Annotated in this window: 63 protein-coding genes and 5 pseudogenes (1 of these 68 running past the window's edge); 18 read left to right on the top strand and 50 right to left on the bottom strand. The window is 60.7% G+C overall.

The features are described from left to right. From NKJ90_RS29090 to NKJ90_RS29060, 7 genes are all read right to left on the bottom strand, one after another. Positions 1-373: the 5' portion of an amino acid ABC transporter permease gene (locus NKJ90_RS29090; RefSeq protein WP_031261278.1), read on the bottom strand. It extends 344 nt beyond the left edge of the window; the window shows 373 of its 717 coding nt (coding positions 1-373); the start codon lies at positions 371-373; its stop codon lies beyond the left edge, outside the window. Between the two features lie 67 nt (positions 374-440). Next, positions 441-1268, bottom strand: coding sequence for a transporter substrate-binding domain-containing protein (locus NKJ90_RS29085; protein ID WP_352487434.1), 828 nt, complete (start codon positions 1266-1268; stop codon positions 441-443). Between the two features lie 16 nt (positions 1269-1284). After that, positions 1285-2025 (bottom strand): amino acid ABC transporter ATP-binding protein, encoded by a 741-nt coding sequence (locus tag NKJ90_RS29080; protein ID WP_023762690.1) that lies wholly within the window; start codon positions 2023-2025, stop codon positions 1285-1287. Between the two features lie 175 nt (positions 2026-2200). Further along, positions 2201-2767 carry a peroxidase-related enzyme gene (locus NKJ90_RS29075; RefSeq protein ID WP_352487432.1) on the bottom strand — a complete coding sequence of 189 codons (567 nt, stop codon included), beginning with the start codon at positions 2765-2767 and terminating at the stop codon, positions 2201-2203. Next, on the bottom strand, positions 2764-3246 hold the full coding sequence (locus NKJ90_RS29070; protein ID WP_031261280.1) for a CMD domain-containing protein: 483 nt from the start codon (positions 3244-3246) through the stop codon (positions 2764-2766). The genes NKJ90_RS29075 and NKJ90_RS29070 overlap by 4 nt, the downstream gene beginning before the upstream one ends. Further along, complete coding sequence (locus tag NKJ90_RS29065; protein WP_023762693.1) at positions 3243-4712, bottom strand: NAD(P)-binding domain-containing protein; 1470 nt, start codon at positions 4710-4712, stop codon at positions 3243-3245. Before NKJ90_RS29065 ends, NKJ90_RS29070 begins: the two co-directional genes overlap by 4 nt. Continuing rightward, a complete protein-coding gene (locus NKJ90_RS29060) occupies positions 4709-5680 on the bottom strand; it encodes a LysR family transcriptional regulator (protein WP_023762694.1) in 972 nt (323 codons plus the stop codon). Before NKJ90_RS29060 ends, NKJ90_RS29065 begins: the two co-directional genes overlap by 4 nt. 317 nt (positions 5681-5997) lie before the next feature. Here NKJ90_RS29060 and NKJ90_RS29055 point away from each other — a divergent pair, with 317 nt between their 5' ends. Beyond that, complete coding sequence (locus tag NKJ90_RS29055; RefSeq protein ID WP_023762695.1) at positions 5998-7068, top strand: NAD/NADP octopine/nopaline dehydrogenase family protein; 1071 nt, start codon at positions 5998-6000, stop codon at positions 7066-7068. A gap of 294 nt (positions 7069-7362) precedes the next feature. On the opposite strand, the gene NKJ90_RS33625 is transcribed toward NKJ90_RS29055, so the two are convergent. After that, the gene (locus NKJ90_RS33625; protein WP_050589494.1) at positions 7363-7593 is read right to left on the bottom strand and encodes a hypothetical protein; all 231 of its coding nucleotides are present in this window, start codon (positions 7591-7593) and stop codon (positions 7363-7365) included. Between the two features lie 163 nt (positions 7594-7756). Further along, positions 7757-8383 carry a HupE/UreJ family protein gene (locus NKJ90_RS29045; protein ID WP_352487429.1) on the bottom strand — a complete coding sequence of 209 codons (627 nt, stop codon included), beginning with the start codon at positions 8381-8383 and terminating at the stop codon, positions 7757-7759. Between the two features lie 36 nt (positions 8384-8419). On the opposite strand from NKJ90_RS29045, the gene NKJ90_RS29040 reads away from it, so the two are divergent. Together NKJ90_RS29040 and NKJ90_RS29035 are read left to right on the top strand one after the other, a co-directional pair. Further along, positions 8420-8743, top strand: coding sequence for a hypothetical protein (locus NKJ90_RS29040; protein ID WP_352487427.1), 324 nt, complete (start codon positions 8420-8422; stop codon positions 8741-8743). Further along, positions 8740-8898, top strand: a complete 159-nt coding sequence (locus NKJ90_RS29035; RefSeq protein WP_023758264.1) for a hypothetical protein — start codon at positions 8740-8742, stop codon at positions 8896-8898. The genes NKJ90_RS29040 and NKJ90_RS29035 overlap by 4 nt, the downstream gene beginning before the upstream one ends. Positions 8899-9070: 172 nt before the next feature. Here NKJ90_RS29035 and NKJ90_RS29030 read toward each other — a convergent pair. After that, positions 9071-9262 (bottom strand): annotated as a pseudogene (locus NKJ90_RS29030) (JAB domain-containing protein); the annotation flags it as partial. Positions 9263-9358: 96 nt separating this feature from the next. Here NKJ90_RS29030 and NKJ90_RS29025 point away from each other — a divergent pair. Then, positions 9359-10078, top strand: coding sequence for a Crp/Fnr family transcriptional regulator (locus tag NKJ90_RS29025; RefSeq protein ID WP_023758265.1), 720 nt, complete (start codon positions 9359-9361; stop codon positions 10076-10078). Between the two features lie 95 nt (positions 10079-10173). On the opposite strand, the gene NKJ90_RS29020 is transcribed toward NKJ90_RS29025, so the two are convergent. The 9 genes and pseudogenes from NKJ90_RS29020 to NKJ90_RS28980 form a co-directional block, all read right to left on the bottom strand. Beyond that, a complete protein-coding gene (locus NKJ90_RS29020; protein ID WP_023758266.1) occupies positions 10174-10314 on the bottom strand; it encodes a hypothetical protein in 141 nt (46 codons plus the stop codon). 68 nt (positions 10315-10382) lie between these two features. Further along, positions 10383-11219 (bottom strand): hypothetical protein, encoded by an 837-nt coding sequence (locus NKJ90_RS29015; protein ID WP_352487424.1) that lies wholly within the window; start codon positions 11217-11219, stop codon positions 10383-10385. Positions 11220-11306: 87 nt separating this feature from the next. Further along, positions 11307-11663: an SRPBCC family protein gene (locus NKJ90_RS29010; RefSeq protein ID WP_352487441.1), complete on the bottom strand. Its 357-nt coding sequence runs from the start codon at positions 11661-11663 to the stop codon at positions 11307-11309. A gap of 335 nt (positions 11664-11998) precedes the next feature. Further along, positions 11999-12211 (bottom strand): annotated as a pseudogene (locus tag NKJ90_RS29005) (DUF982 domain-containing protein); the annotation flags it as partial. After that, positions 12211-12429, bottom strand: coding sequence for a hypothetical protein (locus tag NKJ90_RS29000; protein WP_023758274.1), 219 nt, complete (start codon positions 12427-12429; stop codon positions 12211-12213). The gene NKJ90_RS29000 and the pseudogene NKJ90_RS29005, both read right to left, overlap by 1 nt. Before the next feature lie 111 nt (positions 12430-12540). Continuing rightward, on the bottom strand, positions 12541-12735 hold the full coding sequence (locus tag NKJ90_RS28995) for a hypothetical protein (RefSeq protein ID WP_023758275.1): 195 nt from the start codon (positions 12733-12735) through the stop codon (positions 12541-12543). Positions 12736-12792: 57 nt separating this feature from the next. After that, entirely contained in the window at positions 12793-12975 is a 183-nt protein-coding gene (locus NKJ90_RS28990; RefSeq protein WP_352487422.1) for a hypothetical protein, read from the bottom strand. A gap of 588 nt (positions 12976-13563) precedes the next feature. Next, positions 13564-13755, bottom strand: a complete 192-nt coding sequence (locus tag NKJ90_RS28985; RefSeq protein WP_352487421.1) for a hypothetical protein — start codon at positions 13753-13755, stop codon at positions 13564-13566. Between the two features lie 397 nt (positions 13756-14152). After that, positions 14153-14281, bottom strand: a complete 129-nt coding sequence (locus tag NKJ90_RS28980; protein ID WP_352487372.1) for a hypothetical protein — start codon at positions 14279-14281, stop codon at positions 14153-14155. A gap of 482 nt (positions 14282-14763) precedes the next feature. Here NKJ90_RS28980 and NKJ90_RS28975 point away from each other — a divergent pair. The 4 genes and pseudogenes from NKJ90_RS28975 to NKJ90_RS28960 form a co-directional block, all read left to right on the top strand. After that, positions 14764-15105, top strand: a pseudogene (locus NKJ90_RS28975) (glycosyltransferase); the annotation flags it as partial. A 344-nt stretch (positions 15106-15449) separates the two neighbouring features. After that, the gene (locus NKJ90_RS28970; RefSeq protein ID WP_023758279.1) at positions 15450-15815 is read left to right on the top strand and encodes a PRC-barrel domain-containing protein; all 366 of its coding nucleotides are present in this window, start codon (positions 15450-15452) and stop codon (positions 15813-15815) included. A gap of 520 nt (positions 15816-16335) precedes the next feature. Then, on the top strand, positions 16336-16632 hold the full coding sequence (locus tag NKJ90_RS28965; RefSeq protein ID WP_352487420.1) for a hypothetical protein: 297 nt from the start codon (positions 16336-16338) through the stop codon (positions 16630-16632). A 154-nt stretch (positions 16633-16786) separates the two neighbouring features. Continuing rightward, positions 16787-17161 carry a c-type cytochrome gene (locus NKJ90_RS28960; RefSeq protein WP_352487419.1) on the top strand — a complete coding sequence of 125 codons (375 nt, stop codon included), beginning with the start codon at positions 16787-16789 and terminating at the stop codon, positions 17159-17161. 49 nt (positions 17162-17210) lie between these two features. Here NKJ90_RS28960 and NKJ90_RS28955 read toward each other — a convergent pair whose 3' ends face one another. From NKJ90_RS28955 to coxB, 5 genes are all read right to left on the bottom strand, one after another. Next, positions 17211-18419, bottom strand: coding sequence for a c-type cytochrome (locus NKJ90_RS28955; protein WP_352487417.1), 1209 nt, complete (start codon positions 18417-18419; stop codon positions 17211-17213). 239 nt (positions 18420-18658) lie between these two features. Continuing rightward, positions 18659-19000 carry a hypothetical protein gene (locus NKJ90_RS28950; RefSeq protein WP_023758286.1) on the bottom strand — a complete coding sequence of 114 codons (342 nt, stop codon included), beginning with the start codon at positions 18998-19000 and terminating at the stop codon, positions 18659-18661. A gap of 1 nt (position 19001) precedes the next feature. Next, positions 19002-19604, bottom strand: coding sequence for a cytochrome c oxidase subunit 3 (locus NKJ90_RS28945; protein ID WP_352487414.1), 603 nt, complete (start codon positions 19602-19604; stop codon positions 19002-19004). Beyond that, positions 19601-21544 (bottom strand): cytochrome c oxidase subunit I, encoded by a 1944-nt coding sequence (gene ctaD / locus NKJ90_RS28940; RefSeq protein ID WP_352487413.1) that lies wholly within the window; start codon positions 21542-21544, stop codon positions 19601-19603. Before ctaD ends, NKJ90_RS28945 begins: the two co-directional genes overlap by 4 nt. Further along, complete coding sequence (gene coxB / locus NKJ90_RS28935; RefSeq protein WP_502904953.1) at positions 21541-22548, bottom strand: cytochrome c oxidase subunit II; 1008 nt, start codon at positions 22546-22548, stop codon at positions 21541-21543. The genes ctaD and coxB overlap by 4 nt, the downstream gene beginning before the upstream one ends. Positions 22549-22857: 309 nt before the next feature. Here coxB and NKJ90_RS28930 point away from each other — a divergent pair, with 309 nt between their 5' ends. Both NKJ90_RS28930 and NKJ90_RS28925 read left to right on the top strand, forming a co-directional pair. Beyond that, a complete protein-coding gene (locus tag NKJ90_RS28930) occupies positions 22858-23160 on the top strand; it encodes a hypothetical protein (protein WP_352487409.1) in 303 nt (100 codons plus the stop codon). Positions 23161-23366: 206 nt separating this feature from the next. Beyond that, the gene (locus NKJ90_RS28925) at positions 23367-23921 is read left to right on the top strand and encodes a sigma-70 family RNA polymerase sigma factor (RefSeq protein WP_352487408.1); all 555 of its coding nucleotides are present in this window, start codon (positions 23367-23369) and stop codon (positions 23919-23921) included. Positions 23922-23930: 9 nt separating this feature from the next. On the opposite strand, the gene NKJ90_RS28920 is transcribed toward NKJ90_RS28925, so the two are convergent. The 19 genes and pseudogenes from NKJ90_RS28920 to NKJ90_RS28830 all read right to left on the bottom strand — a co-directional run bounded on the left by NKJ90_RS28920 (position 23931) and on the right by NKJ90_RS28830 (position 42292). Next, positions 23931-24110, bottom strand: a complete 180-nt coding sequence (locus NKJ90_RS28920; RefSeq protein ID WP_023758292.1) for a hypothetical protein — start codon at positions 24108-24110, stop codon at positions 23931-23933. A gap of 292 nt (positions 24111-24402) precedes the next feature. Next, on the bottom strand, positions 24403-25140 hold the full coding sequence (locus tag NKJ90_RS28915; protein ID WP_352487405.1) for a class I SAM-dependent methyltransferase: 738 nt from the start codon (positions 25138-25140) through the stop codon (positions 24403-24405). Positions 25141-25370: 230 nt separating this feature from the next. Further along, positions 25371-26360: a GNAT family N-acetyltransferase gene (locus tag NKJ90_RS28910; RefSeq protein ID WP_352487404.1), complete on the bottom strand. Its 990-nt coding sequence runs from the start codon at positions 26358-26360 to the stop codon at positions 25371-25373. A 6-nt stretch (positions 26361-26366) separates the two neighbouring features. Further along, the gene (locus tag NKJ90_RS28905) at positions 26367-27434 is read right to left on the bottom strand and encodes a glycosyltransferase (RefSeq protein WP_352487403.1); all 1068 of its coding nucleotides are present in this window, start codon (positions 27432-27434) and stop codon (positions 26367-26369) included. 127 nt (positions 27435-27561) lie between these two features. Continuing rightward, positions 27562-28494, bottom strand: coding sequence for a glycosyl hydrolase (locus NKJ90_RS28900; protein ID WP_023758296.1), 933 nt, complete (start codon positions 28492-28494; stop codon positions 27562-27564). Continuing rightward, on the bottom strand, positions 28487-29248 hold the full coding sequence (locus tag NKJ90_RS28895) for a TIGR04290 family methyltransferase (protein WP_023758297.1): 762 nt from the start codon (positions 29246-29248) through the stop codon (positions 28487-28489). Before NKJ90_RS28895 ends, NKJ90_RS28900 begins: the two co-directional genes overlap by 8 nt. 2 nt (positions 29249-29250) lie before the next feature. Next, positions 29251-30057 carry a nucleotidyltransferase family protein gene (locus NKJ90_RS28890; protein ID WP_352487400.1) on the bottom strand — a complete coding sequence of 269 codons (807 nt, stop codon included), beginning with the start codon at positions 30055-30057 and terminating at the stop codon, positions 29251-29253. Beyond that, positions 30057-31160 carry a CgeB family protein gene (locus tag NKJ90_RS28885; protein ID WP_352487398.1) on the bottom strand — a complete coding sequence of 368 codons (1104 nt, stop codon included), beginning with the start codon at positions 31158-31160 and terminating at the stop codon, positions 30057-30059. Before NKJ90_RS28885 ends, NKJ90_RS28890 begins: the two co-directional genes overlap by 1 nt. Positions 31161-31173: 13 nt before the next feature. Continuing rightward, complete coding sequence (locus NKJ90_RS28880) at positions 31174-31770, bottom strand: histidine phosphatase family protein (RefSeq protein ID WP_352487396.1); 597 nt, start codon at positions 31768-31770, stop codon at positions 31174-31176. After that, positions 31767-32870, bottom strand: a complete 1104-nt coding sequence (locus NKJ90_RS28875) for an inositol-3-phosphate synthase (protein ID WP_023758301.1) — start codon at positions 32868-32870, stop codon at positions 31767-31769. The genes NKJ90_RS28880 and NKJ90_RS28875 overlap by 4 nt, the downstream gene beginning before the upstream one ends. Before the next feature lie 145 nt (positions 32871-33015). After that, positions 33016-33216, bottom strand: a complete 201-nt coding sequence (locus tag NKJ90_RS28870) for a hypothetical protein (protein WP_352487395.1) — start codon at positions 33214-33216, stop codon at positions 33016-33018. A 122-nt stretch (positions 33217-33338) separates the two neighbouring features. Then, entirely contained in the window at positions 33339-34415 is a 1077-nt protein-coding gene (locus NKJ90_RS28865) for a UDP-glucuronic acid decarboxylase family protein (protein ID WP_352487439.1), read from the bottom strand. Beyond that, positions 34412-35515: a CgeB family protein gene (locus NKJ90_RS28860; protein WP_023758304.1), complete on the bottom strand. Its 1104-nt coding sequence runs from the start codon at positions 35513-35515 to the stop codon at positions 34412-34414. The genes NKJ90_RS28865 and NKJ90_RS28860 overlap by 4 nt, the downstream gene beginning before the upstream one ends. Continuing rightward, a complete protein-coding gene (locus NKJ90_RS28855) occupies positions 35512-36606 on the bottom strand; it encodes a CgeB family protein (protein ID WP_023758305.1) in 1095 nt (364 codons plus the stop codon). Before NKJ90_RS28855 ends, NKJ90_RS28860 begins: the two co-directional genes overlap by 4 nt. Beyond that, a pseudogene (locus NKJ90_RS28850) lies at positions 36603-37733 on the bottom strand (CgeB family protein). The gene NKJ90_RS28855 and the pseudogene NKJ90_RS28850 overlap by 4 nt, the downstream one beginning before the upstream one ends. A gap of 2 nt (positions 37734-37735) precedes the next feature. Beyond that, positions 37736-38836: a glycosyltransferase family 4 protein gene (locus tag NKJ90_RS28845; protein ID WP_352487393.1), complete on the bottom strand. Its 1101-nt coding sequence runs from the start codon at positions 38834-38836 to the stop codon at positions 37736-37738. Then, complete coding sequence (locus NKJ90_RS28840) at positions 38821-40113, bottom strand: TIGR04295 family B12-binding domain-containing radical SAM protein (RefSeq protein ID WP_352487391.1); 1293 nt, start codon at positions 40111-40113, stop codon at positions 38821-38823. Before NKJ90_RS28840 ends, NKJ90_RS28845 begins: the two co-directional genes overlap by 16 nt. After that, positions 40110-41189 carry an NAD-dependent epimerase/dehydratase family protein gene (locus NKJ90_RS28835; protein ID WP_352487389.1) on the bottom strand — a complete coding sequence of 360 codons (1080 nt, stop codon included), beginning with the start codon at positions 41187-41189 and terminating at the stop codon, positions 40110-40112. The genes NKJ90_RS28840 and NKJ90_RS28835 overlap by 4 nt, the downstream gene beginning before the upstream one ends. Beyond that, a complete protein-coding gene (locus NKJ90_RS28830) occupies positions 41186-42292 on the bottom strand; it encodes an NAD-dependent epimerase/dehydratase family protein (RefSeq protein ID WP_352487387.1) in 1107 nt (368 codons plus the stop codon). Before NKJ90_RS28830 ends, NKJ90_RS28835 begins: the two co-directional genes overlap by 4 nt. Positions 42293-42541: 249 nt before the next feature. Between NKJ90_RS28830 and NKJ90_RS28825 the strand changes: the two genes are divergently transcribed. Then, a complete protein-coding gene (locus NKJ90_RS28825; protein WP_352487385.1) occupies positions 42542-42814 on the top strand; it encodes a hypothetical protein in 273 nt (90 codons plus the stop codon). 70 nt (positions 42815-42884) lie between these two features. Here NKJ90_RS28825 and NKJ90_RS28820 read toward each other — a convergent pair whose 3' ends face one another. Next, positions 42885-45185, bottom strand: a complete 2301-nt coding sequence (locus tag NKJ90_RS28820) for an FdhF/YdeP family oxidoreductase (RefSeq protein ID WP_352487384.1) — start codon at positions 45183-45185, stop codon at positions 42885-42887. Positions 45186-45390: 205 nt separating this feature from the next. Between NKJ90_RS28820 and NKJ90_RS28815 the strand changes: the two genes are divergently transcribed. The 5 genes from NKJ90_RS28815 to NKJ90_RS28795 all read left to right on the top strand — a co-directional run bounded on the left by NKJ90_RS28815 (position 45391) and on the right by NKJ90_RS28795 (position 48099). After that, a complete protein-coding gene (locus NKJ90_RS28815) occupies positions 45391-45606 on the top strand; it encodes a hypothetical protein (protein WP_352487382.1) in 216 nt (71 codons plus the stop codon). Between the two features lie 261 nt (positions 45607-45867). Then, on the top strand, positions 45868-46167 hold the full coding sequence (locus NKJ90_RS28810) for a hypothetical protein (RefSeq protein ID WP_245266508.1): 300 nt from the start codon (positions 45868-45870) through the stop codon (positions 46165-46167). Next, positions 46164-47384 carry an NRAMP family divalent metal transporter gene (locus NKJ90_RS28805; RefSeq protein WP_352487380.1) on the top strand — a complete coding sequence of 407 codons (1221 nt, stop codon included), beginning with the start codon at positions 46164-46166 and terminating at the stop codon, positions 47382-47384. Before NKJ90_RS28810 ends, NKJ90_RS28805 begins: the two co-directional genes overlap by 4 nt. Next, a complete protein-coding gene (locus NKJ90_RS28800; RefSeq protein ID WP_352487379.1) occupies positions 47384-47746 on the top strand; it encodes a hypothetical protein in 363 nt (120 codons plus the stop codon). Before NKJ90_RS28805 ends, NKJ90_RS28800 begins: the two co-directional genes overlap by 1 nt. Continuing rightward, positions 47746-48099, top strand: coding sequence for a hypothetical protein (locus tag NKJ90_RS28795; RefSeq protein WP_352487378.1), 354 nt, complete (start codon positions 47746-47748; stop codon positions 48097-48099). The genes NKJ90_RS28800 and NKJ90_RS28795 overlap by 1 nt, the downstream gene beginning before the upstream one ends. 1008 nt (positions 48100-49107) lie before the next feature. Here NKJ90_RS28795 and NKJ90_RS28785 read toward each other — a convergent pair. From NKJ90_RS28785 to NKJ90_RS28775, 3 genes and pseudogenes are all read right to left on the bottom strand, one after another. Further along, positions 49108-49431 carry a hypothetical protein gene (locus tag NKJ90_RS28785; protein ID WP_023758318.1) on the bottom strand — a complete coding sequence of 108 codons (324 nt, stop codon included), beginning with the start codon at positions 49429-49431 and terminating at the stop codon, positions 49108-49110. A 72-nt stretch (positions 49432-49503) separates the two neighbouring features. After that, on the bottom strand, positions 49504-49785 hold the full coding sequence (locus NKJ90_RS28780; RefSeq protein ID WP_352487376.1) for a hypothetical protein: 282 nt from the start codon (positions 49783-49785) through the stop codon (positions 49504-49506). 122 nt (positions 49786-49907) lie between these two features. Next, positions 49908-50490 (bottom strand): annotated as a pseudogene (locus NKJ90_RS28775) (cytochrome c oxidase assembly protein). A gap of 451 nt (positions 50491-50941) precedes the next feature. Between NKJ90_RS28775 and NKJ90_RS28770 the strand changes: the two are divergent. Beyond that, positions 50942-51271, top strand: coding sequence for a hypothetical protein (locus NKJ90_RS28770; RefSeq protein WP_023758321.1), 330 nt, complete (start codon positions 50942-50944; stop codon positions 51269-51271). A 19-nt stretch (positions 51272-51290) separates the two neighbouring features. Here NKJ90_RS28770 and NKJ90_RS28765 read toward each other — a convergent pair whose 3' ends face one another. Continuing rightward, positions 51291-53036, bottom strand: coding sequence for a thiamine pyrophosphate-dependent enzyme (locus NKJ90_RS28765; RefSeq protein ID WP_023758322.1), 1746 nt, complete (start codon positions 53034-53036; stop codon positions 51291-51293). A 341-nt stretch (positions 53037-53377) separates the two neighbouring features. On the opposite strand from NKJ90_RS28765, the gene NKJ90_RS28760 reads away from it, so the two are divergent. Next, positions 53378-53605 carry a hypothetical protein gene (locus NKJ90_RS28760; RefSeq protein ID WP_031259852.1) on the top strand — a complete coding sequence of 76 codons (228 nt, stop codon included), beginning with the start codon at positions 53378-53380 and terminating at the stop codon, positions 53603-53605. 88 nt (positions 53606-53693) lie between these two features. Here the strand turns inward: NKJ90_RS28760 and NKJ90_RS28755 are convergent, their stop codons facing one another. Both NKJ90_RS28755 and NKJ90_RS28750 read right to left on the bottom strand, forming a co-directional pair. After that, the gene (locus tag NKJ90_RS28755; protein WP_352487374.1) at positions 53694-54137 is read right to left on the bottom strand and encodes a hypothetical protein; all 444 of its coding nucleotides are present in this window, start codon (positions 54135-54137) and stop codon (positions 53694-53696) included. Positions 54138-54333: 196 nt separating this feature from the next. Beyond that, on the bottom strand, positions 54334-54462 hold the full coding sequence (locus NKJ90_RS28750) for a hypothetical protein (RefSeq protein WP_352487372.1): 129 nt from the start codon (positions 54460-54462) through the stop codon (positions 54334-54336). Between the last annotated feature and the right edge of the window lie 35 nt (positions 54463-54497).

The raw sequence follows: 54497 nt of genomic DNA, 5'->3' as shown, positions 1-54497 counted from the left end.
TGTCGGCCGCATCATGCTGGCCGCGATCGACGGCCAGGTATGCAGGGCGGAGGACTTCCGACAGGTAGCCGCCGTGGTAAAAACTCAATGCCACCATCGCGGCGATCGTCGGCGAGAAAAAGTCTTCGGAGCCGAACAGAACCACCAACAAGGGAAGCCCGTAGAATGCGACGAACAACTGGAGGACGACAGGAACGCTGCGGGCATAGGATACGTAGAGGTCCGCCAGGTGGCTGATCACTGGCACCCTGTGAACCCGCAGAGTTGTCGCGAGGAGAGCCAGGCAGAACCCAGCAATGAGGGCCGTAAACGTGATGGCGAGCGTCAGCGGCAACGCCGAGAGCAACTCGGGAATCATAGCAGAAACATCCACTTTGACACGCTCCTTCTTGCGATTTAGCCTCGCCGTTGACTATCCAAATGCGGTGAGGGCGGTCTTGTTACTTCATGTACTTTACGATGTCCTCGCCGAACCACTTCTGTGAGAGCTTGTCGATCGTGCCGTCGTCCTTGAGTTGCTTGAGCACCTTGTTGACGTCCTCGGCCAGGACCTTGTTTTCATCCGACTTGTGAATCAGCATGTAGGTATTGTTGCTGTAAACGGGATCTGAGGCGACAATATCGAGCTTCTTATTGTCGATAACGGCCTGTTCACCGAGATTAGACGGTAGAACCAATGCGTCGAACTTGCCGTTTTGAACTTCGTCCAGGCGGTTCGGATAAGGGATGCCCGCGCTCGACGCCGTGACGTCGAGTTTGTACTGTGGGTTCTCTTTCTGCCAATTCATGATGAACTTGTAGGTTCCACCGCCGGCTGTGGTCGGAACGATCCTTTTGCCGACCAGGTCTTTCATTTCCTTGATGCCGCTGTCTTTCTTGCTGTAGATTTTCATCAGACTGGCCCCCATCGGGTTTTCCGGAATGATGAATTGCTTGGCGCGCTCGGGCGACTTGTAGTAGCCGCCGACCGCGATGTCGTACTTCCCGGTGGCAAGGCCGGTTTCCTGAGCGATGTCCGAGACACCTTCCATTTCGAACTTGTACTGCGGCAGCTTTGCGTTGATCGCTTTGAGGAGTTCGGGTTCATATCCTTGTGGTTCGACGCCGATCGCCCCCCAGGCCAGCGGCTTGGATTCTGCGGACGTTGCGATCTTGATGGTCCGCACGCCCTCACCAAAGCTGGACCCCGCACTTGCGAGGGCGATTGCCATGCCGCCCGCTACTGCTAGAGCGAATCGACGGGAAGAACTGAATTTGATTGCAGACATTGCTTATGTTCCCTTCTTATTGGAGTGAGTGTTCAGAACTGAGAAACTGAGCAAGCCTTGGGCTGGACGGTGAATCGAAGATCTCAGCCGGGCTGCCATCGGCGGCAACGACGCCCCGATCCATGAAAACGATGCGGTTAGAGATGCTTTTTGCAAATTGCATCTCGTGGGTCACAAGGAGCGAAGTGATGCCAGACGATGTGACGTCTCTAATCACCTTCAGAACTTCGCCAACAAGTTCAGGATCCAGCGATGACGTCGGCTCGTCGAAGAGCATCACATCCGGCCGAACTGCCAGCGCACGTGCGATGCCTGTACGCTGAAGCTGGCCGCCCGAGAGCTGGGATGGATAGCTGTCTCGCTTGGAGGAGAGGCCGACCCGGTCGAGCTCTCTGAGCGCGATTTCCTGAGCCTCTTCCTTGGATTTGCGCTGCACCACGACCAGCGGATCCATGACGTTCTGAATGACCGTCATGTTCTTGAAGACGTTGAACTGCTGGAAGACCATTGCTGTCCGCAATCGGATCGCCTGGACAGCATTCTTGTCGGCTCGCTGATAGTCCATCTGGATCTGATCGAACGCGATAGTCCCGGATGAGGGCCTGGCCAGATAGTTGATGCACTTCAGCAGCGTGGTCTTGCCGGTGCCGCTAGGGCCGATGATCGACACCACATCTCCGCGTTTCACCGAAAGATTGACGCCGTTCAGGACCTGGGTGGTTCCATAGGACAGTCTTATGTCTTTGAGCTCGAGCATTTCTGATTGGTGTCCTTCATTTCCTAGAGGAGGGACGGACAGCCAGAACAGCTGGATGATTGCGGAGTAGCCAAAAACTCATCTGCATTTTGGTTCCCTCTTATCCCTATGAGCCATCGGTTCAGCCGGCTCTGATTGGAGACGCCTGGCATGGGTGCGGTGACGGTGCGCAATGTCATTTCCCGGTCTGCGCATGGCCGAGAACGTGCATCAGCCGGTTTGCCCAGCCGAAGATCGATATGGCGTGGACAAGGTCGATGATCTCGACATCATTCATGCCGACGGATCGCAGCGCGGCGATATCGTCTGCCGTCGCTTCCGACGGCGCCGCCGACAGGCGGCGGGCAAAGCTGTAGATTGCCGCATCGCGCGGCCCAAGCTTTTCGGGTTTGTCGAGGTACAGCGTGGTGACCACTTGGTCGCTCTTGGTCAGCTCTGCATGCCTGCGGGCGTGGACAACGGCACAGAATTTGCAGCCATTGACGATCGAGGCTCCCAACGCGCCAAGTTCGCGATCGGGACGAGCGAGCCCACCCTCGACGTACATGATTGCGTTGAACAAGATGGTGCGGGCAAGATAGCTTTCCGGATCATGCACAAGGGTCCGTACATATTCCGAAACTTTCTTGGCGGAGGGCGTAACCTTCATCGCATCGAGCTGTTCCGGCGTGGCCTCGGACAGCTCGACCGGCGCGATGTATGGCTGCCAGTTCAGCGGCTTCAGGCGCACCGAGGAAATCATGACGACCTCATCAATCGCAAACCGGTCGCTACCCGCGTCTGGAAATTGACGAAGGCAATCAGTTCGGAGAGCGCGACGATCTGAGGATTGCTCAATCCGGCCTGGGCAAGCAGGGCGATGTCGCTCGCCTGCGCCTTTTTCGGCGTCAACGTGACCAGGTCGGCGTGCCGGGCGATAGTCGCCAATGGCTCTTTCAGAGCAGTTTCGCCCTGGGCCACGGCCAGAAGCTGCCCTGTCGCATCAAGCTGAGCCAATTGCGTGTCAAATTGCTCTACCAAGGCAGCATCGCCATTCAGGGCGGCCATGCGACGAGCAAGAGCAACTCGCAAAATCGGCGCCAAACCTTGGTCGTGGGCGGGGTGCAGTACGGAGATGCGACATTCCTCGGCCCCTTGCACGAATTCCGGCCGAAACCGACGCGCTCTGAAAAGCTCATCGTCCGGCGAAAGACCGGCGGCTTTGTCAATTGCGTCGATCACCACGCGGCCTCCCTCTGCAGCAAGGGTGTTGAATCGACCCATTCGTCGCCCAGAAGTTCGGGCGTGTCGTAGGCGATCAGATTGGCGAAGTGGGTTTCGACATCCTCGGCAAACAGCGATGCGGCAATGCCGCGGACCAGACGGTCGGCCCCGGCGGTGACGGCCGGGATATCGCCGGAGACCTTGCCATGGGTCAGCATGGCGGCGTCGTTGAAGCAGTGGATATGCGCCAGCATCGGGCAGGAGCCGGGGACGCGTTCGCGAAACTCGAAGGCGGGACCGAGATCCGGCGCGTCCGACATGCCTGCACGAGCCGGCCCCATATCCGGCCTATATCGGCCATCCGACCAGGTGCGGATATGTGGGGCGATCGCCGCAAATTCCGGCCGGCCGCTGAAGTCATTTGAAAAGCCGGTTGCCGCGATCAGGAAGTCGTAGCGCATCGGCCCCTGCGTGGTTTCCACCAGCAGGGTCCCGGCCTCCTCCTTCGCCGCAACTATGCCGCAGTCGAGAAGGAACCGAGCATTGGGGTGCCGAGACACGCGAAGTGTCGATGAACGGGGCGGCGGTGTCTGGGTCGAGGCGGTATAATCGAAGAATTTCCACTTCCAGGCGTCGGGCAAGTGATGCATGCCGAGTACAACACCCGGGCTGCCAATGCCGGTCAGCTTGTTGATGCGCGGCATTTCCTTGCGCCGGATCAACATGTCGACAGAGCCGGCTCCCGCCTCGAGTGCCGTTGCGGCATTGTCCATGGACGAAGCACCAGCGCCGATCACCGCCACACGCTTGCCTTTCAGCGCATCGAAATCGATGTCGTCGGCAGAATGGGCCCAATAGGCGCGATCGATGCCGCTGAGGAAATCGGGGACGGCAAAACCGCCCAACCCGGACCGACCGGTGGCCAGAACGAGACGACGGGTGAGAACCCGGCCGGTTTCCGCGCCATCGATATCGATCGCAATCAGATCTCCCACGGCTGTCAGTCCGGTCATGCGCACGCTGTTGCTCACCGGCAGGCCAAGAACCTTGCGGTACCAGACCAGGTAATCCATCCACTGGCCCTTGGGGATTTTATCCAGCGACCGCCAGGCCTCAACGCCCCATTGCGCCGTGAACCAGGCGCGGAACGTCAATTGCGGCAGGCCGAGCGACGGACCGTGCAGGGTTTTCGGCGACCGAAGCGTTTGCATGCGGGCAAAGGTCACCCATGGTCCCTCGAGCCCGGCCGGAGCCGCATCATAAGCCACGACATTGCTTATCCCGGTCAGCACCAGCTTTGCCGTGGCAGCAAGTCCGCACATGCCGGCGCCGATGACCACGACATCGCGGACCGGCACGCCATCGTGTGAACGCGCCGGAACCCATGGCTTGGCGGGCAGTTCGAGAAAGTCGAGATCCTGCGCGAGCTGTGCTTCGAGCGCAGCAAGACCTGTCGACGTTGGCGCGGCGGGGGTATGCTTCATATTCCCGTTCCGTAATTTGTGCCGGACGCAGGATCGCTCACCAATTGGCCAGCCAGGGCCGGATCGAGTTTCTTGAAGCCGACGATCGACCGTTCGGCCACCGCCTCGACCGCATCCATCAACGCCTGCGCGACTGGACGAAGCGGACGTTTTTCGGCAGCCACAACGCCCCAATAAAAGAGAACGGTTGCGTCGATCGGGCGGATGACGACATCGGGCAAGGCGACGCCATAAGCGGTGAGGGGATCGATGACGGCGGCCGCACCGGTCTGACGCACGATCTGTAACGCGCCATATGCAGTATTCGTCCGGATCACTGGCCCGGTGTCGATGCCCCTGGCCGCCAAGGCCTTTGAGACATGCAACTGGAAACGTAGGGGGTTGAGCAGTGTGGCGACGCGTCGACCGGCAAAAGCGGAAAGCGGTATGACGTCAAGTTCAGCCAGCGGATCGTCCTCCCGCACGGCAGCAACATCAGGCGCCGAATAAAGCCGCAGCACATCCAGACCAGGCGTATCGAGCGGCAAGCTTGAAAACCCGATCTCGGCACGTCCGCTGCGCACCTCCTGGGCGACGATCGAGGGCAGAAACTGCCCGAGATGCGTCTCGTGCGGAAGCTCGACACCTTTGAGTTCGGCCATGGCCGTCGGGATCAAGCCGGTTCCGATCGCGGAGGTGGTAACAATCTGCAGGATCCGCCCTCGGCCGGCGGCAATCATCTTGGCCCGCGCAGCAAGCTCGGTGAAGGACATCAGCAAGCGCCGCGCCTCCTCCTCGAAAGCCACACCCTCCTCGGATAACTGCACCCGGCGACCGACACGGTGCAGCAATTCGAAGCCGAGCTCCGCCTCAAGATCCTGAATGGTGCGTGTGACCGAAGGCTGGGAACACCCGAGCATCGCGGCAGCCTTGGTGATGCTGCCGTTGGCGGCAACGGCAAGAAAGGCCTGGAGATCTCGTGTTTCCATTCACGCCTACATGCGCATTGTGTATGAGTAAGATCGTCTCATGCAGTTTTGATATATGTCAAGGCGGAAATGAAATATGGCCGGAGACGCCTCGGAGATTCGCCATACGGTCGGAATGATACGCAAGCCCACGGAGCGTCGTCGGTCGTCTCGGCCATGTGGCTCGAACGCGTTCCAGCTGAACCCCGTGGAGCGATTCCTGGGTAGCGAGGCTCAAGGAAGCGATAGGTTTCAATCGAGTTGTGCCTGCCTGCTGGCCGTGCATGCAATGGCGTTCGCCCCGCTGCGATCGTAAAGACTGGAACAGGAGAAATCCTATGCGGGTGAGTATTCTGGGGGCCGGCGCAATTGCTTACGGCCTTGCTGCCTGCTTGGCGGAGGCGGGACACGATCCAATGCTTTGGTCGCCGTCGGGAGAGCGCACCAAGGCACTGGCCACCGGCGAATTGCTAAAGGCCACGGGCGCTGTCGAGGCAACGGTGTCGGCGCGTATCGCCAAGGATTGTAAAGAGGCTATTGCCGCAGCAGACGTTGTGATGGTCGCGCTGCCGGCTAATGGGCACAAGAAAGTGGTGGATGCTGCCGCTCCTTATCTGAGGGAGGGAATGCCGGTAATCATCAGCTCTCACAGTTCTTTCGGCGCGCTGTATCTCTCCAGGCAATTGGCGGAACGCAAGGTTCGCCTGCCGATCGTCGTCTGGGGCACGACGTTGGTGACCGGCCGTCAGTCCGGGCCAACAGAAGTCCACGTTGCCAGTGTTCGCCAGAAGGTCGATGTCGCGACGCTCCCGTTCGACGCGATGAACCAAGGGTTCCGACTTTGCACGACCCTGTTTGGAGATCGTTTCGTCAAGCGCGACGGCATGCTTGCTATCGCGCTCAGCAACCTCAATCCGCAGAACCATCTCGGGATCGCTCTTCTTAATCTCACACGCATGGAAAAGGGAGAGCAGTGGAGCCAGGCCGGAAACGTCACGCCGGCTGTCGGCCGCTTTATCGAGGCTCTGGATGCGGAACGATTGGCGATCGCCGCCCGTTTTGGAATTGCCGTGCGCACGGTTGAAGAGCATTTTTCATTGTCGTTTCACGTCCCCATGGCCACTGTTTCGGAAATGAATCAGGAGATGGATCGCCAAGGCCGCGGCGGCTTGGGCCCGTCAACTATCGAAAGCCGCTATGTTCTGGAGGACGTTCCCTTCGGGCTGCTGCCGACGGCACTCTTGGGGAAGATCAGCGGAAACCCAGCGATCCTCCATGAGGCTGGAATTTCGATATTCTCTGCAGCCTACGGTCGCGATCTTAAGGCAGACAATGATATCCTTCCTGCGCTCGGCATCGAAGGAATAGGAAAAGTGGATCTGGAGAACCTTTGCCGTAAGGGTTTTTAGCGACTCTTCACAGATGATGACGCGGGCAACCGGACAGCGATACGCGTCAATCAACCCGCTCTCATCTCCAGTCAAGCGGCTGCAAGTTTGTTGCGGAAGCCGACGGATCGGCTTCCGTTCTTATATGGCGCCCTGCCGCATCACGAGCTTGACTTCGGCACCCTGGCCTGGCGCCAACGTGAAGGATAGCTCGTCTTGCCTTCCATCTGGGCCGGATCGGGGCTTCCGAGGTTGCTTCGGTGGCAGGCGCTGCAGCAATGGCCGGAGCCTCGGCAGGAGCGATCTCTCCAGCTGTCACATTATCTTGCGCAACGGCCTCCCCAGTTGGGATGGCTGCGACTCGGGCTGTTCGGCTGTCAGGGCAACGAGGAGATTTTCAATTCGGTCCATGCGCGCTATCAACTCGGCCGGAGGGACCATTTGCGTCATCCGCTCGGCCGGGGCCTTCGCCGTGGCCATTTCGTCCGCTGCCGCCTCAGCTGCCAGCTGTGTCTTGATTTCGCCCATTCTGGTGAGGCCGAGCAATCTGCCTGCTCCGGTCGGATCCATCGCATACTCGGAGCATGACGACCGTGACGAGCACGGCAAGCGCCGTCAGCGCGGCAATCATGGTGGAGCGCTTCAGCTGCGCTGACGTTGGCAAATCGGCGCGGCTGGGAAGGTCGGTGTTGTACATGATTGCGGTTCCTTATGCTGCGACGAACAGGCCGGTGAGCTGATATCCGATCAGCAGGAAACCAGCCGTCATCATGATGACGTTTGCGGTATAGGCGTGGCGCCAGAAGCTGCGTGTCCGGCGCCAGTAGCCCATCACGATCAAGATGGCGCCGAGGCCCGTGAGTTGGCCGATCTCGACATCGACATTGAAGGCCAGCAGGTTCAGCACAAGGCCGTCAGGCGAGATGTTGTATTCGATTATCTTCGTCGACAGACCGAATCCGTGGAAGAAGCCGAAGACCAGCGTCGCGACCTTGGTATTCGGCTGGAAGCCGAGCCATCGCTGGAATGCGCCCATATTGTCGAGTGCCTTGTAGACCACGGACAGGCCGATGATCGCGTCGATGTAGCTGTTGATGCCGACGTTGAAGTAGACGCCAAGCAGCATGGTCGTGGAGTGGCCGAGCGCAAACAGGCTGACATAGATGCCGATGTGCTTCATCCGGTAGAGGAAGAAGATCACGCCGAACAGGAACCGGATGTGGTCGTATCCAGTCACCATGTGCTTGGCGCCGAGATAGATGAAGGGCTCGGCGGACAGGAGATCGACCTCGTCTACAACCGCCTGGTCGATTTTACCCTTGATTGGCCGGAGCATGCAGCGCTCAGGGCGGCTTATCAGGACGGCGCGGTCGTGGTCACGCCCAATCCGCACAACCATGCGCTTTATGCGAGCAAGCGCGATCTGACATTGCTGTCCGATCCAAAGGCGCTGGAAGCATTGGGCCTTTCGCCGGAGATGCGCTCGCGGCTCGATGGTATTCCGCGGACTACGCTGGTCACGCCCGACAATGCAGATGCCATGTGGCAATCGCGCAAGAACATGTTATTCAAGCCACTCTCCGGTCATGGCAGCAAAGCGGTCTATCGAGGCGACAAGGTGACGAAGGGGGTTGGGCCGAGATCGCCCGGGGAGGCTATGTGGCCCAGGCATTTGCTGCACCGGTGCAGCGCATGATCGAGATCGATGGCGCACCCACACCGCGCAAGATGGACGTGCGGCTTTATGCTTACGATGGCCAGGTGCTGGTCGCCGCCGCGCGCCTCTATCAAGGCCAGACCACCAATTTCCGCACACCCGGCGGCGGTTTTGCCCCTGTCCTGGTCGTCTGAACATGGACTGACCAGCTAGAAGCCCAGCGTAGCGAAGGTGAGGATGGCGAGAAGCGGCGACGTCCGCTGCTCCAAGGCCAATCACCCGTTCACGAGCCTGGCATATGCCAGGCGCCGATGCCTTTTCCCGCCATCCAGCTCGGCCCTTGATGAACTGAAAGGCTCACGGCGACTATTTCCTTTCCCAATCTATGAATAGCGGACCTTGCGCGAACTCCGGGATGCGGCGGGGCACGCGAGTGGGATATCGCGCGGGCTTCTTGTGGACCAAGATAATGGCGGTCGCCGAGAGTTCGAGCGCGCGCTTGACTACTTCTCGCGGGCAGACAGGCATGGGATCGACGGTGCCTGTCTGCTGCAACTGGCGCGTCGGCGATGAGCGCGTTACTCACCGCATCAAATTTGATGTACATTCCTTTGGGGAGGTAGCTGGGAGGTTACTCTTGGGCGGGGGTAGTACATGGCATACACTTCACAGCCGTCGTTGCTCGGAATCGAACGTATTCCATCCTACGTCGGACTTAACAACGATGACATGGGGCTTATCAGGGCGTTGAGGTTCACGCCGAAGCGCTATCCAGCGGAGACGGTCATCGTCGGCCAGGGCGAGGCCTGCGATCGCGTATTCATAGTCGAGTCGGGCTGGGGCTGCATTTCTCATGAACTCGCGGGCGGGCAGCGACAAATTCTGGATTTCGCCCTGAGAGGCGATATCATTCTGCCTCAGTCAATCCCGGGCAACGCTCTTGAAACGTTTATGGCTCAAACCGAGCTCTCGGTTTTGGTGACTTCCACCGAGACATTTTTCCCAGCTGCGATGAAGTCGCCCCATCTTTTCTCCCTTATTCTCGAAACGCTGGTACACCGCGCAGCGGTTATCGCTCAACATCTCACCAATGTAGGTAGACGCAGCGCCTTGGCACGTACGGCGCATCTGTTCCTCGAGCTAAGGGCGCGTCTCGAACGAATCGGCTCCGTCACCCGTAACAGCTATGAATGCCCTCTCACCCAGCACGATCTGGCGGACGCTCTCGGCCTCACGCCAATTCACGTCAACCGAATGCTGCGGGAACTGCGCGAGCGTAAGGTCCTCGAATTCCGCAAAGGCCATGTTCGCGTGCTAGACCAACAAGGCCTGACGAAGCTCGCTGGATTCGAAAGCGGCTACATCGAATACTGATGCGTATCGCCCTATCAACACTGACGTTTTCGCATTGCGTGAGGCAATTGCGCTGATACCAACATCGACGTCGCTTCCGACCGGGCGCTCCGGCTTCAGAGCCAGCGATGGGCATTCTCGATGGTAGTCGTGCAGTGATCTATGATGCGGGTTTCGAACGCCGGATCGGCGCCTGTCACCAAAAGCAGGTGGATCGTCTCGACGCCGCGGACGGCCGCCGAATAGCGAAGCGGCATCCAGTCGTCAGCCGCTCCACATGCTGGGATTGTCTCGATCAACTCGGATGATTTACGCTGGCTCAATATCAGCGAAGCAGGAGTTTCCTGGTTAAGTCGACCACACGGTCCCGCTCGGACGTGGGCCAGCCTTGAGGATGGCGCGTCTCGATTGCGAACGCGCCCTCGGAAGTGGCAGTTAACTTGGTGTGGCCATCGCGAAATCTCAGTGCCTTTCTTGTATAGCCAAGGTCCTCCAGCGAGGAAGCAACCGCGTCGCCGCAATATCCAGAAGTTGCGAACAGGATGACGCGTGGGGTGAGGGACGCGATCTCCTCTTTCAATGCCGTGAAATGAGGTTCCGAAAGCCCGCGCCACCGATGCGCAGGCGGCGGCCTGGAACCGCCAATCTCGTCCATTTTGCAAATGTTCGTCCACGCGACCTTGCGGCGACTGGGATCAATCAAATCCAGCATCTGCCAAAAGGCAGATTTGTTTCTCCTCTCAACCATCCACTTGGTGGACGCGAAAACACTTGCCGCCTGATCATGGTTGGAGGCAACCAACTTGCCAAGCGGCCCTGCGCTCTTGCCAACATAAAGCAGTGCAAGCTTACTGCCGGGATCGTATTCGGGGCCGATGCCCGGCGCGAAAACTCCAGATGAAGCCCATCCGGCGTCAACTGAAATGCGATTGCAATCGACGAGTTTTTTCCAAGTTCCTGCGGTTATTGGAAGCGCCCGATCCATATTCTTCCCCCCAAAATTCAAGCGATCAAAGCCGCAGCTGAAGGGGGCGTCAAGTCTATCCCCCTGTTCATCCGCATATGTGAGTGAGCACGGCACTATCCGGGCATTGCTTGGCGGTCCGACAAAATCGCTCGAGCTCTTGTCAGTGACCTCGAATGGCGCAAACAGTTCTGGCATGCTGGGCGATGCGCGTGGTCAGGGACTGGCGTCCCCGAAAGACGGCACATTAGTGCGGCGCCGATTGCTCCATCTGGCGCGACCGATTTACGCCACCAGGCGCTCGAGCCGTCCCGCCTGCACCGACGCTCTCATCATTGCCGCCATGAATGGGAACCAGAAGTTTGCGTTGCCATAGTTGCGGATGACGACTTCGGATCCCTCGCCAACCGGCAGGATAGAATAGTCCACTCCGCCGGCAAATGGTCCGGAGACATACTTCATCCGAACCAAGCGTCCTGGTTCGAACTCGGTGACCTCGATCACCCATTCAAATGATCGGCCAATAAAGGCACCGTGCCGCCGGACGCGCGTGCCAGTGCCATAGGGCGGCGGCGTAATGCGGCAATCGCGGTGGCTGAGGCCCAGGCGGTCGGCGTTGACGACCCCACCGAACTTGCCCATCTGCGTCCGGGAGGGGTGGCAATCAGTTCTGACTCTACGCCGCCCGTGCTCGGTTGAGAGTGACGATGCTCGATGCACGACCTTATCGCTGTGATAGAAGTAACACCGCGCTGGTGGTGGCTAACCCGGCAGCCTTTGCCACGTTTGCCGTGCTGTTCGGTGGCGGAGAATTTACCGTTGGACGCTATTTCTTGACGGAGCGTATTGCCAATCTGGAAAGCCGAATTGCGCGACGCGACGAGGAAATCGAACGCCGCATAAGCCACCGGGTCAGGAGACCGCGACGGGCGGGTTCGAGGCATGGACGGACGAGTAAGGAACATCCCTTCCTCGTTGGCAGCACTCTCGAATGCCTTACGGGCCTCCTGAGTTGGCATCTGATCAGCCAGGCAGGCCATGCAGATGCGCACCGCATAGTTCCATTTAGGGCCACGCTTGGTCCACTTCAGGAGTTCCTCGGCGGCGCGTTCCACGTTGTTGACGTGGTGGCACATCCCTGCCCGCTCGCAGCTCACGGGGGCTGGAGGGTAGAACCAATGGCGGGCCATCAGGGCTCTTTAAGATCGAAGCACACGAACTGCCCGTGGAGCGTGGCCCGGTCGACAATGATTTCGACCAGTTCACAGTCTGTCTCTCGCAAATACGGATTTGATAATCGGACTGCCGCAACGGCTTCCTTGACCGAGACGATGCTGCCGCATCGGACGTGATGGATAGCTGCCTCTATCGCCTCTTTGGCGGTAGGACGGAACGCTTGAGCCGTCATAGCCCTCCTCCCTCCCCAGGGAAGAAACCCAAGCATTCATCTAGGGGTCAATCACACAAATAAATCAATGTTCGGAACGTACCGAGCCGAGGGGATGGACCTTACGGGGGCTCAGGGGGTTTCGGACGGTTCGTCTCGTCCTTTCAGATCAAGCAAAGCAAGCAGTGCCCCGATGGCGCCAGGCAGTTCCGCCTCGATCTTCAGATCTAACACCTTGTGCAGGTAATGACGGGTCTCATCGGACGCAATCATCCGCCGAACAGCGTTCGCGGCCGACATCTGCCCTGATTGATAACGCTCAGCCATGATTGGGAAATACTCCACCCCAGAGCGTCAAACTCGTTCGGGACGGTATGGTTCCAATCAGAGGTCACCTCGGGCGACCCTGCGTTTCAGATCGACGGCGTTCAGGAGGTCCAGCAGATCATCGGCATACTCCATGTCGAGGTCGACGGCTTCGTGGCCCTCGTACACAGCCGGCTGCCCGGTGAAGACGTCGAATACCGTCCAGGACTCGTCGCGTTCTTTCCTAATGTCGTACCGCATGGATACCATTAGGGAAGTCTAATGTAGGTCGGGACTGTTTGGTAGAAATTTCTGAGCGGGTGATCGGATAACACGCACGCGCGCTGACCCCCCGTGCTCCCTCATTTCCTCCACGCGTGTGCGGCGAGGCCGCTTGACCTGACACGCTGCGAGCACAAGCTTCGTCATGCGTCAGTGCAGGATTTTAGGGAAGGAACTTAGCCTTAGACTAAGAAGGTGCGTCGATAAGCACGCACGGAGTCAACTTTCTCGACGAATGGATAGCAGGACATCTTCCAAACGCCATCACCGAGATCCGCCGCGATACAGGGGGAATGAAAAGCCGGCGGTCGTCTTGGGGACGGCGTCGCCGGCAAGTGGCAGGCTGTTGGGCGGGGGTGGGCGGTAGCCTGCCATCCATCATTGCCGGCAGTATGATCTTAAGTGATCAGATTAGCTAGTGGTGATTTAGCGCAAATCCAACTCCAAATTTGCATCCGAGCGTGCCGCCCGGCCATGCGGCCCGACACCTTTTGACAGAGGAATGCCAACAAGGCGCCGGGCCTGACCGACGAACTAGCCCGCCGGTCATGCGCTGGTCGGTCACGCCTACAGCCGGGCAAACTTGTCTAGATGCAGGCGTATCCGCTGGCCTTCAGCGAAGGCGAGAGCGACCGATTCCAGTTCGAATGATTGGGTCCGTTCCTGATCTTCCTCGACCACACGGACGAACCATTCGCCGCAGGCTTCAATCACTTCGATGCAAGGACGACCTTTGCCGTTGAGTATCTCGCTATCCATCGCATTGCCTCCCCGCAACATGAGGACATTGCGAATTTATATGAATGCTGAATCGGCCATGCAAGGCTGGGTACGAATCGTACAAAGGGAGGCCAGCGTCAAAGCCAGTCTGATCTTCGCCTGGCCAGATCCGGAACATTCCTGATAGTTTCCTTGACGGCAGGGGCCCCAACGCTCCTGCAAGTCCCTTGATCCTGGGGCGGCCCGTCGCTGCCGTGAATGGGGCGGCGGGCGTTGTTGGACCACATTCTTGTCGCCATCGAGCGGTTCTCCTCCAGCGCTGCTACTTCAAAGGTGGCGATCGTTTTCGGTGGGGCAGGGTTGCCTTGGCCAAGGGAGGGAAGCCAAAAGGCGCGCGCTTGCCGCAACCGACATGCTCGCAGACCCGCTCGAAGGCCTACGCACGCGGGCCGAGGACGAATATCGCCAGCAGCACGATAAAAAGCACGGTGGCGATCACGACACCCCACTTGAGAACTTTTCTGGTGCCGCGCTGTTCATCGTCGCGAGATAAATTCTCCGCCATCGCAGAATTCCTACCGGTGAACTTCGATTAATCGAAACGTGGAGCGTCTAGGCCGGTTCCCCTGCCGCGTGCAAATGCCATCGCCGTGCTCTTGGTGTTCCAAGCAAAACCAAGGCGATGGCTGTTTTGGTCTGGCAAAGCGTACGCTTCACGCCGCGTCGCACTCGCAGACGTGATTTTCCATCCGCGCTGACGCACGCGGGACCGCTGTTCCTTCGGCAAGTCACCTCGGTTCATCGCTCATGGCGACAAGATTCCACAGCACGACCCGATCGACGCCTGCTGCTCACTTGGAGACGGCCATGGCCCTGTTCGGTGTATCTATGCACGTGTTCGGCTGTGCCGGGCCTGTTCAGCCGAGACGTTACGGCTCGCGCCGATGGGCCGCGTCTCGGCGCAGCGATTGTTCCCGGACAAATCAGCAATCCGAAAGTTGGCAGTGATGTGAATAGGTGAAGGAGGGTCGTGCCATCGCCGATTGTTTGAAGGCTGACTTCCGCTTTCAGGTATTCCGCAGAGCCCAGATCGCACCTCTGATCGAGTCGGTACCGCCGAGGCTTTATGGAGGGACTGAGCGTATCGTTTCCTATTTGACGGAAGAGCTGGTTCGACAGGGCCACGAAGTGACGTTGTTCGCCAGCGGCGATTCAAGCACCTCGGCCGAACTGGTCGCGTGTTGCAATGCTGCACTACGGCTGAACCCTAGCGCCCAGAACCATGTTCCGTATGACGTCATGATGCTTGAAAAGGTTCGCAGACGGGCGAATGAATTCGATGTGCTGCATTTTCACGTCGATGTTCTCCACTTTCCAATGATCCGTGAGTTAATTTCGACGCGCCTTTTTCCGGAGCAGAGGCGGTGAGGGTACCCTCGTCGCCTTTCGCTACCGTTCGACTAGGACAAGGAATTCCGTTATCGGCAGGCGTTATCGCGGCCATGAATCCGACGAGGCGGAGAAGCCGTCGGCATACCTGCGGCGCTCGGTTCCCTTGCCGAGCCGGCGATGTGCAACAATGCGAGTGGAATTTTCGCGGCCGTGTAACGACGTGCTGTGCGACGGCCACTCCGTCGAGTCCGGACCGCAGAGCACCAGCAGTTTTTTTGGGAACATCAGCGCCGACTGGCCGTTTGGGGGGTATCTGACTTGGACAGAGAGGAGCTCAAGAAATGCCAACTCCGAGTGGCCATACCGACGCCATCCGCGCCTCGCGCGTAATTGGCACAACTGTCTACAACACGGCGGGCGAGGAAATTGGTACGATCGACGACGTGATGCTCGAAAAGACCGCGAATGGCATCATGTTCGCAGTGATTTCCTTTGGCGGTTTTCTGGGCATCGGTGAAAGATACCACGCGGTGCCATGGTCCCTCTTGGATTATGATCCGGACCGCGGCGGATACGTTGTCTCTTTCAGCACAGATCAGCTCAAGGCCGCGCCGGCCTACTCGATCGATGAACTCACCGTCGATGATGGAAGGCCGGCCCGCGAAGCTTCGTATCGATATTGGAGGGTCGAACCCTACTGGCACTGATCTTGATGCCAGCCCTTGTGGCGTATGCTGATGTGGGCGCGCGAATGCGCGCCCCCGTCGTCACATCCGAAGGACCAGCACTCGAAAAGCGGCGATCCGAGGCAGCGAGGTTCTTCCAGATGGTGTGCCGCCAGACGGCGACAGTCGCAACGCCACCGAGAAGAGTGGTGAATTGCCCGACGAAGAGGACGATAACGCGTACCAGAACAGCGACGAAGCGCTGCCGGATGACGAGGAAGAGCGTCTCATTTCGCAGAACCCCTCGAAGCTGGACATCGACGAGCCGTAGAATTCCCTCAGTCGCAAAGCTGAACGGCGACGGTCTCGAACACTCCGTAATTCGAAGCGCCCGAACCTGCCGACTGATGGTCAGCCCTTTTGTGCACCACCAACGAATTCAACGGCAGGGCAGTTGAAATCCGGGGTGAAAAAACCTGACCGAACACAATTCTATTCAAGGGAACCTCTCCGAAAAATGCTCGTTGGTTGTGGCAATGCACATGAACCGATGGAGGCTTACATGATTACGAAAATCCTCTCCGCGTCCCTGCTCACCATCGCCTTGGCTACCTCGGCCATGGCGCAATCGAATGGTTCAAGTTCCACCACGACCCAGGCGGGCAGCACGACCGGCACCAACGGCACCATGGGCACCGGCTCCGGTACGCCGACAACATCTGTCGATCCAAACGCGACAAATTCGACGAGGGCCCCAAACGGCATGAATGATCGCTGCAAGGACACGGCGGGCAACGATGTCGACAACAACACAGCCAGCGGCACGGCAACGTCGAACGTTCAGAACTGCAACAAATAAGCTCCTGCCTGAAAGCGCTGCCGGTTTGTTCACTTCCAGTGAATGCACAACCGGCAGCATGTTCACGGCTGCAAGAGAAGGTGGCGGATCCATGGGTCGACAGCCTGCGTCCATCCGGCAAGCAAGGTCGGGGCTCTTATGGACGGAGGGCATATTGGCGGCCGTCGGCCTCGGCTTGGCGGTCTGGTTCGTCCAGGCAAACCACCGCGAGAGCCTGCGCGAGACTACGATCATGCAGGCGGTCGGCGGCGATGCCGAGCGCGGCATTCCGGCGATGATCCGCAATGGCTGCGGCGGATGCCACGAAATTCCTGGTGTCCCCGGTGCTCAAGGCACGGTCGGCCCCTCCTTGCGGGGCGTTGCGCAGAGAACGTATGCGGCAGGCACCGTCTTGCGAACCTCTCCAGATGCAATGATGCGCTGGGTCAGCAGAGCGCGGGACGTCGATCCGAGGACGGCCATGCCCAACACCAACCTGTCAGAGCAGGAGGCGCGCGACATCACCGCCTATCTCTACGCACGAACGTGAAACGGCCTGGGTGCAGATTCCTCGCTCGCATTCCCGACGGACGGCCGCTTCACATTTGTCTTGCAATTGCTCCATGGCGCCTTGCGAGCAGGAACGCCAAAACGAGCATAAATCCCGCTCCACCAGCCACCAGAGCCTGTGCTGCCAGCAGCATGACCGTCTGTTCTGTTGTCGAGCCCGCCCGCATCTGGCGCACGTCGGCTGCTGTGACGCTTACTTCGGGATTTCCGAACCGCGCGGTCACATAATTGGCAAGGCTCGTCACCTGGCTGTCATCCAGCCAGTCGCCAAAGGCCGCCATCGATTTGCGGCCGGCCACGTCGCCCGCCCTGACGCCGGCTAGGATCGTCATGACGACGTTCTCGGGAGCAGCGGCGCCGAGCACACTGTTGCGGGTGAGCGACGGATAGGAGCCGTCCGCCGATCCCTCTCCATTCACCCCGTGGCATCCCGCGCAGAGCGACCGATAAACATCGGCGCCTGCCGAGTTGCCGCTGCCCTGCGCCGTGGTCCTCGATGAGTCATTGGCCGTGGCAACAGGCGGATTGCTCCATGCGAAACGCGGCCGCTTCTCCTCGCCTGATTGGGCAGGCACATCCCTTAGATAGGTGACCATGGCTCGAATATCGTCATCCGAGAGGTGTTGCAGACTGTTCATGACTGTTTCGGCCATCGGACCGCCTGCATAGGCTTTCCCAGGCACGGCGCCAGTCTTGAGAAATCGAAACAGTTCGTCGTCGCTCCAGCTGCCTATGCCCGCGATCTTGTCATTGGTGATGTTGAAAGCCTGCCAGATGCCAGCGGTGCCGCCGGCAAGCTTGCGATCTTCATCCATGCCGAATGTGGTGTTCCTCGGTGTGTGACAGGCGCCGCAGTGGCCAAGGACCTCGACCAGGTAGCTGCCCCTGTTCCAAGCTCCGGTTCGGCTCCGATCCGGTGCGAAGCCGCCGACATGGACATTCGCAAGTTTCCACAGCCCGAGCGCCCAACGCTGGTTGAATGGAAAGGGAAGGATATTGCTCGGTCGGGGCTGGGCGATCGGCACTTGCGTGAGCAGATAGGCGCGGATCGCCAGCACGTCCTCGCGGGTCATTCTGGCAAAGCTGTCAAAGGGCATGGCCGGGTAAAGATCGGCCCCGTCGCGCCTGACGCCTTCCCGAACCGCCCGCACGAACTCGTCGGCGGAATAGCGCCCGATGCCAGTATCGAGGTCCGGTGTGATGTTGGTCGAATAGACATCGCCGAAGGGGGTTGGCACGCGGTAGCCTCCGGCGAATGGGCGGCTCGGGTTGGACGTGTGGCAGCCGACGCAATCGGCGGCACGGGCGAGATACTCGCCTTTCTGGATTTCATCCGCCCGCAGCTGTGTGCACGGAGCCAACAATGTCAAGGCGACCGTGATGATCTGAAAGACGAGGCCCAAGGGTGCAGGGATTGCGATAAGCCGAAGCGAAGCCTTCCGACAACAGATAGCCGACCGCAAGCTCTTGCGCATGGTCACAATTCGCACCCGGTGAAGATCAGTCCGGCCGCCATTTGCGCCAGCATGATGAGCATGAACAGCGTTCCGATGCCGACCGAAGTTCTGGCTAGAAACGCACGCGTGCGTGCCTTCAGGGGCGGGCTCGTGCCGTGCCTGCGGTCATGGGCGGCGCGCCACGACAACAGGACGCCCGCCGTCGCGACGGCGACACCGATCAGGGAGAACAAGGCGGTGGGGCGAAAGCCGGTGTGGCATTGCCAGTACGCAATCGCATAATCGAGCTGCAGCGATACCGCCCACGCGGTTGGTCCGGCCGCCAGGCCTGCCCAGGAAATACCGGTGCGGATCGCCTGCATCTTAGATCCTCGGAACCCAATAGATGATGAGATAGAGCACGACCCACGAGACGACCACGAAGTCCCAGTAGAAGGCGTTGTCCGACACGTCGCTGAGACGGCGTCCGGCCTTGCCTTTTTGCGTGAACATGAGAACCGCAAGCACGATTGTGTCCCCGACATCGGTAAGAAGATGTGAGGTGTGAAGACCGAGCAGGAACCAGACAATCGACCCGTAGGCATTCTGGTCCCAGGAGATCCGGAGCGCAGGAAATTCCCAGATGCGAACGATCAGGGGAAGAATTCCGGCAATCGACATGATCACAATGCCAATGCGGACCTTGGTGAGATCCTGCCGCCGCGCCCAAAGCTCCACCAGATGGTTGGGGACGACGCTCGCAAGCAGCATGATCAATATCGTCGTGCCTGGCAAAAGATCGGGCGCCGGCGCGCCAATCGGCCAATGCTTGGCCAGCACGGCCAGATAGAAATAGGGACCGATCGCCAAGGCAAAACCGGTTGCTTCCAGAGCGATGAAGGCAAGGGTTCCCCACCACATGGGGCTTGCGGCGCCGAAATCATATGTCGGCAGATGGCTGACGTCGGCGACCGGGCGGTGTCTCATTCCTCGTCCTCCGGCTCGCCTTTCGGCCAGAACCAGCAGATAAAGCTGATCGAGACCGGTATTGCACCCCACACCACGGCCCATGGCGTGTAGATCGAACCGAGAAACGCGCCGCCCACCGCGATGGCCGAAAGCAGCGGCCAGATCGAATTGCCGGCCGATGGCTGGCGCAGTTGCGGCACCGCGTCGGCGACCGTGCTGGCAAGCACTTCGCGGGCATCGACGCGCAAGCCCTCGACGACCGGAAGCGTGTCGGGCTCATCCCAGAGCGGCTCCCTATGCGTTACGACCGGCAGGCGCGAAAAATGGTAGGAAGGCGGCGGCGACGTCGTCGCCCATTCCAGCGTGCTCGCCCCCCAGGGATTGTCTCCTGCAATGCTGCCGCCGCGAAGGCTGAGCAGGACGTTCAGGAAAAAAAGCGCAAAGCCGGCGAACACCACCAGCGACGAGACGCTGATGAACAGGTTCATCTCGCCCCAGCCGCTTGCCGGCGGATAAGTGTAGACGCGGCGCGGCATGCCCTGCAGGCCGAGAATGTGCATGGGAAAGAAAGTGAGATTGAAACCGATGAAGACCAGCCAGAAATTCCAGCGGCCGAGCCTCTCGGACAGCATGCGACCGGTGATCTTGGGAAACCAGTAATAGACGGCGCCGAGCAAAGGGAAGACGGCGCCGCCGATCAGCACATAGTGGAGATGCGCGACCACGAAATAGGTATCGTGCACCTGCAGGTCGAGCGGCACCGAGGCGACCATGACCCCGGTCAGGCCGCCGATCACGAAGGTGAAGATAAAGCCGAGTACGAAAAGCATGGGCGTGGCGAAGATCGGCCGGCCGCCCCAGATCGTCGCAATCCAGCAGAAGATCTGGATGCCGCTCGGAATGGCGATCATCATCGAGGAGGCGGTGAAGAAGCTCTCGCCGAGCTGCGGCAGGCCGGTGGCGAACATGTGATGCACCCACAGCCCAAAGGAAAGCAAGCCAATAGCTATCAGTGACAGCACGATCCCAAGATAGCCGAACACCGGTCGGCGGACGAAGGTGGGCAGGATCGCGGAGACGAAGCCGGTTGCCGGAATGAAGATGATGTAGACCTCAGGATGTCCAAAGAACCAGAAGAGGTGTTGCCACAGCAGCACATCGCCTCCGGCTGCGGGATCGAAAAATTTGGTGCCGACCAGCCGGTCGAGGATCAGCATCGTGCTTGACACCATCACCGCGGGCATGGCGAACAGTATGACGAACGCCATAATCAGGACCGACCAGACATAGAGCGGGATACGATCGAGCGTCATGCCCGGTGCGCGTTGCTTGAAAACCGTCGCGATGATCTCGACGGCAACCGCCAGTGCCGACACTTCCGTGTAGGTCACCATTTGCGCCCAGAAGTCGGGGCGCTTGCCGATTCCATATTCGGGCCCGGCCACCGGCACGTAGGAGAACCAGCCGGCATCCGCCCCCGTGTCGAATGCGAAGGCGATCCAGATCATCAGGCCACCCGAAAGATAGACCCAATAGCTGAAGGCGTTGAGCCGCGGGAACGCGACGTTGCGGGTGCCGATCATCAGCGGCACAAGGTAGATCGCGAACGCCTCCATTATCGGCACGGCGAACAAAAACATCATCGTCGTGCCGTGCATGGTGAAGAGCTGGTTGTACAAATCGGGGCCGATATGACCGGCCTCGGGCGTTGCGAGCTGAAACCGCATGGCGAGCGCCGACAGGCCCGCCAGGACGAGGAACAGAAAGGCTGTTACCATATAGCGCCGGCCGATCAGCTTGTGGTCGACCGTCACCAGCCAGCCATACAGACCTTTCGGTGTCTGCCAGGCATGCGCCAGAAAGGCGTGCAGCCGCGCCTCCTCGAGGCCGGTGTCGCGTATACCTTTTAGACCCTTTTCCTGCTTTTGCCCGACTGCCTTTCCCGCGATGCCGCTCATTCGAGGCTTCCAAGATAGGTGGCGACCGCGTTGAGATCGTCGGCGCTGAGCGCAACACGCGGCATTTTGGCGCCGGGTTTCGTCGACTGCGGATCGGCGATCCATGCGGCAAGCGCACCGGGTGTCATCGCCAGCGTATCGGCGGCCAATGCGCGTCGGCTTGCGAGATGAGTAAGGTCAGGCCCAATGGTTCCGTTGGCCGGCGTGCCCCTTACAGTGTGGCAGAGCGCGCAGCCGGTGGAAAGAAAGGCTTGCTGGCCGCGGCGTTCTTCGTCTCCGACGGGCGCGGCTGCGGCGGCATCTTGCCTCGATCGCCACATGTCGAACGCCTCGCGGCTTTCCGCGATGACGGTGATGGCCATATGGGCGTGCTGGTAGCCGCAGAACTCGGCGCACTGGCCTCGGTAGACGCCGGGCTTATCGGCAATGAGGGTGAGTTCGCTCGGCCGGCCCGGGATGAGGTCCCGTTTGCCAGCGAGGCCTGGCACCCAGAAGCTGTGAATGACGTCCGGCGAATCGAGATTGATCTTGACGGGCTCGCCGACAGGGACATGGATTTCATTGGCCGTGACGATCATCCGCGATGGATTATCGCCGGGATAGCGTATCTCCCACCACCATTGATGCCCGGTGATGCGAACGGTGAGCGTCGCTGTCCCGCTCAGCGAGGCAACGGATCGGCCCGCGAAGAAGCTCGTTAACGTCAGCGCAGCCAAGATTAACACGGTCGACGCTGTGGCGCCTACGACAGCGCGGCCGAACCGGCGCTCCCGGTGGTTGTCGATACGCAGCGGCGAATGGCCTGCTCTCGCCCGGCGCCGGTGGAAAAGCGCCATTGCCATTGCCGCCATGACAAGCAGCCATGTTGTCGTCGCAACCGCGCCAAAGGACCAGATGAGATCAAGAATGCTGCGGGCATTGGAACCACGCGCATGGAGCGCGGATTGCCAGTCGCTGCATCCCGTCAAGGCCAATATTGAGGCGGTGCCGGCCGGGTTCGCGATGCCTGCAAGGTGATTGCCGAACGAGCTTCGAGCTGGATGCGAAAGGCTAGCCGATACGGATGGTCGTCTCCGTTTCCTGGGGCGGACCACCGGGCTCGTGCACCTTGCCATGAAGAAATCACCATCAATGCCAGAGGCCATAACGCGATTGGTTGTAAAAGGATGCCTTGGCAACCACCCTTCAGTTCAAGGAATGTGGAATGGCGGGAAGCTGGGCCTGCCGGCTCTAACGCTAGGCGGACGCAACCAAATGGTCGGTCTGTCGTTCCTCCGGCAAACGCCACGCCGCAAACCGTCAGGACCGAACTCATGAAAAACACAGGCAAAACAATCAGCGGAAACCGGACCGTCCCAGGTAAAGACGATCGCCTCAACCAAGACCGCGAAAGCAGGGCACGGAAGCCCAAGGAGCAAGCTGATGATCCCGCCAACAACCATCCCCAAGAGGACCCGGCGGAGGGTTCGCGCCTCACGGTTGAGCACGAATTGGACCGACAGGATCGATTGGGGCGGGGCGCATCTCAATCCACCAGCGAAGCGAAGCGTGCGCGTGACGAATTGCCGGAGCAGGTCAGGCAGCAGACCGAATTGCCGGGCCGAGGCTCGGCCTGACAAAGTCCGAATTTCGCGACCTTGCCGAGGCGGCAACGCGCGCAGGGTAGCGCGCCGCTCTCGCTACAGATGGCGACTCGATGCGGGATTTTTGAGTGATTATCTCGAAGTCAGGAACGATCCAAACCCTCACGCATTTAGCTACGTCTGCGTCACAGAATTCATCTCTGCCGGGAGCTGCACCATTGTCCTCCAGGGGCTTTGCTTTGGCCAACCAAGAAACCGAGCAAGTTTCGATCGTTGACCTGATACCCGCCTTGCGGGCCTTTGCGCGTACCTTCTGCCGCAGTCCGGACGATGCGGATGATCTTGTCCAGGAAACGTTGACCAAGGGTCTTGCCAACCTCGATAGATTCGAAGCGGGAACCCGGATGAAGTCGTGGCTCTTTACCATCATGCGCAACACCTTCTACACGCGCACAAAAGCTGCCGACAGGGAGAGCCCAGGGCTGCTCGACTGCGCCTCCCTGGTTCCCGTTTCGGAGGCTGCGCAGGAGTGGTCGATCCAGCGCAAGGAAGTTTATAGCGCCATCCAGCAACTACCGAGACAACAACGCGAGGTGTTGATGCTGATCGGAGTTCTCGGCGTGAGCTATGAAGAAACGGCCAAAATCTGCGGCTGTGCGGTGGGAACGGTTAAAAGCCGTCTCAACCGCGCACGCGCCGGCGTACTCGAGCGTCTTGGGGAAAATTCGCTGCAGACGCTGCTGGAAAGGCGCGGTCACGTGTCCGAAGGACGTTTGGGCTTCGGCACACGATAGGCGAGGCAGCTAATTCCTCTTTGCCGCCAGCCGACGCTTTTCGACGAGCGCGTTCTGCAATTGAACCGCCAGGTCTTTCAGCCGATTGGGGACCTTCTCCTGCTCTATCGCCGCCAGCAAGGAGGCTATTTCCCGGTCCAGCACCAGACTGACCTGCGGATCAATGTTATCGTCGCTCGAGCGAGACATCGCGTTCCCTACCAGGTTCTATCCTCGTCATGTTGCCAGCACAGAACCGAACTGTTCAATAACGCTGCAGGGCCGTCTACGCCAACAAAACGAACCCTGGTCATTATTTCCACAACTGCGGGCAGCGTCGAGCCGATCAACGCGCCGGGCTTCGTTTATGACCTGCTATTTTGCGCCGAGCGTCCGCCAGTTTGGACGTCGCGGCTCAGCCGGTATCACATCACCCGACACTTGTCGCAGCAGGCGGAAGCACCGATCGGGGCCAGATCCAAATTGGATCGATGCACTGCCGTCAAGTTGACCTCACGCTGCGCTCTTCATCGACGCCCGAACCCGCGCCGGGCCGTAATGTTCCAACCGGTACGAGCATGAAGGCAGTTCCATCCCACAGGCGGAATGGCCTCTCGCCATCGATCACAACCTGCATGCCGTATGCTTCGGCGAGGTGATTGATCTCGGAGCGATCCAGCGCTGGAGAGCCGCGATAGGAGTAGTTCAGAATTGCAGCCATGCCCGGTCGTTTCAGCACGCGCCCAATCTCCTTCAAGTATCGCTCCGCGAGTCCGGCCAGCACCAGATAGGGAAAGCTGTCGACGGCCAGCACGCAATCGAAGCTGGCGTCGCCGAAATCGGCGAGATCGAGGCCCGAGGTCAGCCGGAGTTCCACATTTGGCAGCGCGGCGCACCGCTCAAGCCCGATCGAAATCATGCTCGGCGATATATCGATCCCGACGACCCGCAGCGCGGCGGGGGAAAGCGCGATTTCAAAACGCCCGATGCCGCAGCCAATGTCCAGTATACGAAGTCCGGCGCCGGTGAAGCCTTGTCTTTGCAGCCACCCGGTGATCTCAGCGGTGGCAGCCGAGAGCTTTTCCTCATCGCCGAGGGACGACAACTGGACGCTTGCCGCCGATGAAATCCTCGCTGCCGCATCGAAGCTCGACGCAAGTCGCTGGACCACCGCTGCATCCGTTTCCGCTTCCTCGCGTCGATGGCGAACAGCAGCACCTGTTTCGCGCAACAGCGCCAAGGTATCGGGCCTGTGACGGAGCAGGCTGGCGACCCGTTGTAGCTTGTCCTGGTTTTGAAGATCCGTCGAAGACATGTCCTGTGCGATCTGAGCCAGCTCGCCAGCGTCTATGCCTGCTTCGAAAAGAAGCGCGAGCCTGGCGATGATCGTTTCGGCGCCGGCGCCTTCCGACATCCAATGCTCGATCGCTTTTCTTGCGGCCGATGCCCGTGGCGAATGTCCGGCCCCGCTCACGGGATCGAGCCTCGAGTCCAGATCCTGTGCTTTGTCCATTGATCGACGGCGCCCCAACTGTACTTGTAAGCCTCGCGCCCGCGCAAAAAGTCGAACTCGCTAGCGCCTTCTCGAAGTGCCTCGGTTATGGCGTGGCCGATTAGGATCGCGCCGGGACTGACCTCGGCATAGTCTGGGTCGAAACCGCCAAGATAGGCATAGGCGCGCTGACGATGGTGAAAGCCGTAATAGGCACCTATGACCTGGTCGTCGATGGCTATGAGCCAGCATCGGACAAGACCATGCGCGGCGAGCGGGGGCAGTGCGTGCCTATGGAACTCTTTGACATTGGGGCCGTTCAGCACGCCGTCACCATAACCGGCCCAGCGCGCGCCGTGCAGGCGAACCAGATGATCGAGGAACAATCGGGGATCGTTCTGTGCCGGCCAGACCGAGACACGGCCGCACCCGCAAGCGGCTCTGTACGCGCGACGCAATTGTCGCCGTCGCCGTGAAGGAACGCAGCCTGCAAGCCGGTCGTCACCGGCAATCGCGAGTACGGGACAAGCCGCATGGTTGACGGCCTCGCTGGCTTCCATCGCGGGATGGCTGATGGCGAGGCCGGCAGCGTCGGCCGGCAGGTCCGGTAGAATCCATTGCGACCATTCGATCTTGGCAACCACGTCGGCAATGATGCCGGCAACAGCCATTTCGATGCCGGGCAGGCAGAGAATGTCCAGATAGTCGCTCAGGGAGATTCCGACCGGAAGCAGCCTCGAACCAGAAATTGCCCGTTCCCGATAAAGCGGCGCCAGTCCTGCCAAATCCTCGTCACGCCAGACCGCAATCGTCGCCAGTTCGCCAGGTGCGAATGCTTCCCACCATGCAAGCAGCCAGGCAGGGCACTGAAAAGGCGTCGCCGTCCGGCTGGATGCCCAGAGCCGCCACCAGTGGGGCTCCAGATCGGCAAGGGCGGTGGGATCATCGATCACCTCGCCGCGCAGCATGTCCGCTCACCCTGTCGCCACTGCAGGCCTGCTGTGGCCGGTGCCGAGCCGAGCAAGGGCATGATAGGTGTCGATGTACGACGAGACCATGCGATCGAGCGAAAAGCGGTGCCGTGCCGCGGCGCGGCATGTCTCGGGGTCGAGGTCGGATGACGCGATGATTGCCTTCGCCATGTCGTCGACGTTGTCAACGAGAAAGCCGGTGCTGCCGTGTTCGACCACATCCGGCAGCGCTCCGTTTGGAAAGGCAATCACCGGTGTGCCGCAGGCGAGCGCCTCCATCGCCACAAGCGAGCTGGTTTCGGGCGCTAGGCTCGGAATAACGAGGCAGCGAGCCGCGTTGAGGAACCGGCGTTTCGCCGCAAAACCGAGCGGACCTACGAAGCGGCGCTGCCTGTCGAGCCGCGGCCGAACCTCGTCGTCGAAGTAGCGCGTGTGGGTCTCGTAGGGATAGACCTTGCCCGCGACAGCAAGCGGGAGACCAGCCTGCTTGGCCGCGTCGAGAGCCAGATGGATGCCCTTTTCCGGACAGATGCGGCTGAGCACCAGCGCGAAGGCGCGCCTGGATCGCCTTTCGTACAATTGATCGATATCGACGCCATTTGGAATTGGCGCAACGAGCATGGCGCCTGGCGGCGCCGTCTTCTGTTGGGAGGCCGACACGGCATGCAGCCATAGATCATCGCGCGCCGGGCGCAGGGCGTCGGCGGGATACCAATCGAGCGGCAGGTGCAACGATACGAGCGTCGGACCATCGTCAGGCAGATAGGCGTCGAAATCAATGCCGTGAAGGTGGACGACATCGATCGGCCAACGGGCCCGCGCCGCCGCAATCGCGGTGCGATGAGCCTGTCGTGCCCGGATTTTCGCCGCATCGTCGAGCACGCCTGGCTCGGCAGGCGTTTCAACGAGAATGCCTGCTGCCTTGGAGCCCTGGCAGCCGACCACGATGGACGTGTGACCCGCGCGTACCAGCGCCTGGTCGAGCATCGACAGCACTTGTTCGGCTCCGCCGACCGCGTCCGGCCCGGTCGCGGCGAGGGGGTAGGCGACATTCAGGATCGTGAGTGTCATGTCCGGTCGAACCAAAGCTTCCTGGAAACAGCGATCCGACGCCAGAATGCCGGACCAGAGCCTCCGCCTGACCAGGCCGGAAAATCATGGGACGCCATCGCGGCGGAACATGTGCTCAATGACATGATCATATAGCCGTAGCTCCGAATGCCCTGGCCTGCGAAGCGATCACTCCGGGGGCGTAGCGGCGGATCATCGCCGCGCAGAATTCCGCGAACTCCTCCGGCACGAGGGGCGGGCTCGTATGATGCGGCATCATTCCGCGGTGCTCGGGCGTGAAGCAAAAGGTTACGGTCACGTCGAAATCGGCAAGCGCCTCCATCTGCCTGTCGAACCAGTCCAGGGCGTTCGGCCTGAAACTGTCGGCCCAGGAAAGCCCGGTACGCAGCTGCGTGACCCCCAACCGCTTCATCCAGGCGACCGCGTCATCCAGCCTCGGGTCCTCGAAGTGGAACCATTGCGCCAGTCCCATTTCGGGAGTGTGACGAATGAATTCGTCGAGCGCGGGCTTGGGTGTTCCGTCCTGCCGCAGAAGACCCATGTAGAAGTGGCGGTAATAGGAGGAGCCTTCCGCTTCGCGATGGCGCGTCGTTGCTCCCCATTCACGCGGCAGATCATAGAGGCTGTACCATTGTATGCGTGGCGAATTGCCGAGCAGCAGTTCAGCGGTCCGGCGCAAACCCCAGACCTGTATTTCCTCTGCGCCGAAGCTCGAAACGCCGACCTCGCTGACCCACACGGGAAGATCGGTGACGGTCGAAATCTCGCCAAGCCTCTGGGGCCATTCCTGGATCTGCCAGAGGTTCCAGTCGAGAGGAAAACCATGGACGGCGACCGCATCGACATGGTCGAGCACGCCGAACTGCTTCATCAGCTTCATGAAATCGGCATCGATCGGCGAGATGCCGCCGAGGACCCTGGTCACCGCCGGGTTGGCCACGGCGACTGCCTGAGCGGCCAGGATAGTCATGTCGGCGAAGCGGCGCCATTCGGGGTCCAGCTCAGGGTCCCAGTGAGACTTGTTGTTCGGCTCGTTCCAGATCATCGCGGCTTCAATCATGAAGGTCTCCTTTCGACGGGTAGACGGCGCCGCCGCCGGCGGGTTCGCTTGTGGCGCGGCAGAAATAGACCTCCTGCTCGGGATGCAGCACGATCTCGAAGCCGGCGCTGCGCAGCATCGCTTCGGTGCAGGCACGATTGGGAATCCACCAGTTGGTTGGATCGTCGGCGTAGCGATGCTCGATGAAATGCAGTTTCGGAAATTCCGGTCGATCGAACATATCGTGCGTCCAGAAGGGGTAATTCTGCTCCAGGAGGGGCAGGTCGGAGCTGCCACGCTGCATCGATTGAAAGACCATCAGATCGCCGGCGACATGCTCGCGGACCAGATCGAGGGCAAGCAGGGGGTGCCGAAGGTGATAAAGCACGCCCATGAACAACACGATGTCGAAGGTCTCGCGCAGGATGCCGACGTCGTAGACCGAGAGCAGCTGGAATTCGATGTCGCAATCGGCGATCTCTGCGGCAAAGCGGGCCTGCGCCAGATAGGCCTCGTCGAAATCGATGCCGAGCACGCGGCTGGCGCCACGCCGTTTCATCTCGATCGAATAGAAGCCCGCATTGCAGCCTATGTCGAGCACGGCCTTGCCGGAGAGGTCGGCAGGAATCGCGTCGGCGAACTTGCGCCATTTCACCAATGGGTAGTTGCCGAGGAAATGATCAGGCGCGGTTTCGATGCCTGCCAGGTCCATGTTGTGGAACCACGGGCCGAGGGCATCGATGCGACGGCGGATTTCAGCGCTGGACTGGAGCATGGCTAGCCTCCTTCGCCTGGATGAAGCGGTATTTGCGCGTGAGCAGACAGCGAGAGGGGCAGATCCTCAGCTATGTTCAACGTGGCCGTACTGTTCTCCAGCAGCCGAAGCGCCGCGCGGTAGCCGTTGAAGGTGCCGACGTCGACATAGGCTGTGCCTGCCTTGACGCCGAAGGCTTCGCCCCCGGCTGCCAGATAGGCGTTGACAAGCGTGCCGATATATTCGTCGGAACGGTCTCTTTCGCGCCACAACGCCGCAAGCTGATGAAACACGTGGCCCGGCATCTTGAATGCGCCCCAGATCCAGTTTGTAGCGGCGTCCTGCTGCTTGACCTGGATTGCCTGCACCCGGCCGTCCTGCTCCAGGATGACGGCATCGAAGAGTTCAGGACGGTCTACCGGGAACAGCAGGAACGAAAGCTTGTCATTTGGCAGGCGGCTGAAGCCTTCTTCTGGAAACCAGATCGTATCGGGCAGACCAATCAGGACTGTCTCGTCCGGTGCGACGAGGGGCGCGGCGCGGAAGATTGCGTCGCAAAGGCCAACGGGCGAGGGCTGCACTACGAAGACAGCGACTGCATCGCCATACCCGGCCGCGTAGTACTCGAGAATATCCGATTTTTCCGATCCGATGATAAAACAGATCTTGTCGGTACCGGCACGCACCATGCGGCGCACCAGATATTCGCTCACCGCACAGGGGCGCTCGGCCGCGCCGTCGATACGACTGCCGACCGGCAAGAGCTCCTTTGAGAAGCCGAGCGGTTGAATGCGGCTGCCGCGCCCGGCGGCAGGCACGATGCCCAACATCAGACTGCTTCCTTCAACGGCTGCTGCGGCGTCGAGCCGTGCCGCGCATCCGACAGGATGCGATCGAGATCCCTGGCGCGTACCGCGGAGGTATGTTCATCGAGAACCCGTTCGCGGGCGCGGCGCCGGATTTGGTCGATATCGCTGTCCGGCAAGTGGAGCGCGGCGACCAAATCATCGGTGGTGTCGGCGACGATGATCTCGCTGCCGGGCTTAAAGAAGCTGCTGAGACCTGGCCAAGCGTCGGTGACGATGGCTGCGCCGCAAGCGGCAGCCTCGAACAGCCTGCCCGAGGGACACCAGCCCCTTCTGGCCATTGCCTCGCGTGTGACGTTCAGCGTCAGGCGGGAGGAGCAGAAGAAGGCCGGATGGTCCGCGGGCGGCAGGTGCCTGACGAAGAAGATGTTTTCGCTCCACGGAAACTCCAGTGGATATTGTGCGCCGCCGATGACGAAGCGGCGCTCCGGCAGGCGCAAGGCCGGGCGGACGAGCAGCCTTTCCATACCGGCCTGACGGTCCGCCGCGTAGGTTCCGAGGTAGGACAGATCTCCGGCAAATTCGGCCCTGGGCTCCGCCGGCCGGTGCCGCTCGGGATCGACATGGCCATAGAGCGGCATGACGAGGCGCGCGCCCAGAGTTGTCTTGAGCGCGTCGATTGCGGTTCCGCCGGTATAGCTCAGGACAAGGTCGAAATCTCTAAGGCCCTCGGGTCCGAAATAAGCCGGAAGTTCACCTTGTTCGATGCGGGCAAGCGTAACGGGTGTATCCAGGTCATAGAATACCTTCAAGCCGCGACATGCGCTTTGGGCCAGAAGTGAGGCGTCGACTGCGTCGGGGCAGTAGGAGGTGACGATCACGACGTCTGCCTGCTCGATCGCGTGTTCGGCGATCTGGCGGATGACCTCCCAGTCGGGATAGACAACGATATCGCCGCCGTCGAGATGATGGAGATCGCGCGTTCGGGCGTAGTAGGGCGTGTCGTGTTCGAAGAATGTGATCGACCATCCCATCCCGCCAAGGGCACGGATCAGCCCGCGCCACAGCGTGGCATGCCCGTTTCCCCATGAGGACGTGACGGTGAGACCAAAAATGACCATCCGCATCTGGCTGTCCTCATCAGGCCGCTTCGTTCAAGCGGATCAGCTTAGAGCCCCAGTCGCCGGAGACGATTGTCGTGATCGAAGCGGGATCGATGTCGAAGCGAAAACAGTCTCCCGGTGACAGGCCAAGCACGCCGCAGACGGCGCCCTTGATCACATCGGCGTGGCTTACCAGTGCGATGGCCTTGTTCTGGTGGCGTTTGCGAAGGCGCTCGATCAGCGAACCAATACGGCGCTGGACGTCCAGCATGGTTTCGCCGCTGGGCGTCATCGCCTCCTGTCGGTGGTCGTTCCATCGTCGCCAGGCGGCGTCGCGGCTCAATTCCTCGAAGGTCCTGCCCGACCAGACGCCGAAGTCGATTTCGTCGAGTTCCTCACAGACAATGCAGGTCCCGGTGCCGCAAAGGGCAGCAACCGGATCCGCAGTCTCCTGCGTGCGCTCGCGCGGGCTGCAAAAGACGGCTGCAATAGGCTCGCTTGCCATGCGGCGGGCCAGGCGCAGGGCTTGGGCCTTGCCTGTCTCGCCAAGGCGAATTCCCGCGATGCGTCCGGCAAGATAGTCGCCGACATGGTCATGCGCCGCGTGGCGGATCAGGAAGAACGTGGTCGTCATTCCGCGGCATCGAGCATCGGCTCGTCCCTGCCGGCGATGAAGGAAAGCGTGCGCAGCCGAGCCTCGGCGTCTGTGAACTGCTCGGGTGGCGACTTCATGAAGTAGCTGCAGGGTCCGGTCAGGGCGCCAGCTATGCCTCGGTCGAGTGCCAGCTTGGCGCAGCGCACCGCATCGATCACGACTCCGGCCGAATTTGGCGAGTCCCACACTTCCAGCTTCAGCTCGGCATTGAGCGGCACGCCGCCGAAAGTCGTGCCCTCGACGCGGATATAGGCCCACTTGCGATCGGTAAGCCAAGGCACATGATCGCTTGGACCGACATGGATATTGCCGGCTTCGAGCGGTACGTCGATCTGGCTCGTCACGGATTGCGTCTTGGAGATCTTTTTCGATTCCAGTCGTTCTCGTTCCAGCATGTTGAGGAAGTCGGTGTTGCCACCGAAATTGAGCTGATAGGTGCGGTCGATGCGGACGCCGCGTTCGCGGAACAAATTGGCAAGCAAACGGTGGACAATCGTCGCACCGACCTGGCTTTTGATGTCGTCGCCGACCAGCGGCAGACCGCGCTGTTCGAAGCGGAGGCGCCATTCCGGCCGTGAGGCAATGAAAACAGGAATGCAGTTGACGAAGGCACAGCCGGCTTCAAGCGCGCATTCGGCGTAGAAGCGTGTTCCTTCCTCGGATCCGACCGGCAGGTATGAGATCAGCACGTCCGCGCCGCTTTGCCGAAGCTGTGCACCGACGTCGGCGACCGGCTCTTGCGCCTCCTCGATCTGATCGCGCAAATATTTGCCGATGCCGTCAAGCGTCGGTCCGCGCTCGACGCGAACGCCTGTTTTTGCCACATCGGCAAAGCGGAATGTGTTGTTGGGTGCGCTGTAGATGGCTTCCGCGACATCGCGGCCCACCTTGCCCTTGGCGATGTCGAAAGCGCAGACCACCTCGATGTCATCGACGTGATAGCCGCCGAGATCAGCATGCATGAGGCCCGGGATCGGCTCGTTGCCTCTGGCGTCTCGATAGTATGTGAGACCCTGGACTAGGGAAGACGCGCAATTGCCCACCCCGGCTATAGCAATCCGAACCTTTTTTGATTCCACGAAACTGCCGCCATGTGCTGTTGAGGTAAGTTCCATGGCCGAACTGTCTGCGCGCCCGAATGTTCCTTGCGATACGGAATAATTACAAAGCTTACGCCAGCCGCCCCAAAATCGGTCGCTTTGAGCGGACCAACAGCAGCCGGTCTCAATCGAGGTTTCGCAGCATGTCGGCTTCCTGCTCGAGAATGGCAGCCACTTCCTCACGTTCGAGGTGCGTCATCATCAGGCTAACGCAACATTCGAGATAAGTAATCGAGGCTCTTCGCAGAAAGGCGGCCGTCTCCTGGGCGGCCATCTGCTCTAAGTCTTTGGCGGATCGTTTTGGCTGCACAGCAAGGCTCTCCATGCCAGGTCCTATGGCTCAACCCCAAGTCCGGCAGGATGTTCCGTGTTCGTGAAAAAAGTGAACCATGAAATCCGCCAGACCCACGCCTGCACGCGGAGGAGCTTGCAGGCGATAAGACGGGCTCAGGCCGGCAGGTCCTGCAGCTTGCCCAGAGAGGGAGGGATGGTTTTGGCGATCGGCGTCATCGGGCCATCCATCCGGCTTGTCTCAAGCTCGGCGAAATAGGCAATCGTTTGCACCAAGCCATGCCGGAGCGGTACCTTGGGCGACCAGCCGAGAAGTGCCTTTGCGCGGGATATGTCGGGCTGCCGCCGGCGAGGATCATCCTGCGGTAAAGGCAGGAACTTCAGAGCGGGCCTGATGCGGGCCATTTCGCTGACCAGTTTCGCCAGCTCAAGGATGGTATATTCTCCCGGATTGCCAAGATTGACTGGCTGGCGTGGATTGGGCTCGGCATCCATGAGCCTAAGCAGGCCATCCACCAAATCGGTGACGAAGCAGAAGGATCGGGTCTGCTTGCCATCGCCGAATATCGTCAGCGGTCGCCTTTCAAGAGCTTGCACGATAAGGTTCGAGACGATGCGGCCATCGGCCGGATCCATTCGCGGACCATAGGTGTTGAAAATCCGCGCGACGCGCGTGTCGGCTTTGCCTGCCCTCAGATAATCGAAGCAGAGGGTTTCCGCCGTTCGCTTGCCCTCATCGTAACAGGCGCGCGGGCCTGTGCAGTTCACATGGCCGAGATAGTCTTCCCTTTGCGGATGCTGCTCTGGATCGCCATAGACCTCACTGGTCGAAGCTTGCAGGAAACGAGCGTTATTTCGAGCGGCGAGATCAAGCAGGTTCAGTGTCCCGATCACGCAGGTCCGGGTGGTATGGATCGGGTCCGCCTGGTAGCGCGGCGGCGATGCGGCGCAGGCCAGGTTGAAGATGCGCTCGACTGGTTCCCCCAGTTTCAAAGATCGGCAAATATCCTGCTCCACCAACCGGAAGCGCGGATGATTCATGATCGGTCGGATGTTCTCCATGCGGCCCGTCAGGAAATTATCGACGCAGATCACACGGTAGCCGCACTCGATCAACTTCTCGCTAAGATGCGAACCGACAAAACCCGCGCCGCCGGCGACGAGCACCGTCGGCGTCCGCCGCGCCTTTGTTTTTGACTGCCGCGTCACGATTTTCTCCTGTCTGCCAATCATGCTGCACTCCCGATGTCCAGGACCGGAGGTTCCTGCCTCGACCGGGTCAACAGCGAAACCAATTCGCGAGCTCTTGCCGCGCCAGTATGTGACGCCAGTACAAGGGCTTGCGCCTTCATGGCCATGCTGAGCCTGGCCCGCTCCGATCGGCCGCACAGGATCTCGATCACGTCTTGAGATCGAGCGGCGGTGTGGATCGTCGACTTGGGGAAGAAGCTCTCCAGCCCCCGCCAGCGATCGCTGATGATCGGCGTGCCACAAGCGGCTGCCTCGAAAAGCCTTACGCTCGGCGACCATCCAGCCGTGATCATCGACTGGCGGGTCAGGTTCAGCGTGTAGCGTTGGCGGCTGTAGAACTCAGCATGATCGGTGGGCGCCAAATGCTCGATGCGTTCGACATTGTCCGGCCAGGCCGTATCCGGCGGATATTGCGAACCGGCGACGACAAAGCGTTTGTCCGGCATCTGGCGCGCCGGTTCGAGCAGCAGTGCCTCCAATGCCATCTGCCGGTCCGAGCTGTAAGTCCCAAGATAGCCGAGATCCCAGTCGACTGCGTTTCCGGTTCGATGATGCCGTGCCGGATCGACGGAGCAATGGAGCGGCTCGGCCCGCCGCGCACCAAAGTCCGTGACGAGACGGGCAAGCGTCGGCCCGCCAGTGAAAGAGAAATAGATATCGAAATAGGGTACCTGCCGCTTGCTCAGATAGTCGCAGTCATCCTCGACGAGCTTGGCAAGCGTCACCGGCGTATCAATGTCATAAAAGCAGAATTGCCCGACGCAAAGTGCAGCCAGAATGTCGATAACCGCCTTTCCCTCCGGAACGAAGGAGCCAACGACCACGACGTCGGCCCGCTGCAGCTCGCGGGCATAGTTGCGATGAAGCTCGGCGGTTGTTTCATAGTAGCGCAAGGTGCAGAAATCGGGATCGCGAAGATCGCGATGGTTTGCGTACCAGGGTGTCTCGCGCTCCAGGAAAGTGACGCGATGACCGAGTTCGTGAAGGCCTTTCAGCAGCCCTCGAAACGTCGTGGCGTGGCCGTTTCCCCACGATGAAGACAACGACAGGCCGAGAAAGACGATGTCGAGCCGTTTCCTCATTCCGCTGCCTCCACGGTGGGATGTTCGAAATGGCGTTTGAACACCGCGTCGGCCACGGCAGCCCTCAACGCATAGGTGTGTTCAGCCAAGACGCGGCGAAGCGCGGCTGCGCCGATCGCCTTTGCCCGTTCGACCGTCAGAGTGGCCATGATTTCGGCGACATCATCGCCATCGCGCGCCATCAGGATTTCCTCGCCGGGAGTCAGGAACAATTCGACTCCGAGCCAGGCATCCGAGATCAGACAGGCGCCCGCGCCCGCGGCCTCGAAAACGCGCGTGGCTGGCGAGAAGCCGTTCGCTGCCATGCTGTCACGGCTGATGTTCAACACCGCCTTTGGTGTGACATTGAAAGCGTTGTGATCCCGCGTTCCGACATGGCCGAGCCATGAGACATTGGCCGGAAGCGGTTTGTCGCCCCAGCCCGACCCGCCGAGCAGGAAGCGCTGCCCGGCGAGCTTGGCGGCTGGATCTAGGAAAAACGCCTCGACCCGCGTTTCTCGGTCCGGCAGACGATTGCCGAGGAACGCGAGATCGCAGACGAAACGGTTGTCTCTGGCGACGGGGTGATGCGTCTCCGGATCGAGTCCATTGTAGATCGGCACGCACTCGGTCGCACCCATCGTGCGGTAGGCCCAGACGACCGGATCGCCGCCGCCATAGGTGAGGACCAGATCAATTTGCCGCAGCGCGTGGTGAAGCGGGTGATCCGGCTCGGCACGCAATTGACCGAGGGTCGCCGGGGCGTCGACATCCCAGAATACGGTAAGGGCATCGGCGCGGGCGTTGTCGAGCACGGCGCGCAGCAGCGCATCATCCTCGAAGCCTACGCCGCTCGCCTTGACGACGATGTCGGCTTCGGCTGCGCGCGCCGCAACCTGCACAAGCGCATTGGCGGTCGCTTCGTAAACGACGACGTTGCACCAGTCCGGTGCATCCATGTCGCGGTTTTTCTGTCTGTCATATGCGTCCGGTTCATAAAAGGTAATTTGGTAACCCAGTCGCGACAGTGCCTTGAGCAGTCCGCGATAATAGGTCGCCGCGCCGTTCCAATAGGACGACAGCAGACTCGATCCGTAAAATGCCATCTTCATGCAAGGGCCTCCTCAGCGACGACTGGATTGTTGGCTTGATGACGCCCGCATTCGGCGAGCACGTCGAACAATTCGCGCACCCGGTGGCGGCAAGTGTGTCGCGCGCGGATGGTTTCGAGGCCGGACCTTGCCAGCGAGGCGGCCAGCTCCGCGTCGTTCAGTACGTCGCGAAGGTGACGGCGCATCTCTGATCCGTCGCGGGCCAAAAGAAAGTCTGTGCCTGGTCTGAAGAGTTCTTCCACGTCGCTCCACGGGGCCGAAATGAGCGGGATGCTGCAGGCGAGTGCCTCGAACATGCGGATCGTTGGTATTCCCGGCAGGCTCTCCCGATAGGGCCGCCGGGGAATGTGGACGGTGAGGCGATGTTCCGCGAAAGCCTTCGGCACGTCCGCGTTGGCGATCCAGCCCTCGTAGCGGAGGCCCGCGGCGGCAAGATCGGCGAGCGCTTCTCGCGGATAACGGACGCCGTGAACGGTGCCGGACAAACCAAGTTCGCGCACCGGGTTGACGAGGAACTCCTGAATTTCGGCGCTGCGCTCATCGTCGCCCCAGTTGCCGATCCAGATGATGTCGGATCTCGAGTCGACTTCGGGGTGCGGCTGGAACAGTCGCTCATCCGCTGCCTCATGCCAGGTGAACGCACGCTTGCCCCAGCCGGTGCGGAGGTAGGTCTCGCGCAGCGCCTCACCGAAGGCGAGCACGCCGTCATAGTGCTCCAACCGTAGCGCCGAGATCGACTGCGTGGCGGAAACCGCACGATGGTGCGTGTCGTGGAACAAAAGCGTGAAATTGCCCCTTCTCGCCCGCACCTTCCCGATCTCCGCGACAAGTCGAGGGTCCGTCCACTCGTGGACGATGACCACGTCGGCATCCGACAGCCAGCTTTCGTGATCGAAGGCATCCCCATATGTAACCGGCACCAGCTCGGGAAAGTCCTTTCGGAAGCGTTCGACCGCGAACGGACCTTTCTCCGCCAGCAGATTAGAGCGGCTCCAGCCGTCCGCCGGTTCTAGCGCAAACGCCTTGTGTCCGCAGGCAATGAGCTCGCGCATGACGCCCCGCAGGAAATGGGCGTTGCCATGATTCCAGTCGGAGACGACGGAGTGAGTTTAGAACAGGAAGCGCATCGTCAATGTTCCGCCACGGATAGAGCCGAGCGGCCGTAGATGTCGCGCATGGCGGCGGCTTGTTTTGCAAGCGAGAACCTGCGGGCACGGCGTGCAGCGGCCTGGCCGAGCCGTTTCCTATGTTGATCGTCGCAACACAGACCGTCGACACATTTGGCGAGGTCATGCGGATCGCTGGCATTGTAGAACAGTGCCGCCCCGTCCCATAATTCGCGATAGGTAGGAATATCCGCCAGCACGAGCGGTGTTGCCGATGTTGCAGCCTCCAGAGCGGCAAGCCCGAAAGGTTCGTAAACCGACGGCGACACGAAGACGGCGGCTCGCGCCATCAGCAAACGGACTTCCTGATGTCCGATCGAACCCAGGGCTGCAACGTTGCTGAAATGGGCTACTTGCCCATCGGGACCGTGAACGGACCCGGCAGCAAAAACGGGCCAGCGGATCAGCGATGCCGCGTGGTCGAGGGTGACTGAATTCTTGCCTTCATCCCACCAGCGCGCGGCGGCGAAGACAACGGCTTCCCGCCTCGCGGCCACCGGGCCGGGCCGGGTGCCGTTGTTGACGACGCTGAGGCCGGGAATTGGTCCGTAGCAGGCTTCAAGCATGGCGGCATGGCTTCGGCTGGGCGCAATCACCGCGTTCGCGCGATCGAAACCGGTTCTGTTGCGGTCCCTCTGCCAGGTCCATTCGCCGCCGGCATCCTGTGCCTTCACCGCACGCAGCCATGTCACCACACATGAATGCGACACCGCCACGACCGGGCAGGGGAGATCGAGCCCTACTGCCTGTGCCGGCGCGTTGAGGTGGGCGAGATCGATGGCGTAGTCACGAACGAGGGCGCACAGCTCCTGTGGCAGCCCGTCCAGGTCGGCCTCGTTGCGGGTCATCCAATCTGGCGGAGTCTCGAGCCATACCAGCTCCGCGACGGTGTCGGCTTCCTCGACCTGCTCGGCGGATGGCTTGGGGCCAAGCCCGGCAAGAACGACACTATCGCCGCCGGTGATCAGTTCACGCGTCAGGTCGAGCGCATAACGCCAGACGCCGCCGACGGCGTCGACCGTCATCAGGATGCGTCGCTGGCGCGGGATCAGTGACTGCAACATGCGGCCTCCAATTCGGTTAGCGCACGAGGATGCTTTTCCTGGATGTCGCTAAAGGTGCCGAACGAGGCGAGATAATGCTTGTGCGCGCGCTCCCAGGCTAAGTCGTCGGGGTCACCCCAGAGCTCGCGATAGCTCGGTGAACTGGGATAGGGATAGAGCGGCACCGGTTCGTTTGCCCAGACGCCGCGGTCGATGAGATGCTTTCGCCAATATTCGACCAGAGCCGGATCATCTTCGACTGATCCGATGAGATTGGCTTGAACGAAGGGGACATGACGCCGCGCGTCGACAAGCAATGCGGCCAATTCCTCGGTTCCCAGCCGGCAGCGCTTCGCCAGCATGGCGCGTCCTTCCATCGTCAGGCTTTCGAGCCCTGCCTCGATCGAGACACAACCAGCGGCGCCAAGCAGCTCCAGGAGCTCGGGTTTCCAAAGATCGATGCGGGTCTGGACACCGAATTTGACATCGCGATCCACAAGCGCTTCCAGCAGCGCCTTCTGCGGGAGGAAAATCTCATCGATGAAGTAGATATAGCCAACACCCTGAGCGATCAGCCGATCAATTTCCGCCGTCACTGCATCGTGGTTCCTGCGCCGATACGCATCGCGGAAATCGATCTTGGCGCAGAAGCTGCAATTGTAGGGGCAACCGCGCGAAGCCTCGACTTCGGCACCTAAACCAAACTGCTTCTCATCGAAGCGATGATGGTGATGAGTATGGCCGGCGAGCCAGTCGGACGGCCATTCGAGCGGGGCATGGTGGACAAAGGGGCTGGCGTGGACGAGGCCGTCGCCGGCAAGTTCACCATTTTGCAGATATGCGGTGTACGCAACCGCGCTCCAGTCGTCGCGTCGGCCAAGTTCCGCGACGACCTCCTCGCATTCGCCGCGCACGACGATATCGGCCCCAAGCTTGCGCAGCGTTGGTGCCGGTGTCGCCGAGCCATGCGGGCCGACCGCGACGGTGCGGCCGCCACGGCCGGCGAGACGGTTGAGGAAATCGGCCGGCACGCGCAACTCAGGTGGGGCGCAACGCCAGAACAGATAAGTCGGCGCGGTGCTGATCACGGTCATGGCCGGCCCGAAGTCAGCGACACGCGCGGCAAGCTGGCTGTTGTCCTGCTGCTGGATTTGGCCGTCCAGCATCAGCACGTCGTGGCCATCGGCCTCAAGCATCGCTTTCGAATAGCCCAGTTCGAGCGGCAAGTGCGGCTGACGGCAGCCGAAGTAGATGCTCTCCTCATAGGTCCAGAACGGATTGACAAGGGCTACTCTCATGCCACGCACCTCGCTGGCTCAGGCTGCGGTTCGAGGCGATTGCGCCGCAGCCAATCGGCGAGATGGCGGACCCCTTCGCGCCAGGAGACCGCCGCTTTCCAGCCGAGCGTCATTTCGATCCGACGTGTGTCGGCAACGAAGAACGGCTGGTCGCCGGTGCGTTCGCGCTCATAGCGGATCGAGACGTCGCGGCCGGTGATGCCGTTGATCTCCTCCAGAAGCATGTGCAGGCTGATCGCGTTTTTTGGTCCGCCACCGAGATTGAATGCCTGTCCGCTGGCCTCCTCAATCCGGGCAAGTGCCGCGCGATAGGCCGCAACGGCATCGGAAACATGAAGAATGTCGCGCACCTGGTTGCCGTTGCCGTAGATCGTGATGGGGCGGCCGGACAAGGCGCTGAGCAGAAAATGCGCCACCCAGCCCTGATCCTCAGTGCCGAACTGATGCGGCCCATAGATGCAACTCATCCGCAGCACAACGGTCGGCAGCCCGTAGGATTTGGCATAATCGAGCACGTATTGATCGGCCGCGCCTTTGGAGCAGCCATAGGGTGTGCAGAAATCCAGGCCGCGGTCCTCGCCGATGCCGTTGGCACGGATAGCGGGATCACTGGGCACCCAACGGTTATCCTCCTCGAACACCGCGATGTCGGGGAGCCCGCCATAAACCTTGTTGGTGCTGGCGAAGATCACCGGGATGCATCGGTCGCTTCGACGGGCGGCTTCGAGAACGTTGAATGTTCCCCGAAGATTTATGTCGAAGTCTTCGCTCGGCTGCACGAGGCTCGTGGTCACGGCCGTCTGCGCGGCAAGATGGAATACAGCCGCCGAATTCGCCACAAGCGGCAGCAAGGCGTCCGCGTCCCGGACGTCGACGGTTTCCACGGCGATGCGATTGCCATGCTTCTGCTTCAGCCATGCCAGGTTCTGTTCGACACCGGGGCGACTGAAATTGTCGATGATCAGAACCGGGGTCGCGTCGGACAGCAGGCTGTCGGCGAGGTTCGAGCCGATGAAGCCGCTGCCGCCGACAATCGCGACGTGGGCTTCGCGAGGGTTGCGCAAGTCGGACGTCATGATACCAGCCCCCGCTCTTCCAGTTCGCGTCTCATGTCGGCGCCGCGGTCGATTGCGACCGTGCCGCGCACCCATGCGACAAACTCATCCAGGGAATCCTCCAGCTGCAGCCGTGGTTCAAAGCCGAGCAGATCGCGTGCTTTCGAGATGTCAGCAAAGCAGTTTCGAATGTCGCCCGAGCGTGCCTTGCCAAGGATTTCCGGCGAGCGCTCCGGCACATCCATCGCATCAGCCAGCAGCCGGGCGACCTCGCTGACGGCATAGGCGCGCCCGCTGCCGACATTGATGACATGGCCGCGCGCCTGGCGTTGTTCCAGCGCGAGCCGAAAGGCGCGGGCGACATCGCGCACATGCACGAAGTCGCGCTTCTGCTCGCCATCTTCGAATATCATCGGCCGTTGGCCATTGGCCAGCCGCGAGGCAAAATTGGCGAGTACCCCGGTGTAGGGATTTGACAGCGCCTGCCCGGCGCCGAAGACATTGAACAGGCGCAACGCCACCGCATCGATGTCATAGGCTTCGCCGAAGATCAGCACCGCGCGTTCCTGCGCGTATTTGGTCAGGGCGTAGATCGAGGCGAGGTCGACCGGTTTTTCCTCGTCCGTCGGCAGCGGCGACAGGACGTCGCCCTCCGCCGACAAGGGATTCCATTGCCCGTTCCTGACGCCTTCCGGCCGCCGCCGCGCATTGCCGACGCGCCGGCCGTCCGGCGACGCATAGAGACCCTCGCCGTAGACGCTCATGGACGAAGCGACGACGATCCGTTGGACCGGGTGTCTGATCAGTGCTTCGAGCAGGACAGCGGTGCCGAGATCGTTGGTGCCGACATAGCGGGCGATCTCATACATCGACTGACCGACACCAACTTCAGCTGCTAGATGAATGACGGCATCGACGCCCTGCAGCGCACCAGCGAGCGCATCACGGTCGCGCACGTCGCCCCTGATCAGCTCGGCTCCGGCCGGAATGCTTACCGCTTCCCCGCCATGCACCTGGTCCAGCAGCGCGTCGAAAATACAAACTGCGTAATCGTGCTCAATGAGTTCTTGGGCGACATGTCGGCCGATAAAGCCACAGCCGCCGGTGACCAATATGCGTCTCACGACAACTCCTCACGCAAACCCGCCTTGGCGTTCCGAACTTTTTCGCAAAAGCTTTGTTCCCTGAGCATCAACAAAGATCGATCCGCGGTGCCCAAGCGCACGCTGGAACATTGCAGGCTCTTCGATGTTAGAGCCCAGCGATCGGCCCGTTACGGCGCGCCACCAATCATCCGATCATCGGGATTGATGGTGTGAAAATCGGCGAGGGAAGGCCCGGTTGCTAACCTTGGGAACCGAACGGAGATTTCAATGTCACAAGCAAGGACGACGACCGATCATGACGAAATCCGCCAATGGGTCAGCGACAGAGGCGGCCGCCCTGCCGTGATACGCACCTCGGGCAAGGGCGGTATCCTGCGGATTGACTTTGGCGAGCCGGAGGAAACGCTGGAGCCCATCGAATGGGAGGAGTTCTTCCGCATTTTCGACGAGAATGATCTGGCCTTCCTTTTCCAGGAAGAAACCGGCGGCGGTAACGCCAGCCGTTTCAACAAGTTCATCGAACGCAGCCAGAGCGCCTGACGGCTCGTGTCTAGTGCCGACTGCTGAACGAGACCTCGCGCTGCTCAAAGTGTCGCCCGGCTTGGATGCCTCAAGAAACAATCCGCACCGGTACCGACTTTCCGGCTGGGACATGAGCCTTCTTGGCCCGGTGCCAGAGCGGGACCAGTGGGTTGAGTTCCGGATAGTAGCCGGCGCAATTGCCCTCGGGAATCGAATAAGGCGTAACGCGCAGGCCGTGAACGCGCCGCTCTACACCATCATGGGCATGGGTTTCGAGAGTGATATCCTGGCCCGCGCGCAGGCCGAAACGCCGGATGTCCGCCTCGTTCATCAACAGCACCATGCGCGTGCCATGGATGCCGCGCAATCTGTCGCTGTAGCCATAGACGGTGGTGTTGAACTGGTCATTGGAACGCACGGTGATCAGCGTCAGCACCCGATCGCCGGAAAGGTCGATGTCGGGATTTGCCTCGAGCATGGTCGGTAACTTGAAATTGGCCTTCTTGTTGGGCGTCTCCCACACGCGCTTCGACGCCTTGATGTCGCGATGGAAGCCGCCCGGGGTGAGAAACCGCTTGTTGAAGTCGCGAAAATGCTGGGGGTAGCACCGCTCGATCTCATCACGGATACGGGAATAATCGGCAACCCATTGGTCCCAGGGAATTGAACTCTTGCCGGGCACCGTAGCCATGGCGAGTTCCGCAACGATCTTCGGTTCCGAGAGCAGATTTGGCGAAGCAGGGGGCCGCGAGCCAAAGGAGCCGTGTATGCAGGCGGTCGAATCTTCGACCGAAACCGTCTGGTCACCGCTCGCCTCGCGATCTCGTTCGAGCCGTGACAGGCAGGGCAGCAGATAGGTAACCGCCCCCGGAAAGAGATGGCTGCGGTTAAGCTTGGTCGCGATCTCGACATGCAGGCTGAGTCGACGCCAATGCTTTTCGATCAGGCCGGTCTCGGGCACAGCACGGACGAAATTGCCACCCAGAGCGATAAAGCCCTTCACCGATCCGCCGATGACGCCCTCGCAGGTCTCCACGGTGTCGAGGCCTTTCTGGCGCGGTGGCTGGAAGCCATAGAACTCGGCGAACTTGTCCAGTGGAGCGAGTTCGGGTTTCTCGGTTATGCCGACCGTGCGCTGGCCCTGGACATTGGAATGGCCGCGCAGGGGCGAGATGCCGGCGCCGGGTTTTCCGATATTGCCGCGCATCAGCAGCAGGTTGCACAGCATCTGGACGTTCTCGGTGCCATGCCTGTGTTGCGTCAGGCCCATGCCGTAATTGCCGATCACCGCCTTCGAAAGACTGTAGACTTCTGCGACATGCTCCAGATCGGCCCGCGCAATGCCTGACCGGCCGACAATCTCATCCCAGCGGGCGGCGCGCAGATAGGCTTCGAAATCGGCGAAGCCATGCGTATGTTCGGTGATGAAATCGACATCCAGGAGCCGCTGATTGCCGCGTTCACGCGCAGCGTCGTCGAGCGCCAGCAGAGCCTTTGCAATGCCGGTCATGGCTGCAATGTCGCCGCCGCCGCGGATTTGAAAGAAGTCGCTGGACATCTTGGTTCCCGGGCCGGGTGACAGCATGTCGACGGGATTTTGCGGGTTCTTGAACCGTTTTAGTCCCCTTTCCGGTAAAGGATTGAAGGTGAACACCGGCACCTGGCGTCGACGTGCCTCCTGCAATGGATGCAGCAGCCGAGGCGCGGTTACGCCGGTGTTGTGGCCGAAGAAGAACATCATGTCGCATTTCGCGAAGTCGTCGAGTTGTACGGTGCCCACAGGGGAGCCGATAGACTCCGGCAAACCCACCGAAGTGGATTCGTGGCACATGTTGGAAGAGTCCGGCAGGTTGGATGAACCGTAGATTCGCGCGAAGAGCTGATACATGAAGGAAGCCTCCAGCGAGGCTCGACCGGAGGTGTAGAAGACGACCGATTTCGGATCGAGTCGCCGCAGCTCTGTGGCGATCTCACGGAACGCACGATCCCAAGCAACCGGCTCATAGCGGTCGCTGACGGGATTATACCGCAGCGGATCGGTAAGCCTGCCCTGCTTTTCCAGATCGTGATCAGGCCAGTCGAGCAGCTCCGTCACTTTGTGCTCTGCGAAGAAAGAAGGTTCGCAACGCAGCTTCGTCTGATCCCACATCGTTGCCTTGGCGCCGTTTTCGCAGAATTCGAAAGGCCTTGGCTGGGCCGGTTTGGCCCACGAGCAGGAAACACACATATAACCGTCCGCCTTGTTCTGCTTGAGCAGCGTGCTCCATATCCCTGAAAGCAAAAGGCCTTCGCCGCGCGCCTTGCGAACCAGGGACCGAAGCGACCCCCAGCCGCCGGTTGGATGGTCATATTTCTTTATCTCAATGTGATCGGTTACGGCGGGTTTCATGCCAGTCATCCTTGCACGAAGACTAAACAAACCCGACCCGCGACCAATTGTTCCCGCTGGCTCTGCGAAGCCGCAACCTCTTTCGAGCAGAGCCTTGAATGGCGATGTCTCGGAGCGCATGCGACGCGCGGCAGGCGCCGTCGTGGGAACATTTCCTTTGGTCAGCGATTGAAACACGACGCTGAGCACGACCGGAGCGGACGCGATGGGCATCTTGTCAGATATAGACAGAAAGCTGTCGGATAACCTTTACGAGTACGAGACCAGTCTCAGCGATCCTGCAGGGGATCTCCCCAAGGAGGTCGAGGAGAAGGTCGAACTGCTGATGCCGTTCGTCCAGCCTGACGCTCGCGAATTGGTCCGGGCGCAAATCCTGGGCCTCATTCACGAATATAGGAAGGGCGAGGCCGCGTCGCGCTAGGTGCCGGTCGCTGGATGGGTCGATGACATGAATACCGGGCGATCCAACATACCAGACTCGCAGTTGTCTCGCGCCGGGGAGGGCAATCGTGTTGCAGCAACGCGAGAAATGCATGAGGTATATTCCGCCGGTAAATTCCAAGGTCGACTTCGCTCTCTATGCGTTATGTTGATTGCTACGACGTTGACCGCATGCACGTCTTCGACAGACCAGGTATACCAGCAGTCGAGAACTGCGGCCTCCGCCGCACAGACGGCATCGATGGTCTTGGAAGCCTGGCTTGCTGGAGCGGCACCCCGGAACTACACGTCGCTGACATTGCAATCCGTCAGCCACATCTGGTCCGATGCCGAAGCGCAAATCCGATCGGCCGGTTCACCGGAGGGCTCCGACCGAGCGGAGCTCATCAAGGCTATCGAGCAGCTGTCGTCGGCGGCAGCAAGAGCGCAGACAGGATTACGGGATCGTGACCGCGGCAAGGTTGAACAAGCGGAGCGGGACCTGCGAAGAGCCGCCACGACGCTGGGCGCCTACGCCAAATCCTCGGCGCCGCAACAATGAAAAAGCTGCTCGAAATAGCGTTGGGTATCGTCACCAGCATTGGCGGTTTTCTCGAGATCGGCTCGATGGCTACGGCGGCTCAGGCCGGTGCGGCATTCCATTTCCAGCTGGTCTGGGCGGTAGTTCTGGGGACGATCTGCATCATCTTTCTCGTCGAGATGGCGGGTCGGTTCGCCGCGATAAGCCATCACACCATCGCCGATGGAATTCGCGAGCGATTTGGCTTCAACGTCTTCCTATGGCCGCTGCTCGCGATCTTGCTGATCAACTTCATGGTCATGTCGGCAGAGATCGGCGGCGTCGCCATTGCACTCGAACTCACCACCGGGATCGGTTTCCAGTGGTGGGCGCTGCTGGTGGCATTGCTGGCGTGGTTGTTTCTCTGGAAAGGGACGTTCGGCCTTATCGAAAAAGGTGTTTCGATGCTCGGTCTGGTCACACTGTGCTTTGTGGCCGGCGCCGTGATGCTCAAGCCCGACTGGGGTCAGGTCGCGGCGGGCGCGGTTCCCACCCTGCCGGCTCATGACCGGGCCAATTACTGGTTCATGGCCGTCAGTATTCTTGGAGCGTCGATCTCGCCCTATCTGTTCATGTTCTACTCGTCGGGCGCCATCGAGGACCAGTGGGACAGAAGTTATCTCGGTGCCAATCGCGCTATTGCGTCCCTTGGAATGACCTTTGGCGGCACGATCTCCATCGGTGTGCTGATCGTTGCCGCTCTCGTGCTTCCCGCCCACGGCATTGACCAGGTGGACGACTACCATCAATTGCCGCTGATGCTGATCCCGGTATTCGGCTTCTGGGGGTTTGTCCTGTTTGTCGCTTCGCTAGGCATTGCCTGCTTCGGGGCCGCGCTCGAGGTCGGGCTGCAGCAAGCCTATCTCGTGGCTCAGGGCTTCGGCTGGACATGGGGCGAGGACCAGAAGCCGCGCGACAATCCAGGCTTCAGCACGGTTTACACGTTGTCATTGTTCCTCAGCGCCTTGCCGATCGCTTTTGGCCTCGATCCGTTGAAGCTGACGATCTTCTCCATGGCTTTGACGGCTGCCAGCCTGCCGTTGAGCGTGATTCCCTTCCTCTTCCTGTTGAACGATGAACGTTACGTGGGCAAGCATCGCAATGGGATGATCTCGAACGCGGCGGTCGTCTTCATCATAGCACTTGGTTTCGTGCTGGCGGTCGTGACCATCCCATTGCAGATATTCGGAGGCACGTGATGGATCTGGTGCGCGACATTCTGGACAAGCAAGTGGTCGACCGCGAGCAGGTCAAGATCGGCAAAGTCGATGGGCTGGTGGCCGAACTGAGGCCGGGCAAGCCGCCCAGAGTGGCTGCGATCGAACTTGGGTCCATCACCCTGGCGCGTCGGCTTGGTCCGCGGCCCGGCCGCTGGATGGCGCGATTGGCGGCAAAGCTGGGCGGCAAGGACCATGGCGAGCCGCATCGGATCGCCTGGAACAAGGTGCGCGACATTGGCGTCGATATCGAGTTCGACATCGATGTGCGCGAGACGGCAATCTTCGATTGGCAGAACTGGCTGCGGGACCACGTCATTGGCCGCATCCCGGGAGCGGGCTGATGACGACCGTCAATCTCGAACAGCTTGCCGGGCGACGCGTGCTTTCGCAGCGCGGGGAGAGCGTCGGCTATATCGAGGAGATATGCGCCGAACAGGATGGGGACGATCTCGTGATTATCGAGTTCCATGTCGGTATCTATGCCGCATTCGAGCGTCTCTCCGCTTCAGCGATAGGCGCTGCGGTTCTCGACCTGTTCCGGCTACGCCGCGGCGGCGGCTTTTATCGCATTCCCTGGGACAAGATCGACATCTCCGATCCTGCACGGCCCAGGCTGCTATGTTCAAAAAAAGACCTTTCCCGAATGGAAGGCGGCCGCAAACATCCGCAGGGTAAAGGCCAGACCAGAACCTGACAAAAGAGAGCTTGAAAGCCAGGGCGTGGAAGATTTGTCCGATGTCGCTAAATGGCCGTGCTGCTTTCGCTTGTCGAGAGTCTGATAGCCGAAGTTCGGCCGCGCCTAAGCCGATCCCCGCGTCGCGCTGAGCCTTCGTTGGATGCAACTGTCGCAAAGTGATGACGGTCTTTGCGTCGCTCTGTTCGTCGAACGTGATGGTGGTGCGGAACAGGCCAGGATCGTTGTCTTGTCGGCGCCGTGATTGAACTCGATCAAGTGCGGCCTCTCGATGCGCCGGAATTGCACACGGCTCGTATATCGCTTGCCGTCGGGCGCGGGTCTCGAACCGCCATTCGCCGCTGACGCGAATATCTATCGATTTCGTATTAATCTTGACCCGGCCGGGCCGAACCACTGGGCAAGATGGCGCGGATCAGCCCATGCGGAGAAACCAGCTCTCGTGGCGCGTTGATCACGCGCGAGAGGACGATCTCTCGATCAAGCGCCCAAGCGGACAGAGGCGATTCATTTTGACGCGTTTGCGGGGGCATTGGCTTTCCTCTTCCTTCAGTTTCTCTACCTACCCAGTCGATCCAGCCGGTGCTCCCAGATCTCCCTTTGAGCCGCCAACCAAACCTCGATGGTTGCGAGAGCTTCCGTATGCAACGAGCACGTCCTGACGCGCCCGTTCTTTTCGGACGTAACGAGGCCGCTGCTCGCTAGAATGCCGATGGGTGCTTCATCAGGCTCGGCAGCGCCATTTCGAACGGCTTCGCCAGTTCTCCGACAGACGCCTCACCCTCACATAGCCGCATGACTATCGCCCCTACGGATCGCGTCGGAGAGGGCTCCGAAAATGTGGTCGAGTTGCATCGATTGGTTAGCCATGAAGCTAATTATAGCGGGGGCAAACCGTCAATGAATGTTAGCCAGAAAGCTAATGAAAAACTTGAGAGCATGCGTCGTCAATCGAGTTCGCGAACGCATGAACCGAGAGCGCATCGGGCCGGTTTATCAGTTCACGCCTTAGCGAAGAATGGCGGCGAGTATGAAGACCGCAGCTGCCACGAGCACGGCTATGGCAATCACCAAGACGGGCCAGTTGTTGCCGGGCCGTATGTCGGCTCGGTTCTCCATCGGCCGCATCGCATTGGCAAAGCTTGCTTGGTTCTTGAACCGCGACTGTCGTTTGGGAGATGGTTGCCCGGCGTCATTGGGCGTATCCGCCGCCTCAGCGTCGGTCCTGGACGGCGCGGCTGCTGGGTCGAACCCCGGCGTCTTGTCCAGCCCCGCTTCCGTCCAGGCATGGGCTGTCTTCGCCGCAGGTTTTCGGTCCGTGGATGTGGCCATGATCGCCTCCTTTGCAGGCAGAACTTCTGTCTGGCTCGGAAGGTTCCAATCTATTGGATAACCCGCGGCGGCCTAGATTCCCGGACAAAATCGCCGGAACATGCTTCTGGCCGGGGCGTTGAACCTCATGACACGAAATGAGCCGAAGAGGGGCGGCGTCGCCATCGAAAGGTCAGTCGAATGTACCCCTTTGCTTTTCTGCATGAATTGGCCGCCGCCAGAGGCGATGGCCTTCGGCCCGAACTTGTCCGCCTGATGAAAGCGCGCGCAGTGCTCACAGCGCCGGGAATTGCACAGCTCCGGGAAAGGCGCGGGGACGATTTCGAACAGGCGGGGCCAAATCCCGTCGGACATGCCGGGACCGCGCTCCCGGACGCGGTTTTGCGTTTTCCCGGCCGGGCCGGCGCGGAACCGCGAGCGAAACGCCGTCGCGGCTGCGAGCCATAATCGCCTGCGGATGGATTCAGGTGATGGATTCAAATGAGGCGTAGGCCGTTCGAAGCCTGTCGCCGCCCACTTGCGACTTGCTGATCCTCGAGCGGGCTGAGGTCCCACAGCTTCGAGCCGATGGCATTTTCCGGATACCAGAGCCTCGGCGAGACCAGGAGCAACACCCCGAGCAGGCTGGTGTGCGCAGAGGTGAAGAAAAGATGCATGACGGCCCTGCCACAGGCTTGTTCGTGGCCGGGCCGAGGCAGCAGCACCCACCAGAACAGGAGCCCGGTGCCGAGGAAGCTGGCGTGCTGCATAGTGCAAGGGGCCCTGTTGGAGGGCAGCCTCGAACAATGCCGGCACGTGCCATGCCCATATCGCCGTTCCGTGCAGGATGGTGGCGACCACAGGGCGGCTGATGAATGCCCAGATCGCCCGAAGCATGCCTGCACGCGCGGCCACGCCGAGCCCCTGGCGCACCCGCATCGGCAACGCCCACATCATCGGCGCGGTCGGGCAGGAAGCGACCAGCAGAGGCGCCGCGACCGCCATCAGCAATTCGTGCTCGATCATGTGAGCGGCAAAGACGCGCCCGCCCAGGGCATGGATCGGACTTACCAGCGCCACCGCCAACACGGCCCAGCCGGCGGCAAACAGCAAACCCGCCGTGATCGCATGGGGCGACCGCGTCCGCTCCGCCGCCAAAGCCGGATGGCGCCCGCAGCGTAGAGCGACGCGGCTGCCGCGAGCGGCAACGTGATGGGAAGCGCCAGCTTCCAGCCGGCTTCGGGGGCGCCGCTGCCATAACAGATCGAAGTCGAGAAGAGCGCGTCGAAGCTCATCGCCCGCACCCGCCGGGGAACAGCACCGATGAAGTCTGATTGCGATCCGTCACGCGGGACATCCATTGAAGATGCTTCAACGCGCGAAAGGCCCGGAAGTGGCAGTAGCCGGCAGTAAAATTTATCTTCGATGTGCCGCGGCCGATCCGGGATATTTCGCTGTCAAAATCAGTATGCATGCGACGGAACCCGCGCACTGCAGAAATGTTTACCCGTCATGCAATCGGAGATGTGTCATGACCGAGGACGAAAACCGCTATGAAACCGGCGCGACCAAATACCCCGCCAAAGTCGGCGCGGATGCGGCGGATGAATTCTCCCAGGCTGCGGCCGGCAACAGGAAGCCTCCCGGTGGGATTGGGCTGACGCGGCGGATGGGCGAGATGGACGACAAGACGCGCCAGTCGGAAGGGCAAGACCCGCCAAGGAAAAGTGCGCCAAAGCAAGCCACCCCGAGCCCGGCAACCGAAAAGACGTCCGGCGCCGGCCCGGCGGTCGCCGAGCGCTCGAAGGACGCCAAGGCTCCCAAGGGCGGCCGGCAGCCAGGCGCTTACGTCAAGACGTGACTGGCGGCGCGGGACAGGGTCAGCCCATCATCGTCTTCAGGGGCTCCTGGGCAAGGTTCTTTTCTATCTCCTGTCGACCCGGCGTTTCTTTCAGCGCGGTGCGCATGTTCTTGCGGTATTGATCCGGCATGCGCGGCGGCAGCATAGGCTCGTAGGCGTCGACGACGGCCTCTATGATCACGGGGCCCACGGTGGCGAAAGCGGCATCAAGAACGCCTTCAATGTCCTCGGGCCGGGTGATGCTGTAGCCGATGCCGCCCATCGCCTCGGCGGCCAGGGCGAAATCGATCGGTTGGAGTTCGCAGGCAAATTGCGGGTTGCCGAGAAACATCATCTGCTCCCAGGCAATCTGGTTCAGCATGTTGTTCTTGATCACGAGGAGCTTGAGCGGAACCTTGTAGCGCACCGCCGTCGAAAATTCGCCAAGCTGCATGGCGAGCCCGCCGTCGCCAACCACTGCGAAGACTGGCCGGCCCGGGAAGGCTATCCCGCCGGCAATCGCATAGGGCAACCCACAGGCCATCGATGCGAGCGACCCGGAGACGGCGAAGTCCTGACCCGCCTTGATATCGATATGGCGGGCGGCAAGTTCGGTATTTTGGCCGGAGTCGGTTGCGAGGATGGCGTTGGCCGGCATGCGGTCGCCGAATGCCTTCACCACGCGTTGCGGCTTGAGCGGCACGTCGTCCTTGCCTTCAGCCTCCGCCATCATGCCGCGCCAGCGCCGCACACTCTGCCGGGCCTGTTCGAGAAATGACCTGTCTGTTTTCTGCTTCAATCTCTTGTTGAGCAATTGCAGCGTGACGGCGGCGTCGCCGACCAGGCCAGCCTCGACTGGATGGCGCAGGCCTATGCGCTGCGCATTGCGGTCGATCTGGATCCCGCGCGCCTTGCCGGGCTTGGGGTAGTATTCGATGTAGGGAAAGGTCGAGCCGACGATCAGCAGCGCCTCGCACTGCTCCATTATCTCCTGGGAGGCCAAGGTACCCAACATGCCTATGCCGCCGACGACGTTCGGATGATCATCCGGCAGCACGGCTTTGCCGAGCAGGGCCTTGGCGACGGGTGCGGCGAGCAGATCGGCGGTGCTCTCGAGTTCCGCCTTGGCATGCAGCGCGCCGCGTCCTGCGAGGATCGCCACTTTCGAGGCAGTGTTGAGAATGTCGGCCGCGAGATCGAGCTGGGCCTCGTCTGGTTGTTTGCTTCCTTCGAACCACCGGTCCGGCGTGTGCTTCGGCAGGTTGCGCATTGAGCGCTTCGCCGCTGTCTGCTCCTGGACATCGCTTGCTATCGACAGATGGGAAACGCCGCGTCCGGCAAGCGCGGAGCGGCAGGCCAGGCCGGCAACGCTTTCCATATGCGCCGCGTCGGCGACGTGGGCGTTAAAGACGGTCACGTCGTTGAAGACACGGGTCAGATTGACATCCTGCTGTGTGAAGGTCTCGATCAGATCATGGAACTGCATGCCGGTTATGGCCAGAACCGGCGCTTGATCGAGCTTTGCGTCGTAGAGGCCGGTGAGCAGGTGGGTGCCGCCCGGTCCGGAGGTGGCGAGACAGACACCGAGCTTGCCGGTCCATTTTGCATAGGCCGTCGCCATGAACGCCGCCGATTCCTCGTGCCGCACCTGAACAAAACGGATCTTGTCCTGTCTGGTGCGCAGCGCCTCCATGATCCCGTTGATGCCATCTCCCGGCAGGCCGAAGATCACGCGCACATCCCATGCGATCAGCGTGTCGACAAGTATCTCGGCGGTGTTGGGCATCGTAGCCTCCTCTGGTGTTGATGTGCTTGGCTTGGCCGGCGTTGCGGCGAACGGCACCTCGCTTCCAGCCGTTCGAACGCGCGGGCGTGGACATCTCGCGACCAGTGGCCGAACGGCGGACGGGCCGGGTTGTTCCATCGAAGCGGCAAAGCTGCCGCGCGAAAGCGCGGAACCGACACAGCATTTCGATGCAGCTTTCGCGAGGCAGTCCGGGGGAGTCCGATATCCGCAGTCGACAAAGCGCTTATTCGACGCCGTTCGGAACGATCCAGCCGCCTTGCCATTACCACCACCATTACCACCATGAGAAAAGGCCCGGGTCCGAACACCTTGAGGAAGCGATGACCGGACGCCGAACCCATGAGCAGCAAATCCGCATCATCGAAGAACGGGAGAACACCAAGAATGCCGGCAAGGATTTTGATGCGAAGGCAGACCTGAAGCGGTCGGCCGCGGAACGAGAAGCGTTGCGCAAGGGATCGGATATCAGGACCGACACATCTGACCTGGTCGATCCCGACGACCGCAATATCCTTCGCGGCAAAAATCAGGAGAGCGTCCACAATTAGAACCGTGCCGACGAATAAGCACGGTTCCTTGCAGATCACTGGATATAGATGGAGCGTGAAAGCAGCGATCGGCGATCGGGCCGGAACCTTACCCGAACGGCATTCGTTCTTCGGTCGACGACTGCTCGTTCGCGCCGGTTGATACTGGCGCCAGACCCACCGTCGCGAGCCGAGAGCCGGCCTCGCGCCGGCAATCCAGCGACCGCCGATAGATCCGTTCGCGATGCCGGATACAAATGAAATCAAAGCAAACGAAAGCGAGAGCCGGCAGCAGCTCCTGCAGATGATGACGACGGAACATTTCGTGCTGGAGACCGCCAGGGCCGCCACCATCCAGGAGGCCAACCAGCGCGCCAACCTGTTCTTGACGTCGGTGTCGAGCACCACGATCGCCCTCGCGTTCGTGGCGCAGGTGACCAGGATGGGGCTGCCCTTCGTCCTGTTCAGCCTGACCATGCTGCCTTGCCTCTATTTCATCGGACTGGTGACCTTCGTCAGGGCCGTGCAGGTGGGCATCGAAGATATGGTCCATGCCCGTGGCATGGCACGCAAACCACGACGGGTGGCGATCAGCCTCGAACGCCGCCGGCCGCGCGGCTCTCCTCCAGCGCTGCTACTTCAAAGGTGGCGATCGTCTTCGGTGCGGGCAGGGTTGCCTTGGCCAAGGGAGGAAAGCCAAAAGGCGCGCGCTTGCCGCAACCGACATGCTCGCAGACCCGCTCGAAGGCCTACGCACGCGGGCCGAGGACGAATATCGCCAGCAGCACAATAAAAAGCACGGTGGCGATCACGACACCCCACTTGAGGACTTTTCTGGTGCCGCGCTGTTCATCGTCGCGAGATAAATTCTCCGCCATCGCAGAATTCCTACCGGTGAACTTCGATTAATCGA

This window comes from Mesorhizobium sp. M0051, assembly GCF_040323235.1.
Taxonomy (GTDB): Bacteria; Pseudomonadota; Alphaproteobacteria; order Rhizobiales; family Rhizobiaceae; genus Mesorhizobium.
The sequence above is the reverse complement of the archived record's forward strand: the minus strand, read 5'-3'. Positions and strand labels throughout refer to the sequence as shown.

Coding starts and splice junctions, on each gene's coding strand:
- NKJ90_RS28945 (WP_352487414.1), bottom strand. CDS start 19,604: ATGAGACACCGCCCGGTCGCCGACGTCAGCCATCTGCCGACATATGAT.
- NKJ90_RS28895 (WP_023758297.1), bottom strand. CDS start 29,248: ATGCTCCAGTCCAGCGCTGAAATCCGCCGTCGCATCGATGCCCTCGGC.
- NKJ90_RS28855 (WP_023758305.1), bottom strand. CDS start 36,606: ATGAAGATGGCATTTTACGGATCGAGTCTGCTGTCGTCCTATTGGAAC.
- NKJ90_RS29080 (WP_023762690.1), bottom strand. CDS start 2,025: ATGCTCGAGCTCAAAGACATAAGACTGTCCTATGGAACCACCCAGGTC.
- NKJ90_RS28980 (WP_352487372.1), bottom strand. CDS start 14,281: ATGGCGGAGAATTTATCTCGCGACGATGAACAGCGCGGCACCAGAAAA.
- NKJ90_RS28920 (WP_023758292.1), bottom strand. CDS start 24,110: ATGTCTCGCTCGAGCGACGATAACATTGATCCGCAGGTCAGTCTGGTG.
- NKJ90_RS29065 (WP_023762693.1), bottom strand. CDS start 4,712: ATGAAGCATACCCCCGCCGCGCCAACGTCGACAGGTCTTGCTGCGCTC.
- NKJ90_RS28755 (WP_352487374.1), bottom strand. CDS start 54,137: ATGGACCATATCTTCGATGCCCACCTGCACGGCCCTGACGAAGGTCAC.
- NKJ90_RS28845 (WP_352487393.1), bottom strand. CDS start 38,836: ATGTTGCAGTCACTGATCCCGCGCCAGCGACGCATCCTGATGACGGTC.
- NKJ90_RS28840 (WP_352487391.1), bottom strand. CDS start 40,113: ATGAGAGTAGCCCTTGTCAATCCGTTCTGGACCTATGAGGAGAGCATC.
- NKJ90_RS28795 (WP_352487378.1), top strand. CDS start 47,746: ATGACGACCGTCAATCTCGAACAGCTTGCCGGGCGACGCGTGCTTTCG.
- NKJ90_RS28905 (WP_352487403.1), bottom strand. CDS start 27,434: ATGACACTCACGATCCTGAATGTCGCCTACCCCCTCGCCGCGACCGGG.
- NKJ90_RS28930 (WP_352487409.1), top strand. CDS start 22,858: ATGAAAAACACAGGCAAAACAATCAGCGGAAACCGGACCGTCCCAGGT.
- NKJ90_RS28815 (WP_352487382.1), top strand. CDS start 45,391: ATGGGCATCTTGTCAGATATAGACAGAAAGCTGTCGGATAACCTTTAC.
- NKJ90_RS28900 (WP_023758296.1), bottom strand. CDS start 28,494: ATGATTGAAGCCGCGATGATCTGGAACGAGCCGAACAACAAGTCTCAC.
- NKJ90_RS28805 (WP_352487380.1), top strand. CDS start 46,164: ATGAAAAAGCTGCTCGAAATAGCGTTGGGTATCGTCACCAGCATTGGC.
- NKJ90_RS29045 (WP_352487429.1), bottom strand. CDS start 8,383: ATGCTCCGGCCAATCAAGGGTAAAATCGACCAGGCGGTTGTAGACGAG.
- NKJ90_RS28990 (WP_352487422.1), bottom strand. CDS start 12,975: ATGCGGTACGACATTAGGAAAGAACGCGACGAGTCCTGGACGGTATTC.
- NKJ90_RS28885 (WP_352487398.1), bottom strand. CDS start 31,160: ATGCGGATGGTCATTTTTGGTCTCACCGTCACGTCCTCATGGGGAAAC.
- NKJ90_RS29020 (WP_023758266.1), bottom strand. CDS start 10,314: ATGCCGCTTCGCTATTCGGCGGCCGTCCGCGGCGTCGAGACGATCCAC.
- NKJ90_RS28820 (WP_352487384.1), bottom strand. CDS start 45,185: ATGAAACCCGCCGTAACCGATCACATTGAGATAAAGAAATATGACCAT.
- NKJ90_RS29085 (WP_352487434.1), bottom strand. CDS start 1,268: ATGTCTGCAATCAAATTCAGTTCTTCCCGTCGATTCGCTCTAGCAGTA.
- NKJ90_RS29060 (WP_023762694.1), bottom strand. CDS start 5,680: ATGGAAACACGAGATCTCCAGGCCTTTCTTGCCGTTGCCGCCAACGGC.
- NKJ90_RS28835 (WP_352487389.1), bottom strand. CDS start 41,189: ATGACGTCCGACTTGCGCAACCCTCGCGAAGCCCACGTCGCGATTGTC.
- NKJ90_RS29000 (WP_023758274.1), bottom strand. CDS start 12,429: ATGACGGCTCAAGCGTTCCGTCCTACCGCCAAAGAGGCGATAGAGGCA.
- NKJ90_RS28750 (WP_352487372.1), bottom strand. CDS start 54,462: ATGGCGGAGAATTTATCTCGCGACGATGAACAGCGCGGCACCAGAAAA.
- NKJ90_RS28865 (WP_352487439.1), bottom strand. CDS start 34,415: ATGATTGGCAGACAGGAGAAAATCGTGACGCGGCAGTCAAAAACAAAG.
- NKJ90_RS28880 (WP_352487396.1), bottom strand. CDS start 31,770: ATGACGACCACGTTCTTCCTGATCCGCCACGCGGCGCATGACCATGTC.
- NKJ90_RS28870 (WP_352487395.1), bottom strand. CDS start 33,216: ATGGAGAGCCTTGCTGTGCAGCCAAAACGATCCGCCAAAGACTTAGAG.
- NKJ90_RS28800 (WP_352487379.1), top strand. CDS start 47,384: ATGGATCTGGTGCGCGACATTCTGGACAAGCAAGTGGTCGACCGCGAG.
- NKJ90_RS29015 (WP_352487424.1), bottom strand. CDS start 11,219: ATGCCAGAACTGTTTGCGCCATTCGAGGTCACTGACAAGAGCTCGAGC.
- NKJ90_RS28770 (WP_023758321.1), top strand. CDS start 50,942: ATGACCGAGGACGAAAACCGCTATGAAACCGGCGCGACCAAATACCCC.
- NKJ90_RS28890 (WP_352487400.1), bottom strand. CDS start 30,057: ATGTTGGGCATCGTGCCTGCCGCCGGGCGCGGCAGCCGCATTCAACCG.
- NKJ90_RS28785 (WP_023758318.1), bottom strand. CDS start 49,431: ATGGCCACATCCACGGACCGAAAACCTGCGGCGAAGACAGCCCATGCC.
- NKJ90_RS28810 (WP_245266508.1), top strand. CDS start 45,868: ATGGTCTTGGAAGCCTGGCTTGCTGGAGCGGCACCCCGGAACTACACG.
- NKJ90_RS28910 (WP_352487404.1), bottom strand. CDS start 26,360: ATGCTGCGCGGCGAGGTGATCGATGATCCCACCGCCCTTGCCGATCTG.
- NKJ90_RS29075 (WP_352487432.1), bottom strand. CDS start 2,767: ATGATTTCCTCGGTGCGCCTGAAGCCGCTGAACTGGCAGCCATACATC.
- NKJ90_RS28760 (WP_031259852.1), top strand. CDS start 53,378: ATGACCGGACGCCGAACCCATGAGCAGCAAATCCGCATCATCGAAGAA.
- ctaD (WP_352487413.1), bottom strand. CDS start 21,544: ATGAGCGGCATCGCGGGAAAGGCAGTCGGGCAAAAGCAGGAAAAGGGT.
- NKJ90_RS29010 (WP_352487441.1), bottom strand. CDS start 11,663: ATGGGCAAGTTCGGTGGGGTCGTCAACGCCGACCGCCTGGGCCTCAGC.
- NKJ90_RS29035 (WP_023758264.1), top strand. CDS start 8,740: ATGATCGAGATCGATGGCGCACCCACACCGCGCAAGATGGACGTGCGG.
- NKJ90_RS28825 (WP_352487385.1), top strand. CDS start 42,542: ATGTCACAAGCAAGGACGACGACCGATCATGACGAAATCCGCCAATGG.
- NKJ90_RS28970 (WP_023758279.1), top strand. CDS start 15,450: ATGCCAACTCCGAGTGGCCATACCGACGCCATCCGCGCCTCGCGCGTA.
- NKJ90_RS28765 (WP_023758322.1), bottom strand. CDS start 53,036: ATGCCCAACACCGCCGAGATACTTGTCGACACGCTGATCGCATGGGAT.
- NKJ90_RS29025 (WP_023758265.1), top strand. CDS start 9,359: ATGGCATACACTTCACAGCCGTCGTTGCTCGGAATCGAACGTATTCCA.
- NKJ90_RS29055 (WP_023762695.1), top strand. CDS start 5,998: ATGCGGGTGAGTATTCTGGGGGCCGGCGCAATTGCTTACGGCCTTGCT.
- NKJ90_RS28860 (WP_023758304.1), bottom strand. CDS start 35,515: ATGAGGAAACGGCTCGACATCGTCTTTCTCGGCCTGTCGTTGTCTTCA.
- NKJ90_RS28985 (WP_352487421.1), bottom strand. CDS start 13,755: ATGGATAGCGAGATACTCAACGGCAAAGGTCGTCCTTGCATCGAAGTG.
- NKJ90_RS28965 (WP_352487420.1), top strand. CDS start 16,336: ATGATTACGAAAATCCTCTCCGCGTCCCTGCTCACCATCGCCTTGGCT.
- NKJ90_RS28995 (WP_023758275.1), bottom strand. CDS start 12,735: ATGGCTGAGCGTTATCAATCAGGGCAGATGTCGGCCGCGAACGCTGTT.
- NKJ90_RS28780 (WP_352487376.1), bottom strand. CDS start 49,785: ATGTCCGACGGGATTTGGCCCCGCCTGTTCGAAATCGTCCCCGCGCCT.
- NKJ90_RS28950 (WP_023758286.1), bottom strand. CDS start 19,000: ATGCAGGCGATCCGCACCGGTATTTCCTGGGCAGGCCTGGCGGCCGGA.